52 protein-coding genes, 2 tRNA genes, 1 other RNA gene and 2 pseudogenes are annotated in these 55,680 nt (G+C 71.6%); 36 read left to right on the top strand and 21 right to left on the bottom strand.

What is annotated here, in order from left to right; translation table 11 throughout:
• The first annotated feature begins 102 nt into the window (after positions 1-102).
• The 4 genes from BS75_RS22440 to BS75_RS22455 all read left to right on the top strand — a co-directional run bounded on the left by BS75_RS22440 (position 103) and on the right by BS75_RS22455 (position 3,865).
• Positions 103-1,023 (top strand): zinc-binding dehydrogenase, encoded by a 921-nt coding sequence (locus BS75_RS22440; protein WP_034089535.1) that lies wholly within the window; start codon positions 103-105, stop codon positions 1,021-1,023.
• A 97-nt stretch (positions 1,024-1,120) separates the two neighbouring features.
• Positions 1,121-1,549 (top strand): nuclear transport factor 2 family protein, encoded by a 429-nt coding sequence (locus BS75_RS22445; protein WP_034089536.1) that lies wholly within the window; start codon positions 1,121-1,123, stop codon positions 1,547-1,549.
• A gap of 262 nt (positions 1,550-1,811) precedes the next feature.
• Complete coding sequence (locus tag BS75_RS22450; RefSeq protein ID WP_052069617.1) at positions 1,812-2,036, top strand: Lrp/AsnC ligand binding domain-containing protein; 225 nt, start codon at positions 1,812-1,814, stop codon at positions 2,034-2,036.
• Between the two features lie 164 nt (positions 2,037-2,200).
• Positions 2,201-3,865 carry an RICIN domain-containing protein gene (locus BS75_RS22455; protein ID WP_034089537.1) on the top strand — a complete coding sequence of 555 codons (1,665 nt, stop codon included), beginning with the start codon at positions 2,201-2,203 and terminating at the stop codon, positions 3,863-3,865.
• 87 nt (positions 3,866-3,952) lie between these two features.
• Here BS75_RS22455 and BS75_RS22460 read toward each other — a convergent pair whose 3' ends face one another.
• From BS75_RS22460 to BS75_RS22480, 5 genes are read right to left on the bottom strand one after another with little or no spacing between them, the layout of a single operon-like run.
• On the bottom strand, positions 3,953-4,630 hold the full coding sequence (locus BS75_RS22460; protein ID WP_034089538.1) for a response regulator: 678 nt from the start codon (positions 4,628-4,630) through the stop codon (positions 3,953-3,955).
• Positions 4,627-5,940, bottom strand: coding sequence for a sensor histidine kinase (locus tag BS75_RS22465; protein WP_063771450.1), 1,314 nt, complete (start codon positions 5,938-5,940; stop codon positions 4,627-4,629). The genes BS75_RS22460 and BS75_RS22465 overlap by 4 nt, the downstream gene beginning before the upstream one ends.
• A 54-nt stretch (positions 5,941-5,994) precedes the next feature.
• Complete coding sequence (locus tag BS75_RS22470) at positions 5,995-6,819, bottom strand: ABC transporter permease (protein ID WP_034089539.1); 825 nt, start codon at positions 6,817-6,819, stop codon at positions 5,995-5,997.
• Positions 6,816-7,739, bottom strand: a complete 924-nt coding sequence (locus tag BS75_RS22475) for an ABC transporter ATP-binding protein (RefSeq protein WP_034089540.1) — start codon at positions 7,737-7,739, stop codon at positions 6,816-6,818. The genes BS75_RS22470 and BS75_RS22475 overlap by 4 nt, the downstream gene beginning before the upstream one ends.
• Before the next feature lie 43 nt (positions 7,740-7,782).
• The gene (locus tag BS75_RS22480; protein WP_052069618.1) at positions 7,783-9,084 is read right to left on the bottom strand and encodes an alpha/beta hydrolase family protein; all 1,302 of its coding nucleotides are present in this window, start codon (positions 9,082-9,084) and stop codon (positions 7,783-7,785) included.
• A 402-nt stretch (positions 9,085-9,486) separates the two neighbouring features.
• Here BS75_RS22480 and BS75_RS22485 point away from each other — a divergent pair, with 402 nt between their 5' ends.
• The gene (locus BS75_RS22485) at positions 9,487-9,750 is read left to right on the top strand and encodes a hypothetical protein (protein WP_034089541.1); all 264 of its coding nucleotides are present in this window, start codon (positions 9,487-9,489) and stop codon (positions 9,748-9,750) included.
• A gap of 25 nt (positions 9,751-9,775) precedes the next feature.
• Here BS75_RS22485 and BS75_RS22490 read toward each other — a convergent pair whose 3' ends face one another.
• Complete coding sequence (locus tag BS75_RS22490) at positions 9,776-10,825, bottom strand: alpha/beta hydrolase (RefSeq protein ID WP_042437487.1); 1,050 nt, start codon at positions 10,823-10,825, stop codon at positions 9,776-9,778.
• 47 nt (positions 10,826-10,872) lie between these two features.
• Here BS75_RS22490 and BS75_RS22495 point away from each other — a divergent pair.
• Positions 10,873-11,763 (top strand): annotated as a pseudogene (locus BS75_RS22495) (SMP-30/gluconolactonase/LRE family protein); the annotation flags it as partial.
• Positions 11,764-11,876: 113 nt separating this feature from the next.
• Positions 11,877-12,620 (top strand): hypothetical protein, encoded by a 744-nt coding sequence (locus BS75_RS22500; protein ID WP_034089542.1) that lies wholly within the window; start codon positions 11,877-11,879, stop codon positions 12,618-12,620.
• Between the two features lie 132 nt (positions 12,621-12,752).
• On the opposite strand, the gene BS75_RS22505 is transcribed toward BS75_RS22500, so the two are convergent.
• Both BS75_RS22505 and BS75_RS22510 read right to left on the bottom strand, forming a co-directional pair.
• Complete coding sequence (locus BS75_RS22505; RefSeq protein ID WP_034089543.1) at positions 12,753-13,289, bottom strand: DUF1453 family protein; 537 nt, start codon at positions 13,287-13,289, stop codon at positions 12,753-12,755.
• 58 nt (positions 13,290-13,347) lie between these two features.
• Positions 13,348-13,902, bottom strand: coding sequence for a hypothetical protein (locus BS75_RS22510; RefSeq protein ID WP_034089544.1), 555 nt, complete (start codon positions 13,900-13,902; stop codon positions 13,348-13,350).
• A 232-nt stretch (positions 13,903-14,134) separates the two neighbouring features.
• On the opposite strand from BS75_RS22510, the gene BS75_RS44645 reads away from it, so the two are divergent.
• From BS75_RS44645 to BS75_RS44650, 3 genes are all read left to right on the top strand, one after another.
• Complete coding sequence (locus tag BS75_RS44645) at positions 14,135-15,760, top strand: histidine kinase (RefSeq protein ID WP_052069619.1); 1,626 nt, start codon at positions 14,135-14,137, stop codon at positions 15,758-15,760.
• Entirely contained in the window at positions 15,750-16,436 is a 687-nt protein-coding gene (locus tag BS75_RS22520; protein WP_042437453.1) for a response regulator, read from the top strand. The genes BS75_RS44645 and BS75_RS22520 overlap by 11 nt, the downstream gene beginning before the upstream one ends.
• Before the next feature lie 90 nt (positions 16,437-16,526).
• On the top strand, positions 16,527-16,976 hold the full coding sequence (locus BS75_RS44650; RefSeq protein WP_052069620.1) for a response regulator: 450 nt from the start codon (positions 16,527-16,529) through the stop codon (positions 16,974-16,976).
• A gap of 53 nt (positions 16,977-17,029) precedes the next feature.
• Here the strand turns inward: BS75_RS44650 and BS75_RS22530 are convergent, their stop codons facing one another.
• The gene (locus tag BS75_RS22530; RefSeq protein WP_034089545.1) at positions 17,030-17,461 is read right to left on the bottom strand and encodes a hypothetical protein; all 432 of its coding nucleotides are present in this window, start codon (positions 17,459-17,461) and stop codon (positions 17,030-17,032) included.
• A 175-nt stretch (positions 17,462-17,636) separates the two neighbouring features.
• Here BS75_RS22530 and BS75_RS22535 point away from each other — a divergent pair, with 175 nt between their 5' ends.
• The gene (locus BS75_RS22535; protein ID WP_034089546.1) at positions 17,637-18,896 is read left to right on the top strand and encodes a sensor histidine kinase; all 1,260 of its coding nucleotides are present in this window, start codon (positions 17,637-17,639) and stop codon (positions 18,894-18,896) included.
• Positions 18,881-19,528 carry a response regulator transcription factor gene (locus BS75_RS22540; protein WP_034089547.1) on the top strand — a complete coding sequence of 216 codons (648 nt, stop codon included), beginning with the start codon at positions 18,881-18,883 and terminating at the stop codon, positions 19,526-19,528. Before BS75_RS22535 ends, BS75_RS22540 begins: the two co-directional genes overlap by 16 nt.
• 37 nt (positions 19,529-19,565) lie before the next feature.
• Here the strand turns inward: BS75_RS22540 and BS75_RS22545 are convergent, their stop codons facing one another.
• A complete protein-coding gene (locus BS75_RS22545) occupies positions 19,566-19,937 on the bottom strand; it encodes a winged helix-turn-helix transcriptional regulator (RefSeq protein ID WP_034089548.1) in 372 nt (123 codons plus the stop codon).
• Positions 19,938-20,022: 85 nt separating this feature from the next.
• Here BS75_RS22545 and BS75_RS22550 point away from each other — a divergent pair, with 85 nt between their 5' ends.
• Together BS75_RS22550 and BS75_RS22555 are read left to right on the top strand one after the other, a co-directional pair.
• Positions 20,023-20,682 (top strand): NADPH-dependent F420 reductase, encoded by a 660-nt coding sequence (locus BS75_RS22550; RefSeq protein WP_408022597.1) that lies wholly within the window; start codon positions 20,023-20,025, stop codon positions 20,680-20,682.
• Positions 20,683-20,799: 117 nt separating this feature from the next.
• Entirely contained in the window at positions 20,800-22,194 is a 1,395-nt protein-coding gene (locus tag BS75_RS22555; RefSeq protein WP_034089550.1) for a hypothetical protein, read from the top strand.
• 110 nt (positions 22,195-22,304) lie between these two features.
• Here BS75_RS22555 and BS75_RS22560 read toward each other — a convergent pair whose 3' ends face one another.
• Positions 22,305-22,955, bottom strand: coding sequence for a TetR/AcrR family transcriptional regulator (locus tag BS75_RS22560; RefSeq protein WP_034089551.1), 651 nt, complete (start codon positions 22,953-22,955; stop codon positions 22,305-22,307).
• 134 nt (positions 22,956-23,089) lie between these two features.
• On the opposite strand from BS75_RS22560, the gene BS75_RS22565 reads away from it, so the two are divergent.
• Positions 23,090-24,121 carry a medium chain dehydrogenase/reductase family protein gene (locus tag BS75_RS22565; RefSeq protein WP_034089552.1) on the top strand — a complete coding sequence of 344 codons (1,032 nt, stop codon included), beginning with the start codon at positions 23,090-23,092 and terminating at the stop codon, positions 24,119-24,121.
• Between the two features lie 90 nt (positions 24,122-24,211).
• On the opposite strand, the gene BS75_RS22570 is transcribed toward BS75_RS22565, so the two are convergent.
• The 3 genes from BS75_RS22570 to BS75_RS22580 all read right to left on the bottom strand — a co-directional run bounded on the left by BS75_RS22570 (position 24,212) and on the right by BS75_RS22580 (position 26,797).
• On the bottom strand, positions 24,212-25,648 hold the full coding sequence (locus BS75_RS22570; RefSeq protein ID WP_034089553.1) for an ATP-binding protein: 1,437 nt from the start codon (positions 25,646-25,648) through the stop codon (positions 24,212-24,214).
• Positions 25,649-26,108: 460 nt separating this feature from the next.
• Positions 26,109-26,519 carry a type II toxin-antitoxin system VapC family toxin gene (locus BS75_RS22575; RefSeq protein WP_052069621.1) on the bottom strand — a complete coding sequence of 137 codons (411 nt, stop codon included), beginning with the start codon at positions 26,517-26,519 and terminating at the stop codon, positions 26,109-26,111.
• On the bottom strand, positions 26,516-26,797 hold the full coding sequence (locus tag BS75_RS22580; RefSeq protein WP_034089554.1) for a type II toxin-antitoxin system Phd/YefM family antitoxin: 282 nt from the start codon (positions 26,795-26,797) through the stop codon (positions 26,516-26,518). Before BS75_RS22580 ends, BS75_RS22575 begins: the two co-directional genes overlap by 4 nt.
• Positions 26,798-27,055: 258 nt before the next feature.
• Here BS75_RS22580 and BS75_RS50515 point away from each other — a divergent pair, with 258 nt between their 5' ends.
• The 3 genes from BS75_RS50515 (at position 27,056) to BS75_RS50520 (ending at position 29,215) form a co-directional block, all read left to right on the top strand.
• On the top strand, positions 27,056-27,514 hold the full coding sequence (locus BS75_RS50515; RefSeq protein WP_034089555.1) for a hypothetical protein: 459 nt from the start codon (positions 27,056-27,058) through the stop codon (positions 27,512-27,514).
• Between the two features lie 862 nt (positions 27,515-28,376).
• Positions 28,377-28,793 carry a prevent-host-death protein gene (locus BS75_RS22590; protein ID WP_034089556.1) on the top strand — a complete coding sequence of 139 codons (417 nt, stop codon included), beginning with the start codon at positions 28,377-28,379 and terminating at the stop codon, positions 28,791-28,793.
• 158 nt (positions 28,794-28,951) lie between these two features.
• Complete coding sequence (locus tag BS75_RS50520; protein WP_231607864.1) at positions 28,952-29,215, top strand: hypothetical protein; 264 nt, start codon at positions 28,952-28,954, stop codon at positions 29,213-29,215.
• 201 nt (positions 29,216-29,416) lie between these two features.
• On the opposite strand, the gene BS75_RS22600 is transcribed toward BS75_RS50520, so the two are convergent.
• A tRNA-Ser gene (locus tag BS75_RS22600) sits at positions 29,417-29,501 on the bottom strand.
• A 144-nt stretch (positions 29,502-29,645) separates the two neighbouring features.
• Between BS75_RS22600 and ffs the strand changes: the two genes are divergently transcribed.
• From ffs to BS75_RS22645, 10 genes are all read left to right on the top strand, one after another.
• Positions 29,646-29,736, top strand: an RNA gene (ffs, locus tag BS75_RS45625) — signal recognition particle sRNA small type.
• Positions 29,737-29,785: 49 nt separating this feature from the next.
• Positions 29,786-32,077: a DNA polymerase III subunit gamma and tau gene (locus BS75_RS22605; RefSeq protein ID WP_034089558.1), complete on the top strand. Its 2,292-nt coding sequence runs from the start codon at positions 29,786-29,788 to the stop codon at positions 32,075-32,077.
• A gap of 112 nt (positions 32,078-32,189) precedes the next feature.
• Positions 32,190-32,531 carry a YbaB/EbfC family nucleoid-associated protein gene (locus tag BS75_RS22610; RefSeq protein WP_034089559.1) on the top strand — a complete coding sequence of 114 codons (342 nt, stop codon included), beginning with the start codon at positions 32,190-32,192 and terminating at the stop codon, positions 32,529-32,531.
• A gap of 282 nt (positions 32,532-32,813) precedes the next feature.
• On the top strand, positions 32,814-33,413 hold the full coding sequence (recR, locus tag BS75_RS22615; RefSeq protein WP_034089560.1) for a recombination mediator RecR: 600 nt from the start codon (positions 32,814-32,816) through the stop codon (positions 33,411-33,413).
• Positions 33,406-34,068 (top strand): DUF5063 domain-containing protein, encoded by a 663-nt coding sequence (locus BS75_RS22620; protein WP_034089561.1) that lies wholly within the window; start codon positions 33,406-33,408, stop codon positions 34,066-34,068. The genes recR and BS75_RS22620 overlap by 8 nt, the downstream gene beginning before the upstream one ends.
• Positions 34,069-34,296: 228 nt before the next feature.
• A complete protein-coding gene (locus tag BS75_RS22625) occupies positions 34,297-35,565 on the top strand; it encodes an aspartate kinase (protein WP_034089562.1) in 1,269 nt (422 codons plus the stop codon).
• Positions 35,566-35,597: 32 nt separating this feature from the next.
• Positions 35,598-36,668: an aspartate-semialdehyde dehydrogenase gene (locus tag BS75_RS22630; protein ID WP_034093567.1), complete on the top strand. Its 1,071-nt coding sequence runs from the start codon at positions 35,598-35,600 to the stop codon at positions 36,666-36,668.
• 469 nt (positions 36,669-37,137) lie between these two features.
• The gene (locus BS75_RS22635) at positions 37,138-37,719 is read left to right on the top strand and encodes a SigE family RNA polymerase sigma factor (protein WP_081983345.1); all 582 of its coding nucleotides are present in this window, start codon (positions 37,138-37,140) and stop codon (positions 37,717-37,719) included.
• Positions 37,716-38,981, top strand: a complete 1,266-nt coding sequence (locus BS75_RS22640) for a hypothetical protein (RefSeq protein ID WP_034089563.1) — start codon at positions 37,716-37,718, stop codon at positions 38,979-38,981. Before BS75_RS22635 ends, BS75_RS22640 begins: the two co-directional genes overlap by 4 nt.
• Before the next feature lie 78 nt (positions 38,982-39,059).
• The gene (locus BS75_RS22645; protein ID WP_034089564.1) at positions 39,060-39,845 is read left to right on the top strand and encodes an SURF1 family protein; all 786 of its coding nucleotides are present in this window, start codon (positions 39,060-39,062) and stop codon (positions 39,843-39,845) included.
• Between the two features lie 54 nt (positions 39,846-39,899).
• Here the strand turns inward: BS75_RS22645 and BS75_RS22650 are convergent, their stop codons facing one another.
• The 4 genes from BS75_RS22650 to BS75_RS22665 form a co-directional block, all read right to left on the bottom strand.
• Entirely contained in the window at positions 39,900-41,810 is a 1,911-nt protein-coding gene (locus tag BS75_RS22650) for a S9 family peptidase (RefSeq protein ID WP_042437452.1), read from the bottom strand.
• Between the two features lie 209 nt (positions 41,811-42,019).
• Complete coding sequence (locus tag BS75_RS22655; RefSeq protein WP_034089565.1) at positions 42,020-45,109, bottom strand: S53 family peptidase; 3,090 nt, start codon at positions 45,107-45,109, stop codon at positions 42,020-42,022.
• A gap of 376 nt (positions 45,110-45,485) precedes the next feature.
• On the bottom strand, positions 45,486-46,952 hold the full coding sequence (locus tag BS75_RS22660) for an MFS transporter (RefSeq protein ID WP_152645748.1): 1,467 nt from the start codon (positions 46,950-46,952) through the stop codon (positions 45,486-45,488).
• A gap of 314 nt (positions 46,953-47,266) precedes the next feature.
• Positions 47,267-48,223 (bottom strand): aldo/keto reductase, encoded by a 957-nt coding sequence (locus BS75_RS22665; protein ID WP_034089566.1) that lies wholly within the window; start codon positions 48,221-48,223, stop codon positions 47,267-47,269.
• Positions 48,224-48,392: 169 nt separating this feature from the next.
• Here BS75_RS22665 and BS75_RS22670 point away from each other — a divergent pair, with 169 nt between their 5' ends.
• From BS75_RS22670 to BS75_RS50525, 6 genes and pseudogenes are all read left to right on the top strand, one after another.
• Positions 48,393-48,995, top strand: coding sequence for a SigE family RNA polymerase sigma factor (locus BS75_RS22670; protein WP_063771449.1), 603 nt, complete (start codon positions 48,393-48,395; stop codon positions 48,993-48,995).
• Positions 48,992-49,510: a PASTA domain-containing protein gene (locus BS75_RS44655; protein WP_082014002.1), complete on the top strand. Its 519-nt coding sequence runs from the start codon at positions 48,992-48,994 to the stop codon at positions 49,508-49,510. The genes BS75_RS22670 and BS75_RS44655 overlap by 4 nt, the downstream gene beginning before the upstream one ends.
• 334 nt (positions 49,511-49,844) lie before the next feature.
• Positions 49,845-50,162 carry a hypothetical protein gene (locus BS75_RS22680; protein WP_034089567.1) on the top strand — a complete coding sequence of 106 codons (318 nt, stop codon included), beginning with the start codon at positions 49,845-49,847 and terminating at the stop codon, positions 50,160-50,162.
• Positions 50,163-50,193: 31 nt separating this feature from the next.
• Positions 50,194-50,900, top strand: a pseudogene (locus BS75_RS43465) (transposase); the annotation flags it as partial.
• 226 nt (positions 50,901-51,126) lie between these two features.
• Positions 51,127-52,041 carry a GNAT family N-acetyltransferase gene (locus BS75_RS22690; protein ID WP_034089568.1) on the top strand — a complete coding sequence of 305 codons (915 nt, stop codon included), beginning with the start codon at positions 51,127-51,129 and terminating at the stop codon, positions 52,039-52,041.
• A gap of 377 nt (positions 52,042-52,418) precedes the next feature.
• A complete protein-coding gene (locus BS75_RS50525) occupies positions 52,419-52,874 on the top strand; it encodes a tyrosine-type recombinase/integrase (RefSeq protein ID WP_231608166.1) in 456 nt (151 codons plus the stop codon).
• A 25-nt stretch (positions 52,875-52,899) separates the two neighbouring features.
• Here BS75_RS50525 and BS75_RS22695 read toward each other — a convergent pair.
• Positions 52,900-52,973: transfer RNA gene (locus BS75_RS22695), tRNA-Pro, on the bottom strand.
• Between the two features lie 223 nt (positions 52,974-53,196).
• Here BS75_RS22695 and BS75_RS22700 point away from each other — a divergent pair.
• Positions 53,197-54,105, top strand: a complete 909-nt coding sequence (locus tag BS75_RS22700) for a LysR family transcriptional regulator (protein WP_063771448.1) — start codon at positions 53,197-53,199, stop codon at positions 54,103-54,105.
• 43 nt (positions 54,106-54,148) lie between these two features.
• On the opposite strand, the gene BS75_RS48430 is transcribed toward BS75_RS22700, so the two are convergent.
• On the bottom strand, positions 54,149-55,093 hold the full coding sequence (locus BS75_RS48430) for a metallophosphoesterase (RefSeq protein ID WP_034089569.1): 945 nt from the start codon (positions 55,091-55,093) through the stop codon (positions 54,149-54,151).
• 76 nt (positions 55,094-55,169) lie between these two features.
• Here BS75_RS48430 and BS75_RS22710 point away from each other — a divergent pair, with 76 nt between their 5' ends.
• Entirely contained in the window at positions 55,170-55,640 is a 471-nt protein-coding gene (locus BS75_RS22710; RefSeq protein WP_034089570.1) for a GatB/YqeY domain-containing protein, read from the top strand.
• The last annotated feature ends 40 nt before the right edge of the window (positions 55,641-55,680 follow it).

The raw sequence follows: 55,680 nt of genomic DNA on the forward strand, positions 1-55,680 counted from the left end.
TCCGAACGGCTGTTGGAACGGGGGACCCGGCCGCGCTTGGCTGGTCGCAGCGAAAGGGGCCGCCGGGAATCCGGCGGAACGCGGAAGCGGAGGAGTCGACCAATGAAGGTACTGCTGCCCACCGGTGGGCCTGCGGCGAACGTGGTGGCCGGGCAGGCGCCCGAGCCGGTCCCGCGCCCCGACGAGGTGCTGCTGAAGGTCGAGGCCTTCTCGGTGAACCGGGGCGAGACCTTCCTGCTGGAGGACCCGCAGCCGGGCTGGCGGCCCGGCAAGGACGTGGCCGGGCTGGTCGTCCAGGCGGCCGCGGACGGCACCGGACCGGCGGTGGGCAGCCGGGTGGTGGGGCATCCGCCGCAGGACGGCTGGGCCGAGTACGTCGCCGTCCCGGTCGGCTCGCTGACCGAACTGCCCGACTCGGTCTCCACGCTGGAGGCGGCCGCGCTGCCGTTGGCCGGACTCACCGCGCTGCGGCTGCTGCGCACCGCCGGGGATGTGACCGGGCGGCGGATCCTGATCACCGGGGCCTCCGGCGGGGTCGGCCACTACTTCACCGAACTCGCCGCGGGTGCGGGCGCGGTGGTGACCGCCGTCAGCCGGGACGCGCAGCGCGGCGGACGGCTGGCCGAGCTCGGCGCGGCCGAGGTCGTCCACGACGTGGCCGAGGCCGTCGGCCCGTTCGACATCGTGCTGGAGTCCACCGGTGGCAAGGCCTTCGCCCAGGCGGTGGCCCGGCTGGCGCCGCGCGGCACCCTGGTCTGGTTCGGCCAGGCCAGCCGCGAGCCGGTCACGGTCGACTTCTTCGACCTGCTCGCCGGGGCCCGGTCGGCCACCATCCGGCACTTCGCCTACGTCGACTCCGACACCCCCTACGGCGAGGACCTCGCCACCCTGGTCCGGCTGACCGCCGCCGGACGGCTGCACCCGGAGCTCGGCCTGGTGGCGGACTGGTCGGCCACCGCCGAGGCCATCACCGCCCTGCGCGAGCGCCGGGTGCGCGGCAACATCGTCCTCACCCTGTCCTGACCACCACAGCGTCCCGAACGTCACAGCGTCCTGACCACCACAGCGTCCTGACCACCACAGCGTCCCCGAACACCAGCGTCCTTGGGAGTCGTCCACCATGAGCACCGACAGCAACGCCACCGACCCGAAGACCGTCGTCATCCGCTACGTCGAGGCCGTCCGCGACGGCGACCTCGCCCTCATCCGCGAGAGCTTCGCCGAGGACGCCAGCTGGACCTACCTCGGCGACGTCCCGGTCCTCGGCCGGGTCTGGCGGGGCCGGGACACCATCGTCGACGAGTTCCTCGGCGGTGCCGGGGCGCTGTTCGCCCCGGGCACGGGGGCCGAGGTGGCGCTGGTCAACGCGTTCGCAGAGGGGGAGCAGGTGCTGGCCGAGTGGACGTCCAAGGCGACCGCGCGCAACGGCACGGCCTACGACAACCGCTGCGCCGGGATCTTCGCCGTCCGGGACGGCCGGATCGTCTCGGTCCGCGAGTACGCGGACACCCTCCACGTCGTCCGCAGCCTCTTCCCGGACGAGGCCTGACCCGCCGCCCTGCGGGGAGCCGGGCGCGTCCGGGTGGGGCCAGCGGCCCAGGGCCTTGCCGTAGGCGCTGATGCCGGTGGTCTCGGTGGGCAGGTGGCTGCCGGGCGCGGAGAGGGCGGTCACCCGGTCGAACAGGGCGAGCATGTCGGCCTCCTGGAGGTACTGCCGCAGGCCCTCCCGACAGCCAGCAGGTCGGCAGCTCCGGCCGGAGACCGGCGGCGAGCAGCCCCGAGGGTCGGGCCGCCGTCCCCGACTCGGCGCGGTGGCCGACGCGCTGGCGGGGCATGCCGAGGTCGCGTACGCGGCGGCGACCACCGGGCCCGGCAACCTCGCGGCCATGGTGGTGCGCCGGGACGCCGACGCGCTGTACGAGTACCTCGCCCGCCGACTGGGCGGGCGCCAGGGGGTGTTGAGCGCCGAGGCGACCCCGGTCACCCGCCACATCAAGCGGTCCGGCGCTCTGCTCGGCCCGGTCCGTAGCGTCTGAGCAGCGCTTTCGTCCGGCCGCCTTTGACATGCTCAGAAAATATGAGCATGCCTCTTGTTTTGTTACTTGTCGGTACCTAGCATCTGCCCGATCGACGCTGCTCTCCCGCTCCGAACCGCCCGGCCCATCCGCCGGGTGGTTTCCCTCCTCAACAGGAGCCACGCGTGACCAGACCAGCACTTGCCAGGACCGCCGTGCTAGCGGCGGCCGCACTGATCGGCGCCCTCGGGATGACCGGTACACCCGCCTTCGCCGGGGCTCCGGCGACCGCCGCCTCGACCACGTCGAGTGTGTCGGCCGCCTCGGCCCGCACCCCCGCCATCGTCGCCCTCGGCGACAGTGCGATCTCCGGCGAGGGGGCGGGCACGGACACCGACGACGCCTATGTCCCCGGGACCGACGGTCCGACCAACTTCTGCCACCGCAGCACCGAGTCGGAGATCTTCGACACCGGGCTGTCCGGCACCACCGGAGTCGACCTCGCCTGTTCCGGCGCGCAGACCGGCGACCTGGTGAGCGATCCCACGCTCGCCAAGATCACCGGCGCGGGCAGCGGCGACTTCGGAGAGCCCAAGCAGGACGTCGAGTTGGCGCAGACCGCGGCGACGTACCAGGTGAAGATGGTGGTCGTCACCATCGGCGCCAACGACGACTTCGACTTCAGCGGGATCATGGAGAGCTGCCTCGGGCAGTACTTCCCGATTCCGCAGTCGGAGGGCTGCCGCGACACCATCGGCAGCGCCGCCATCACCGCCCGCGCCCAGGCGGTCATCCCCAAGATCGAGGCAGCGCTCACCGACGTCCGCGAGACCATGCGCAACGCCGGGTACGCCGACGGCTCGTACCAGCTGGTGATGCAGTCCTACTTCACCCCGATCACCCCCGACATCCGGACCAACACCTATGCGGGCAAGGTCGCCGACGGCTGCCCGGCCTACCCGGAGGACCTGGCCTGGGGCCACAACTGGGTGGTCCCGCAGCTCGACGACGCGCTCCGGACGGCGGCCGAGGCGGTGCCCGGCGTGCGCTTCCTCGACCAGCGCCGGGTCAGCTACGGTCACGAGGTCTGCGCCGAGATGACCACGTCGCCCTACGAGTACACCAACGGTGACGTGATCGACGTCAGCGAGCTCACCCGCAACGGCTGCGACTACTCCATCGGCATCCTCGGCCTGTGCGAGGACGAGATCCGGCAGTCCTTCCACCTGCGCGTCGCCGGCTACAAGGGCGAGGGCGCCTGCCTCGGGGAGTTCTTCGACGCCCCCTCCCAGCAGGAGGCCTACTGCACCCTGGACCAGGGCGACGGCACCACCATCGAGCCGCTGACGGTCGGTCAGCCCTTCGACGACGCGCCCCAGGACGGCGCCTGGTTCCAGCTCACCAACCACGCCACCGGCCAGGTCCTGGACTTCTCCGGCGGCGGCACCTACGGCGACAGCACCAACGGCCGCCCGGCGATCACCTATCCGGCGGACGGCGGACTCAACCAGTCCTTCGTCTTCGAGGCCAAGTCCGACGGCAGCTACGAGCTCGACTTCAGCGGTAACCGCGACATGTGCCTGGACGCCACCGGCGCCTCCACCGCCGCCGGCACCCCGCTGGAGCAGTGGGGTTGCAACGGCAACGGCAACCAGCACTGGATGCTGGAGTCCGCGGGCAACGGCCTGTACAAGGTGGCCGACTCGCAGAACACCGACATGGTGGCCACCCTCGGCACCTCCGGCCTGACCGACTCCTCCGGGAACCCGGTCACCGTCCTCCAGCCCGACACCGGCGCGTCCGGCCAGCTGTGGCAGCTGACCCTGCTCGGGATCGTCTACCTCGGCTGATCCCCGTCCGACCGTCGCCCGACCGGGGCGGAGGCGAGGCGGCTGCGGCTGCCGGGCCTCCGCCCCGCTCCACGGCGGGCGAAGGGGTCAGCGGTCGCCCGGGGTGACCAGGCCCGACTCGTAGGCGAAGACGACCGCCTGGGCCCGGTCGCGCAGGGCGAGCTTGGCCAGCACCCGGCCGACGTGGGTCTTCACGGTCTGCTCGGCGACGACGAGGGCGTCGGCGATCTCGGTGTTGGACAGGCCCCGCGCGATGAGCTCCAGCACCTCGGTCTCGCGCGGGGTCAGCCCGTTCAGGCGCAGCGCCGGATCGCGGCGCCGGACCGGCCGCTGCCGGGCGAAGTCCGCGATCAGCCGACGGGTGACCGAGGGGGCCAGCAGCGCGTCACCGGCGGCCACCACCCGGACCGCCTGGATCAGGTCGGTGATCGGGGCGTCCTTGAGCAGGAAGCCGCTGGCGCCGATGCGCAGCGCCTCGTAGACGTAGTCGTCCAGGTCGAAGGTGGTCAGCATCAGCACCTTGGGGCGGTGGACGACGCCGGGCGGCGGGTCCAGCAGCTGCCGGGCTGCCTCCAGGCCGTTCAGCTCCGGCATCCGCACGTCCATCAGCACCACGTCCGGATGGGTGCGGCGGCTGACCGCGACGCCCTGGAGGCCGTCGGCGGCGTCGCCCACCACGTCGATGTCGCTCTGCGCGGAGAGCAGCGCGGCGAAGCCGGAGCGGACCATGGCCTGGTCGTCGACGACGACCACCCGGATCGTCATCTGCTGTCGTCCTTGTCCTCGGTGTCCTCGGTGTCCTCGGCGGGGACCGCCGGGGCGGTGAGCGGAATGCGGGCGGCGACCCGGAAGCCGCCGCCCGGCAGCGGACCGGTCTCCAGGGTGCCGCCGACCAGTCGGACCCGCTCGCCCATGCCGACCAGGCCGTGCCCGGTGCCGACGCGCTCCAGCGGCTCGGCGGGCCGCGCCGGGGCGCCGTTGACGACCAGGACGGTCAGTTGGGAGCGGTCCTCGGAGACGGTGACCGAGACCCGGGTGGGCGCGCCGGGTGCGTGCCGCACCACGTTGGCGAGCGCCTCCTGGACGATCCGGTACCCCGACAGCTCCACGGCCTGCGGCAAGTCGCCCAGGGCACCGCCCGGACCGTCCAGCCGCAGCTCGGCCGGGAGGCCGGCCCGCACGGTCGCCGCCACCAGCAGCGGCACCCGGGCCAGCGCCGGCTGGGGAGCCCGCTCGCCGTCGGCCTCCTCGCTCCGCAGCACGCCCAGCAGCCTGCGCATCTCGGTGAGCGACTCGCGTGCGGTGGCGGCGAGGGAGCCGAACTCCTCCCGGGCCTCGGGCGGCAGCCCGCCGATCCGGTAGGGGGCGCTGTCGGCCTGGACGGTGATCACCGACATGTGGTGGGCGACCACGTCGTGCAGCTCCCGGGCGATCCGGGTGCGTTCCTCCAGCAGGGTGCGCCGGGACCGCTCCTCCGCGCTGATGCGTTCCTGCGCGACCAGCCTCCGCAGTGCGTCGCCGCGCTCCCGCAGCGCCCCGCCGACCAGGAGCACCACCCCGCCGAACACGAACAGCGTGGTGTCGGTGCCGTCCCGGTCATGGGGGTGGATCAGTCCCAGGGCGAAGCCGGCCGCCCCGATCGTCAGCCATGCGGCGAGCAGGGTGCGGCGCGACGCGCGGCGGGTGAGCGCCAGCAGCAGGACCAGCTGTCCGACCAGGACGGTCGACGGCCAGGGCCAGCTGTTCCCGGCGAGGCCCGGGGCCGACGCCAGGACCAGCGAGCCGACCGCGTCGGCGGCCGTCATCAGCAACCAGGCCGCCATCGGCCGGGCGACTCCCAGCAGCAGCGGCGCGGCCTGGGCGACGGCCAGCCCCACGGCGAGCGCGCCGCCCAGGCCGTAGGAGTGGGTCAGCAGCCGGGTGCCGACCAGCGCCAGCAGCAGGGTGAGCAGCAGTGCGCCGGCGTAGGGCAGCGCCCGCCGCCGGCGGTGCTCGGGATCGGCGAGCAGCGACCCCGGACCCGGCCGACGCGGGGCCGGAGGTCCGCTGGCCCCGGTCCCGGCGCGATCGTCCATGGCGGGGCCAGCATAGGCGGACGTGCGGAGCGGTGCTGTCCGGCGGCGCACCGGTCAGGCGTCCCTGCGGCGCAGTTGCCGGGCCGCGAGCCCCAGAGCGGCGGCGGGGTAGAGGAAGCACAGGCCGAGACCGCTCCACGGCCCGAGCGCGGTCGGGTCGGGCAGCACATCGGTGATGGCGGTGCCGGCCGCCATCGGCAGGTACTTGTTGAGCTGCTCCGACCAGTCGCCCGGCAGGAACCCCACGGTGATCGGGAGCACGAACAGCAGGCCGAACAGCGCGGAGACCGCCCCGGCGGTGTTGCGCAGCAGGGCGCCGAGGCCCAGCCCGAGCAGGCCCACGGCGGTGAGGAACAGCGCGCCGCCGAGCACCGCCCGGGCCGCGCCCGGATGGCCCAGGGTGGTGCCGAGGTGCTGGGCGGACAGGACCGACTGGCCGAGCAGGAAGGCCGCGACGGTTGCCGGCAGGCAGAGCGCCGTCGTGGTCAGCGCGAACACCGCGGCCTTGGCCCACAGCACCGGCAGCCGCCGGGGGACCGCCGCCAGGCTGGTCCGGATCATTCCGGTGGCGTACTCGCCGGTGACCAGGAGCACCCCCAGGACGCCGACGGCCAACTGCGCCAGGTAGACGCCGGTGAGGCTGATCGCGGTCGGGTCGAAGCCGGTCGGCCGGGCGGGGCCGCGCCGGACCGAGGCCACCAGCGCCCCCACTCCGACGATCAGTACGACGGCGGCCGACAGCGACCAGACGGTCGACCGCAGCGACCGCAGCTTCGTCCACTCCGAGCGCAGCACCCCGGCCAGGGTGACCCGTTGCCGCACGAGGTACCGGGGCAGAGCGGGGACGGGGGCGGCGGCGGTTCCGGTGTCGGTGGTCATCGGGCTGCTCCGGTGGTCGCGGAGGCGCGGTACTCCACCGCGTCCTGGGTCAATTCCATGAAGACCTCCTCCAGGGAGGCCTGCTGCGCCGTGAGTTCGAGCAGGACCAGTCCGGCCTCCCCGGCGACGCGCCCGATCTGATCGGTGGTCAGCCCCGACACCTGGAGCGCCCCGCCCTCCGCCCGCTCCACCGCCACCCCGGGCGAACGGAGCAGCGCCGCCAGCGCATCCGGGCCGGTGCTGCGGACCCGGACGACCGGGCGCGCGTCGCGGGCGAGGAACTCCTGCATCCCGGTGTCGGCGATCAGCCTCCCGCGGCCGATGACCACGAGGTGCTGCGCGGTGAGCGCCATCTCGCTCATCAGATGGGACGAGACGAAGACCGTCCGCCCCTCGGCGGCGAGGCTCTGCAGCAGCGTCCGGATCCAGCGGATGCCCTCGGGGTCGAGCCCGTTCACCGGCTCGTCGAGGATGACCGTCCGGGGGTCGCCGAGCAGGGCGGCGGCGATGCCGAGACGTTGGCCCATGCCCAGGGAGAAGCCGCCGGCCCGGCGCCGGGCAACGGCGCGCAGGCCGACCGCGTCGATCACCTCGTCCACGCGGGAGCGCCGGATGCCGGAGGTCTGCGCGAGCGCCAGCAGGTGGTGGTAGGCGCTCCGGCCGGTGTGGACCGACCGGGCCTCCAGCATGGCGCCGACCTCGTGCAGCGGGGCCGAATGCTCCCGGTACGGCTTGCCGTTGACGGTCACCGAGCCCCGGGTCGGCGCGTCCAGGCCGAGGATCAGCCGCATGGTGGTCGACTTCCCGGCCCCGTTGGGGCCGAGGAAGCCGGTGACCATCCCCGGCCGCACGGTGAAGGACAGGTCGTCGACCGCGACCCGGTCCCCGTAGTGCTTGGTCAGTCCGCGTACTTCGATCATGTCGTACAGCCCTTCTGTCCTCTGCCTGCTGCCGGACGCGGTGTCACGAGATGCCGTGCGAGCGGACGAACCGCATCTCCGGGTAGTGCGCGGACGGACCGCGCAGCAGCGCGCCGTCGCCGTCCCGCAGGTACCTGTCGAAGAACGCCCGCAGGTAGGCGCGTTGGACCGAGACCGAGCGCAGCGGCGCACCGGTGCCGATCTGGTCGACGACCTCCGCCGGGGTGAGCCCGAGCACCGGGGCGAGCTGGGGCACGAACACCTCGCCGTCGGTGAACGAGTCGTGGGTCGAGCCCTTGAGCCGCAGTTCGAGCTTGGGTCCGCGCTGGTTGGCCCAGAAGGCGGCCCAGCCGGGGAAGGGGTCGTCGTGGTCGCTGCTCAGCAGCAGGAACGGTCGGTCGGAGCCGGCCGGGGCGGAGGGCCCGACGAACTGGCCGTCCAGGCTGAGGCCGGCCTTGATCCGCCGGTCGTTGTGGATGGCGGCGGCCGTGGTGCAGCCGCCGAGCGAGTGGCCGAACATGCCGATCCGGTCCAGGTCGAACGCGCCGCGCAGGCCACGGGGGAGCGGGCGGTGCTCGGCATCGGGGTTGCGACCGGCGTTCAGCTCCTCGATCCGGTCCAGCACGAAGCGGGCGTCGGCCTCCCGGACGCCGGCCTCCGCCACGACGAGCCGGTCGGAGGGGTCCGCCGGGAGCAGCGCGGTCTCGATCCGGCCGCCGGGGAACTCGACCTCGGAGGCGTCGTAGGTGTGGTCGATGGCGACCACGAGGTAGCCGTGCGAGGCCAACTCCTCCACCAGGCCGGTGCCGGCGCTGCGGTCCATGCCGTAGCCGGGGGAGAACAGCAGCACCGGGCAGGGGCGCTGCTGCCGCACCGGTGCACCGACCCGGCCGCTGGTGGTCGGCAGCCGTACCGATCCTGACGGGATGTTCCACGACGCCTCGAAGTGGGGCACCGCCCCGGGGGAGATCCAGGGCGCCGCCGGATGGCCGCGCTCCTGCTGCGCCGGGTACCAGAGCTGCACCATGAGCTCGCGCGGCCGAGGGGTGGGCGCCCACGGGTCCCGTCGGGACGGGTCGACCAGGTGCAGCGCGACGGTGCCGATGCGGTCGCCGCCGGTCGGCGCCGGCAGGGTGAGCAGCGGGACCGCGCGTGCCGCCCGGCCCCGCGCCGACGCCGAGGAGTGCGCCGCCGACCGTGGGGCTGCGGCGGCGGAAGCGGCGGCGGGGAGCAGGTCGAGGCCGCCCACCGCCGCGGTGGCGGCCGAGAGCGCCAGCAGCCGACGGCGGGTCAGTTCGGAGGTCGAGCGGGTGGCGGCGGGGGAGGGTGCGGGACGTGGTGTCATCGGGCTTCCCTTTCGACGGGCGATCGAGGGCGATCGTTCGGGCGAGGGGAACCTAGGCCGGAGGAAGGGTTCCGCACGTCACACCACGGAGCCAGGTCCGCCGTCATACCGGGGTAGCACGCCGGTGGGCGGGAGTGCGGGGCGCGTCCCGGCTACGGCCGGGGTCCACCCGCGCCGAACCCTGGACCGACGACACCTCGCGGCCCCCGCAGCACGGTTGTCCTACTGGTCGCAGTCAGGCACCGTGCGGGTGCGGGGCTGCCCACCCCGGGGGTTAACACCACCCGGAACCGGGGTGGAAGCGGTATCCCGCCGGATGAGCGTTCCCGAGACGCTTGGTGTGGCAGCGGCCGGGGGGCGCGAGCGGCCGGCCGCCATCCGACGACCCTCAGGAGTTCCTTCATGTCGAAGCGTTGGTGGGACAAGGTCCGTTCGCTCCGGCCCGGTACCGCGCGCACCGCTCGTGGGTCCGACGGCCGGCCCGTGGCGGTGGCGACCGCGACGGCCGTGGTCGCCTGCAGTCTGGCGGTCGGCGCGCTGCTGCCACCCGCGGCCTTCGACGCCCTGACCGGACACCGGCCCGCCTCCTCCGCCTCGGCGTCCGCCGCCTCCGCCACCTCACCGGGACCGGCGACGACGCTCCGCAGCTCGCCCTGGCGGCCCTGACCGGTCCCGGCCCCCTTCCCGGGGCTCAGTCGGCAGCAGGCCGGCTGCCCGGGCCGGACCGGGTGAGGAGGCGCCGGAGCCAGCGGGTGCGGGCGTCGCGGGCGTCCCGGCTGAGTGCCGCCTGCGGGGCCAAGCCGTCGAAGCCGTGACAGGCGCCGGGCCAGACATGCAGCTCCGCCTGGCCGCCGGCCTGCCAGATGGCGTTCGCGTAGGCCACGCCCTCGTCCCGGAACATCTCGGCCGACCCCACCTCGACATAGGCCGGTGGGAGCCCGGAGAGGTCCGTGGCGCGGGCGGGGGCCGCATAGCCGGGCAGGTCTGCGGCGCCGTGGCGGTCGCCCAGGGCCGCCTGCCACGCGGTCGCGTTGGAGGTGAGGTCCCAGACGTCGACGCCGGTCAGCTGCTGACAGGAGAAGGTGCTGCCCCGGTCGTCCAGCATCGGGCTCAGGAGCAGTTGCCCGAGGGGCACGGGACCGCCGCGGTCACGGGTCAGCAGGGCGAGGGCCGCGGCCAGCCCGCCGCCCGCGCTCTTCCCGCCGATGACGACGCGGTCGGCGTCGACGCCCAGTTCGGCCGCGTGCCCGGCGGCCCAGGTGAGCCCGGCCCAGCAGTCCTCCAGCGGCCCCGGGTACCGCGTGTGCGGCGCCAGCCGGTACTCCGCCGAGACGACCGCCAGCCCCAGCGGGAGGGCCCACTCGCGGAGGATCCGGGGCAGCACCGACCACGCGTTGCCCATGAGCATCGCGCCTCCGTGCAGGTAGTACAGCAGCGGCAGCGGCCCGTCGAGCCCGGACGGCCGCGCGCTGACGAGGGTGACGTCCGGCGCGCCCGGAGGCCCCGGCACGCAGAGCTCCGCCACCTCGAACCGGCCGTCGCCGCGAAGGTCCTCGGCCGTCGGCCGAGGCCGGGTCGCGGCATCCCGCTGCTGCCGGGCCGCGAGATTGTCCGGGGTGACCGGCTCGCGCCACCCCTCGCCCAGGGCCGCCAGCACCGCACCCAGTTCCGGATCGAAGGGCGGCGGTACCGTCGGCGTCGGAGCCCGGCCGGGCTCCGGCGCCCCGCGGCGCACCCTCATCCGGTGGAGCATTCGCCCAAGACCCATGCGGCACAGCCAATCACGCCGACGAGCGCTTCCGCGCCGGGAAGTGCGCCAACGGCGACCTGCGGCTGGAGAAGCTGTACGGGGACTGCCGCTGGGCCGAAGGGCCGGTCTACCTCCCGGCCTGGCGGCAGCTGGTCTTCAGCGACATCCCCAACGACCGGCTGCTGCGCTGGGACGAGGTCACCGGCACGGTCGGGGTCTTCCGCTCCCCGGCCGGGCACAGCAACGGGAACACCCTGGACCGGGAGGGCCGCCTGATCAGCTGCGAACAGGGCAACCGCCGGGTGACCCGCACCGAGCACGACGGCTCGGTCACCGTGCTCGCGGACCGCTACCAGGGCCTGCGGCTCAACTCGCCCAACGACTCCGTGGTGCGCTCCGACGGCTCGGTCTGGTTCACCGACCCTGACTTCGGCATCACCAGCGACTACGAGGGCCACCGCGCCGAGGGCGAGATCGGCGCCTGCAACGTCTACCGCATCGACCCGGCCGGCGGTGCGGTACAGCTGGTCGCGGACGGCTTCACCGGTCCGAACGGGATCGTCTTCTCGCCCGACGAGCGGCAGCTGTTCGTGGCGGACAGCCGGGCCCGGCACATCCGCGTCCTCGACGTCCACGAGGACGGCACCCTCTCCGACGGCAAGGTCTTCGCCGAGGCGCCGAACAGCAGCTTCGACAACATCCGCTTCGACGACGGCGGCCGGCTGTGGGCCGCCGCGTTCGGCGACGGCGTCCACTGCTACGACCAGGACGGCACGCTCATCGGCCGCATCCTGGTCCCGGAGCCGGTCTCCAACCTCGCCTTCGGCGGGCCGAAGAACAACCGGCTCTTCATCACCGCCGCCACCTCCGTGTACTCGCTCGTCATGGCGGTGACGGGGACCCCCCGGGTGCGCCGGATCGGGTCCTAGGCCACTGATCAGCTCTCGCGAAACGATCAACTACACTCGCGCAAGCTGCATCAGACATGTCCTCACAACAGGGTGAAGCCCTGCCGAGGCCAGGCCCCGCCGGGAGACCCACGGTGAACCCCTACGACCGTCCCGACTTCCCCGGCAGCGCCCTGCGCCCCGCCGGGGGCAGTCGGCTCCCCGTCCCCCCGGCCCAGCCGACCGTCCCCGTGCTGACCCCGCACGACTGGGGGTTCATCTGCGGACTGCTCGCGGCCAAGACCCCGCAGGAGCTCGCCGCGCGCCCGTTCGTGCCGACGGCGGCCAAGCTGCGCCAGGGCGAGCAGGCGCTGATCACCGCGCCCGCCCAGCGGCACAGCTGGAAGCCCACGACGGCATCCCAGTACCAGCGCCGCAATCTGTCCGCCCGGGGCTCCGTCTCGTTCCTGCTCGCCGCCCACGCCGTCAACGAGGGCATCAACGCGATCAACAAGTCCCGCGCCCAGGCCAAGGCGCAGGGCCAATGGGTCGTCGAGTCGACCGGGACGCTCACGGTCACCACCCGCAGCATCCACTACCTGCACCCGGAGAACTGGGCGACGGTCAACTGGACCGACTCGCTGATGTGCGATCTGCCCGCCCCCGACGTGTACGAGGTCCACTTCCGCAACGGCGAGACCGGCAACCGGCTCGGCCTGCGGTTCCGCACCATCTGGGCGCCGCTGCTGTTCGCCATGACCGCGTTCGCCGTCCACCCCGGACACCCCCGGCTGCACGACCGCTCGTGGGTGCCCCCGCACGTCGCCCACCTCCACCCCGAGGTACCCGCCGAGATCGCCGCGGTGGCTGCCAGGCGCGCCCGGGGCGAACAGCCCTGACCACGTGGCTCTCCGGGCCGAGCCCGGGCCGGGCGGCACCACGGCCGGTCACAGCCCGGCGGGCCCGCACCGTTCCTCCGGTGGGGCCCGTTGCGCAGAGCTGTCGTCGTGTCGGTCGGCCGGATACCGGGTTCAGCGGTTCGCCCGGCGGCTCTGCAGCTCGTCCAGGAACGGGGAGGTGGTGTGCGGGCGACCGTCCTTGCCCTTGGACCAGAGGACCCGGCTGGTGGAGCCCACGGCCCGGTTGAGCGTGACGGCGCCTTCGACGAGCATGCCCGCACCCAGGGTCAGCAGCAGACTGTTGCCGGCCGCCGCGGCGGCATGCGGGTCGGCGGCCTGGAAGACGAAGTTCAGCCCGAACTTGGCTGCCAGGCTCAGCAGCCACAGGACGACGGTCGCTGCGGTGTAGTGCACGTAGGCGATGCCGCCCTGTTCGGAGAGCCGGGTGCTCAGGCCGCGCAGGGCGCCCAGGGCGATGCTGACCGCCGCGGTGCCGATCAGGAACGCCAGGGCGGCGGGATCGTGTCCGGCGCCCGACACGTCCGAGAGTCCCAGCGCCACCAGGACTGCGGGCAGCAGCAGCATCCGCTTGGCCTGCGCCGGTTCTCCGGCGACGCGACGGAACATGACGTAGCAGACGGCGGCGATGATCAATACGATTTCGAACACGGGGTTCCTCCTGGCCGGTTGGTCCTGCTGGCATTGCTGTCGACGGTGCCGGTGGTGCTCAGTACCCGGCCGCGGTCCGGAGGTTGGCCTGCGACCTGGCGGGGGTGGCGCCGGGGAGCCCGGCGGCGCGGACGGCCAGGGCGATGGTGCGGGTGAGGAGCATGGCCACGGCCATGAAGAGGAGTCCGTCGGTGATGGCGGCGGCGCTGACGTGCTCCCGGACGGCCCAGTGGACGAGCTGGGTGGGGAACCAGTGGACGGAGCCGTAGGAGAAGGCGGCGCGGGCGCCGATGACGGCGGTCCACAGCAGCGCGTAGGACACTCCGGCCCGGGTGACCGGCCTGCCGGTGCTGGGGCTCCGGTAGACCTTCATCCGGGAGATGGCGACGATCCCGAACAGGACGCCCAGGAGTGCCGCGCCGATCTCCAGCACCAGGCCGGAGCCATGGGTGGCGGGGGCTTCCACGAACATCGGGACGACGCCGCCGGCCAGGAGTATCGGCCGCAGGACCCGCATCCGGCCGATCTTGCGGTGGCCGCCGAGGTCGGCCTCAAGCGTGGCCACCAGGACGGCACCGTTGACGATCATGGCTTCGGTGAGTTCGGACAGCATGGCAACTCCTGTACGCAGATGAGGTTTCCCGACTCCTGCGGCGCCTGTTCGGCCGCCCGGTCCGGGTATGGGTCAAGCCTCGCGGCCAGGGCGATCGGCAACATCGGCACATTGACCGGACACCGGCCCTGTCATCTGACGCGGCAGCCCTGTGCCGAATGACGTAGGCGCCTCGCTCGAACACGTGGCTGTAGTGTCAGGTGCGACAGGTGAACAGAGACGGGGCAGCGCAGTGGACGAACAGTCCGTGCCGACGAGCAGGTCCGGCAGCCGGGTCCCCGATGACGGTCAGCACCGGGAGCACGCCGACGAGGCCGCCGCTCTGGGCCTGCCGACCCTGGCGGTGGCACTGGCCCGGGTCGAGGACGGGATAGCCGTCGTCGATGCCGGTGGTCGCTTCGTCTATGCCAACCCTGCGGCGTGCCGGATGCTGGGCCGATCGCTCGACCGACTGCGCGGCCGCGAACTCCTGGGCATGCTGGAGGCCGTCGGGCAGACGACGCTGCCGGGCTCCTTCCCCTGGGACCCTGCGGACGCGCCGGCGCCGTTCCTTTGCGGCGTGGGCGGCGGAGGCGGCGTGGGTGCGGCCGGTCACGAGGTCACCTGCTCCGTCTTCGCCACCGACATCGACGGCGCCTCGCACTGGGTGGCGGTCCTGCGCGACCTCGGCGGTGGACGCGCCATGAAGCGCACCGCGGCGGCACTCGCGCAGACCACGGCCCAGCTCGTCGGAGCCGGGACGGTGGACGAGATCCTGCGGGGCATCGCCCGCCATGCCGTCGAGAGCACCACCGCGACCGCCTGCGGAATCGTGGTGGTCGGCGAGGACCACAAGCTGGCTGCGGCGGGAGGCTTCGGGTTCCCGGACCGCGCCCGGAGCATGGGCGCGTGGACCGCCAGCTCGGTCACCCTCGACGAGATGCCCGGCGGGGCCCAGGTGTTGACCGGCAGGTCGGTGTACATGCCCGATGCCCGCTCGGCCATGGGCGCCGCCCCGGCCACCAAGGCCTTCGCCGCCACCATGGACAGCCTGGACTGGCAGGGCTCCTACTACGCTCCGCTCTCCTGGGAGGGAGAGGTGTTCGGAGTGTTCGGGGTGCACCTGCCCTCGGGCGCGGCCAGTCCCAACGCGGATGTGTGCGCCTTCTACGACATCCTCGCCAACCAGGTCTCGGTGGCGGTGACCAACGCCCGGCTGGCAGCCTCGCTGGAGCGCACCCGCCTCGCCCGTGAGCTGCACGACTCGATCAGTCAGGCCCTTTTCTCCATGACCATGCACGCCAGGGCCGCGCAGCTGGCGATGACCAAGGCGGAGTTGGACGCGACGGGGCCGTTGGGCCGGTCGGTCGCCCAGCTCGCCGAGCTGACCCGGGGCACCCTGGCGGAGATGCGGGCCCTCATCTTCGAGCTGCGTCCCGGGGCGCTGGCCGAGGAGGGACTGGTGTCGGCCCTGCGCAAGCAGGGCGCGGCCCTGACCGCCCGGGAACAGGTGCCGATCACGGTGGTCGGGCCCGAACGGCGGCTGGATCTCGGGGCCGGGGTCGAGGAGCACCTCTACCGCATCGCCCTGGAGGCTCTCAACAACGTGGTCAAGCACGCCCGGGCCGAGCAGGTGGCAGTGCACGTCACCGTCGAGGGCGGCGCACTGCGGATCGTGGTGAGCGACGACGGCGCCGGCTTCGAACCCGACGCCGAGCACTCGGGTTCGATGGGACTCTCCACCATGGCCGAGCGTGCCCGGGCCGTCGGCGCCCAGTTCATCGTCACCAGCGAACGGGGCAACGGCACCGTCGTCACGGTGACGCTGCCGCACAGTCCGCGGGACCGCACCGAGGAAGGCACCGACCATGCCCACTGACTCCCAGCCCGCCCATCCGTTCCGGGTCTTCCTGGTCGACGACCACCGCGTCGTGCGCAGCGGAGTCTCCGCCTACCTGGCCATGGTCGAGGACATCGAGGTGGTCGGTGAGGCCTCGGACGGGCAGCAGGCCCTGGACCGCATGGCCGTCCTCGAACCCGCCGACGCCCTGCCCGACGTGGTGCTGATGGACCTGGTGATGCCGGGCATGGACGGCATCACCGCCACCCGGCAGATCAAGGCGCGCTGGCCCGCCGTCGAGGTGGTGGCCGTGACCAGCTTCGTGGAGGAGAGCAAGGTGCGTGGCGCGCTGGAGGCCGGTGCGGCCGGCTACCTGCTGAAGGACGCCGACGCCGACGAGCTCGCCGCCGCCATCCGGGCGGCCGTCTCCGGCCGGATGCACCTCGATCCGGCCGTGGCCAGAATCCTGGCCGACTCGACCCGGGCCTCGCAGCAGACCGGCGACAGTCTGACCCGGAGGCAGCACCAGGTGCTCCTGCTGATCGCCGAGGGAGCGTCGAACCGCCAGATCGCCGAGACCCTGGTGGTGAGCGAGCGCACCGCCCGCACCCACGTCTCGGACATCCTCGCCCGTCTGGGACTGGCCTCCCGTACCCAGGCCGCCCTGTGGGCGGTGCAGGAGGGCCTGGTGCCGGGCCCGCGACCGGGCCGCTGAAGGCCCGAACACCGGGCAGGGCCCCGAACGCCGGGGAATGCCGTCAAACGGCCGATGCCGGGCAGGGGAACCGCTGCCAGGATCGACGGTATGGCACGTTCTGGGTTCCCTCTCGAAACACCCAACAAGGGTGATGACCCCGTCCCCGACCGCGGCGGGCCGCTCCACCGGGCGCTTCGCCCCATCCGTCTGCTGCTGGTGGACCGGGACGCCCGGGTCAGGGGCGCCATCCACGAGACGATCACCTTTGAGAGCGACCTGACCCTGGTGGCCGAGGCCGCCGACGCTGCGGCCGCACTGGCCCTGGCCGACCGCACCAGCCCGGCGGTCGCCCTGGTGGACCTGCTTCTCCCCGACATCGGGACCGGCCTCGCACTGGTGCACAGCCTGAGCCGGAGGCCCGGCTGCGCGGTCGTGGCCATGAGCGGGCGCGGCGGCCTGCGCGAGGCCGCCCTGGCCGCGGGGGCCTTCGCCCTCGTCGACAAGAGCGGAGACATCGACGCCATCCTGAACACGGTTCGGGCCTCGGTGGGGACCTAGGGCGCCACGGGTACTGCGCAGGACGAGCGGCGGAAGAGCCGATCCTCAGCAGGTCACTTCTCGGGGAACGCGGCCTTCAGGGCGGTGCCGCGGGTGATGACGGCGACGGCGACCAGGGCCAGGGCGGACAGCCCCTGCAGGACGGCGTACCAGGCCGGGCAGAGGCCGGGGACCAGGTCGACGGCGACGAGGGCGACCGGCATGATCGTGGCCAGCGTGCGCACCCGGTCGAAGGCCTGGTAGGAGCCCTCCGACGCCTTGGTGACGTACCGGCGGAGCAGCGGGGCGACGGCGAGCAGGATGCCGCCGCGGACCCACATGAACGAGGTCGCCTGGTGGTGGGTGAGGGCCATCGCAGCAACCGTCCCGAGGACGATCGCGCTGACGGCGCCGAAGAGGCTGACGCACTTCCTGACGTTGGCGAAGGCGTCCCGGGTGAGAGAGGTGCCGAGGTTCGCCGAGGCAACTGCGGTGATGTTCGCCATGATCTTTGCTCCTCCGTGTCGTTGTGATCCCAACGCTACGAAGCGGCCGAACGGCGCGGTATGGGTCTGGGCGCACGGGCGGGTGGGGCTGGCCCCACTTCCCTGCCGACCCGTGCGACCGCAGGCTCGGAGACGTGCACAGTGGGAGCATCGGACCGAAGCGGAGGAACGAGAGATGAAGCAGTCGGGTGTGTGGGCGGCACGTGCCGGGGTGGGGCTCGTACGTGCGTGCGCGGTGGCGGCCGTCTGCCTGCTGATACCGGCGGTGTGGGGCGGCGCGGTCGCCCTGGGGATCTGGTGGGGACCGGCGAACCCGTGGTCGTGGCTGGCACCGCTGCTGATCGTGGTGGTGGGCACGGCCCTGCTCGCCCGTCCGGTCTGCCAGGTCGTCCGCTTCCTGGTCACCCGCTGGACCGGGACCGTGGTTCCCACCGGATACCGGCAGGCCGGACCGGTGACGCGGATGTCCACCGGTTACTGGTGGAACGGCTTCTCCTACGAGCGCACCCGTCGGGACGCCCTCATGGACCAGAGGTGGCGCATCCGTTGGCGCGACCCGGCCAACTGGCGTGACCTGTGGTTCACCCTCGTCGCGCCGTTCACCGCGGGCCTGGTGGCGGCGGTGCCACCGGCCGCCGCTGCGGTGGCGGTGCTCGGGCTGACGTGGCCGGAGCGCGTTGCGCCGCCGGCCGCGGCGGTCGCTGCGGTTGTGGCCGTCGCGTCCGCACCGTACGCCTGGCGGTTGGTCGAGCCGGTGGCCGTCCGCTTCCTCCGCCCCTCCCGCGCCATGGCTCTTGCGGACCGGGTGGAGGAACTGACGGCGCAGCGGGCGGATGTGACGATCGCTCAGGCGGCCGAGATCCGCCGGATCGAGCGGGACCTGCACGACGGGGCCCAGGCCCGCCTGGTCGGGCTCGGTCTCTCCCTGGCCACCGCCCAGAAGCTGATGGACAGCGACCCGGTCCGGGCCCGGGCGTTGATGCGTGACGCCCAGGCCGGCGCCGTGGCCTCGCTGACCGAACTCCGGGAGCTGATCCGGGGCATCGCGCCGCCGGTGCTGAGCGAGCGCGGGCTCGCCGAGGCCGTCCGCGCCCTCGCCCTGGACAGCCCTCTCGAAGTGACCGTCGACGCGGACCTGCCGCCGAGCCTTGACCCGCCGATCGAGGCCGCCGTCTACTTCGGCATCGCCGAACTGTTGACCAACGCGGCCAAGCACGCGCGGGCGAGCCGGGCGCGGATCTCCCTCGCCCGCACCGGGACCGGCCTCGTCGTCGAGGTCCGGGACGACGGCCGCGGCGGGGCCGAGGTCCGCCCCGACGGCGGACTCGCGGGACTGCGTCGCCGACTCAGCGTCTTCGACGGGACCATGGAGATCACCAGCCCACCCGGCGGCCCGACCCTCGCGGTCATGATGGTGCCATGCGAATCCTTGTAGCCGAAGACCTCTACCTGCTGCGCGACGGCCTGGTCCGCCTGATCGAGGCCTATGGCCACGAGGTGGTCGCCACGGCGAGTACGGGCCCCGAGACGCTGGACGCGCTGCGCAGCGCGCGCCCCGATGTGTCCGTCATCGACGTCCGGATGCCGCCGACCCAGTCGGACGAGGGCCTGCGGGCGGCGCTCACCGCCCGCAGTGAAATACCGGGACTGCCGATCCTGATCCTGTCCCAGCACGTGGAACAGCTCTACGCCCGGGAGTTGCTGGCCGACGGCTCCGGCGGGATCGGCTACCTGCTCAAGGAGAGCGTCTTCGACGCCGACCAGTTCATCGACGCCCTGGAACGCGTCGCGGCCGGAGGCACCGCCATGGATCCGGCCGTCATCGCGAAGCTGCTGTCCACCAGCGCCCCGAGCCGAGGGCTGGACCGGCTCACCGAACGCGAGTACGACGTGCTGGGGCTCATGGCCGAGGGTCTGTCCAACCAGGCGATCGGCCGCCGTCTCTTCCTCAGCGAGAGCGCCGTCGGCAAGTACACCACCTCGATGTTCGGCAAGCTCGGCATCCTCGACGACGACGACACCAACCGCCGCGTCCGCGCCGTTCTCACCTACCTGAACAAGGCGTAGCCGCACCACCCCGTGGACGCCTCGCGTCCGCAGGGTGCTACCGCGCTGATGCCGATGCCCCGTCCTGCTGCTGGGCCAGGAGGACCTGGTCGGCGTGTTCGACCGCCCAGTGGCCGAGAGCCGCCAGCGGTCCGTTGGCCAGGCTTCCGCCGAGCTCCGACAGTTCGTACGCCACGGTGCGGTCGGTCGTCGTGGTGATCCGTGTGACCAGCCCGTTGGAGACCAGGCGGCGCAGGGTCTCGGACAGAACCTTGTCGCTGACCCCGGTGAGGCCGGCCAGGAGGTCGATGCGGCGGCGCCTGCCGGTGCGCAGCGCCATCAGCACGACCGGGTCCCAGGTGTGGGCGAGCAGGTCGGTCGCCAGGCGCACCGCGCAGTCGGTGACGAAGGGTTGGCAGTCGTCGTTCATGCGTCACTCCTACCGGCTTCGGGCCTACCGATCGGTAGGCCCGAGGTGCCTACGGTAGCGAGATATCGGGCCTTCCGAAAAGGAAATAGGGGAGAGCAAAGTGCGTATCGGAATCCTGGGAACCGGAACGATGGCCTCGGCGCTGGCCGAGGCGTGGACACGTGCCGGTCACCGAGTCCTCGTCGGGGGGCGTTCGCTCGACAAGGCGCAGGCTGTCGCCGAGCGGCTGGGCGACCTGGTGGCGGCGGCCGTACCGGCGGAGGTGGTCCGGGCGAGCGACGCCGTGCTCGTGGCGGTCGCCTGGGAAGGGATCGACCAGGTGCTCGCGCTTGCGGGCGCCGCCGAGGGCTCCTTCGCCGGCAAGGCCGTCATCGACTGCACCAACGCGGTGGACTACGCCTCGGGAATGCTCAAGCCGGCGGTCGGCTCGGCCGCCGAGCATGTCGCGGAGCGGGCTGTGGGCGGCCATGTGGTCAAGGCACTGCACCTGTTCGCAGGTACGGGCTGGCTGTCCCCGGCGCCGGCCGGGCAACCCGAGCGAACCGTGGCGATCTGCGGTGACGACGCCGGGGCCCTCGACACCACTGCCGAGCTGATCCGCGACCTGGGAGCGGTACCCGCCGTCATCGGCGGACTGGAACACGCCCGTCAGCTTGAGGACGTCGCGGGCTTCGTCATGCGGCTGGTCGCGGCAGGCTGCAACCCCGTCACGGCTGTGCCCTTCGTCGACCTGTCGCACGGCTGAGGAGGTCTGGGGTAAAGCCTCTGACAGTGTCGGAGGCTTCTACTACTCTTCCCCTGCCGCCCGTGCATGCAGTGCGTATCAGGCATTGCACGCGGGCGCTTTCGGGAGGGGTTCCAGATGAGCAAAACCCTGGGCGGACGCTTGCGCACCGCCCTCATTTCGCTGGGCGTCGTCAGCCTGTCACTGGTTGCGGCCTCGCCGGCGGTCGCGGCGTCCGGGGGGCCGACCACGCCGACCGAGCTGTTCAACGGCTACCGCGCCTGTTCCACGGACGCGACCGCGCCCGCCTACGTCTGGGGCGGTGACGGAGTTGTGATCGAGGGCATTCCCCAGGACGCCACCCCCACCACCGACACCGGCCTCACCGTCCAGTACCAGGTCTGGCCGGTCACCGACCCGACCGGGATCACCACCCTGTCGCGCACCCAGGACCCGACCGGGACCGAGGCGGCGGTCACCGTGCAGTCCGAGAGCCTGACCGACGGTCAGACCTACGCCTGGCAGGCCGAGACCGTGGACGGGAGCGCGGTCTCGGCCTGGTCCGCCCCGTGCTACTTCGCTGTCGACGACACCCGGCCGTCCGTGGCACCGACCGTCACCTCGTCCAACTACCCGCAGGGCGGCTGGGACAAGGGCGGGGCGCCGGTCCAGTTCACCTTCGGCGCCAATGGCGACGCGGACGTGGCCGGCTACGAGTTCGGCTGGCAGAACGACCTCCCGGTGCCGGTGACGGCGACCATCGGCGACTACGGGATCCCGACGCCGGTCGACGTGTACGCCGACACCAAGGACTTCGTCCCGGCCACCACCCTGGGCGGCTCGGCCACGGTGAGCCTGATCCCGCCGAGCGGTTCCGGCCCGATGACCCTCTACGTCGTCAGCCTGGACCGGGCGGTCCTCCAGTCCGCGCAGTCGAGCTATGCCTTCTACGTCAGCTCCACCGGGCCGACGGTCGTCCCGCCAACCCCGCTGCCCGGCTTCGACAAGACCGGCCGGTTCACCTTCACGCCCAACAGCGGGGTGCAGGCGGCGAGCCGGGTGGTCAGCTACACGGTGCAGGTCAACGGCGGCTCCAGCCCCCAGACCGTCACCGTCAAGGCGGCCAAGGACGGCACCGCCCACCTGCGGATCAAGCTGAACGGTGTCACCGGTACCTCGCTGCTGGTCAGCAGCACCAGCGCGAACGGCTGGGTCAGCGACTCGGCCTGGTGGACCACCGGCTCCGTCGACACCAGCCCCACCGTCAGCTCCGACGTCTACGCCGAGAACGGCACCAGCGGCGGCGTGGGCGTCCCGGGCACCTTCACCTTCGTCCCCAAGCAGGGGAGGGTGGCGAGCTACACGTACTCCTTCAACTACGGCCCTGCGGTCACGGTCAAGGCGGGCGCCAAGGGGGCGGCCACGATCAACTGGACCCCGACCGATGACGGGTTCTACGACCTCAACGTCTACGCGACGACCAAGGACGGGCTGGTACTGAGCTCCTACGACTACTACTTCTCGGTGAACTGACTCTCGGCTCTACCTATTTGGCCGCAGGTCAGAGGTCCCGCACCGCTTCGGCGGTGCGGGACCTCTGCGCATGGGGCGGGAAGGGGCCGACTGGCAGGGCCCCTGGTGTCTCAATGCTCCGTGAAGGTTTCCGTCTCGGCGTTGTAGAGCTCGGTCGGATCGAAGCCCATGCCGGTGAAGTGGCCGGCGAGTTCGAGGGAGAGCACGCCGTGGAGGCGGGTCCAGAAGGTGAGGGCGCGGCGGAGCGCCGAGGGCGGAGCCGGGTGCGCCCCGGCCCAGGCCCGGTGCTCGGACAGGTGCGCGTCGAGCGGGGAGGTCGGGGTCGGGGCAGGCTGCTGGGCGGTGCAGGCGTCGAGCAGGACGGTCATGATCTCACGGGCGATCCGGGTGGTGTCCTCGGGCGCCCGGTAGCCGGGCACTGGGGTGCCGTAGACGAGGAAGTACCGCTGGGGGTCGTCCAGAGCCCACTGGCGTAGGGCGTGCGCCAGATCGCCGAGGCCGGCGCCGGCTGCGGCGCGGGCGTGGAAGGTGTCGGCCAGGCTGCGGTAGGCGTCTCGGACGAGTTCGGTGACCAGGTCGTCGCGGCCGGCGAAGTACCGGTAGAGGGCTGGTCCGCTGATGCCCATCTGCTTGGCGATGGCGTTGAGGGACAGGGCGGACGCCCCGGCGGTGGCGATCTGCTGCCAGGCGCGGTCCTTGATCTCCGCCTGTACCTGGGCGCGGTAGCGCTCCCTCGGAGTCCTCGTGTCCGGCTCGACCATGATCTGTTTCCCACTCTCCCGAAGCTGGACCAGCTCGTTTGTTAGAGGCTATCACTAACGTGCTTGACTATCACCGGCGATGTGAGTTACAACTTCTAACGAACGCGAAAACATCTATCGAGAAGGGGGCGGTCATGGACAACGCACGACTCGTCCAGGTCGTTCTGCCGGGCATCGTGGCCCCGGAAGGCCTGGAGATCCGCGAAGCAGCCGTGCCGGGCGCGGGCCCGGGGCAGATCGTGGTCGCCATGGAGGCGACCGGCGTCTCGTTCGCCGAGCAGCAGATGCGCCGCGGGCGCTACTACGACCAGCCGCCCTTCCCGTTCGTGCCCGGCTACGACCTGGTGGGCCGGGTGCTGGCCACCGGCGAAGGCGTTGACCCGGGCCTGGCCGGCCGGCGGGTGGCCGCGCTGGTGAAGGTCGGCGGGTGGGCCAGCCACCTGGTGCTCGACGCCGAGGACGCGGTCCGGGTCCCGGACGGTGTGACGGCGGCGGAGGCCGAGACCGTGGTGGTCAACGGCATCACGGCCTGGCAGATGCTGCACCGCAAGGCCCGGGTGCGCGCGGGGCAGACCGTCCTGGTGCACGGCGCCGCCGGCGGCGTCGGCTCGGTCCTGGTCCAACTCGCCCGGGCCGCAGGGGTGAAGGTGATCGGCACGGCCTCCGCCCGGAACCACGCCGCCCTGCGGGAGTTGGACGTCCTCCCGGTCGACTACCGCGCCGGAGACGTGCCCGCCCAGGTCCGCGAACTGGCCCCCGGCGGCGTCGACGCCGTCTTCGACCATGTCGGTGGCCGAAGCGTCATCGACTCCTGGCAGTTGCTCGCCCCCGGCGGCACCCTCATCGCCTATGGCAGCGCCTCCACCCGCGACGACACCGGCTCCAAGCAGTGGCCGGTACTGAAGATCCTCGCCCGCACCTGGCTCTGGAACACCCTGCCCAACGGCCGCCGGGCCCACTTCTACAACATCTGGGCCGGCCGGGCACTGAGCAGGAGCCGCTTCCGCGCCCGTCTCCGCACCGACCTCACCGAGGTCTTCACCGCCCTCGAACGCGGAGACGTCACCGCCCGCATCGCCGCCCAACTGCCGCTCGCCAGGGCCGCCGAGGCCCTGCGCCTGGCCGAATCCGGCACCGTGACCGGCAAGGTCGTCCTGACTCCCTGACTCCCTGACGCGCACCGTCGCGGGATGTCGGCCGCCGATCGTCGGGCGACACATCACCCTGAACGAAGCTGAATGCAAGCCCCGCGGTGCCTATTCAGACGGGCGTCGGTAGCTGGTGGAGCGGCCTCTGCCTCCGATTTGCTCGACGAGGCCGTGACTGCGCAGCCCGCGGAGGACTTTGCGAATGTTGGCAGGGGACAGGTCGAGCAGCCTCTGGAGGTCGGTCACCTGCAGCGGGCCTCGGGCCAGGGCGTCGTAGACACGTTGCTCGCTGCCGTTCAGGTCGGTATTCGGCGGCGTCGGTGCGGTTCGCTGCAGGACGACGGTGAAGCGGATGCCCGCGTCCACGTAATGGGCCGGGGGCAGGCCGGATTCCTTCAGCGCTGTCCTGACAGTGGGGATTCCGGAGGCCAGTGCTTCGATGACGCGGGCTCCCGTTTCCGGGGTGCGGACATGCTGGCACAGTGCGACCAGCCGGGCGTTGCGCGCGGAGGTGACCGCATCGTGGCCGAGCCGCTCGACGGTGATCCCGTACAGGCCACCGGGATTGGAGACGACGAGTCGGTCACGGCGGAGCCGTACTTCGATCGCCAGGCCGGCGGACCAGTTGTCGAGGTCCCGATGCACCAGGGCGTTGGCGACCAGCTCCCTGAACGCCAGAAGCGGATAATCGAGACGATCGTGGACTGTGCCGTCGGGAGTGGACACGATGCTGGTGTCGAAGGTGCGACGTGCCCAGGCGAGTGCCTCGTCGAGCATGCGGGGGATCGGCCCGGTGATCGTGGCCTGATTGCGAGCACGTGTGCCTGGGGCGTCGTCCGGTAGCGGTTCGGCTGAGACCTGGATGACGAATCGTGGGAACCACTGTTGCGGGTGGGCGCCGAGGGCGAGGATGCCTGCGACTGTTGGCACGCTCGCGGCCGTCGTGACTCCGGCGCGGCGCAGCAGTTCGGCGTCGTCGTTGAAGCGCCCCAAGCCGTGGGGGTCCCGTTCGCGGACCGAGCGCAGGAACTCGGAGAGTAGTTCTTCGTCGAGGTCCGCGAACGTCGCTTCCGCAACTGGCGCTCGATCGAATCGTGGTGGTTGCCGAGTGGCGAGGAACGCCTGCTCCTCCAGCGCGGAGAGCTCGAAGTCGCCGTCGTATCCGCGAAGGTACGAGGCTCCGGACACGGTGACCTTGCAGGGCTTCGCGGAAGGGTCGCACTCTTGGACGGTGGCGACTACGACGGGGTGGTCGTCGACGGATCCGTCGCTGATGGTGAGCTGGACGGGTGGGGTGAAGGCGCGGGCCTTCAGGGCCAGTCCCTGCTTCAGGTCCTGCGGATTCGAAAGCGGGACCGGGCGGAATCCGGAGCGCTCATCCAGGCCCAGAATGATGGTGCCCCCACCGGGGAGGTTCGCCAGCGCACTGAGGGTGGAGGTCAGTGACTGCGGCAACCCGCCTGCTGCGGACTTCACCTCCACGCTGGTGGAGTCACCGCCCGCCGCCCGCAACTCCGTAACCAGGGCCTCCAGTTCTGTAGCCATGAGGCAAATGTAACCGTGCCGTAGTTATATTTGAGCCCATTCTGGTTACATTTCACCTGAAGGAGTGGCCGCCCGGGGCCGTGAGCGCTCGAAGCGCAGGCGGTGACAGCGTGAAGCAGGTCTGTTGGCGACTGCCTATGAGACGTGGAACGCAGAGGGCCCGCACCGGCGAACGGTGCGGGCCCTCTGACCTGCGGAGGATACGAGATTCGAACTCGTGAGGGGTTGCCCCCAATACGCTTTCCAACTGTTCGTCCGGGGGTTCGGACGGGTTCGGTCGGGTTCGCTGGGGTCCTGACCTGCGGTGTGGCCCTGTCGGTCAGCCTGTGCGTACCCCTGTGAACGGGGCTGAACGCAGCCCGAACTGCAACCCTCGTGCGCGAGTAGGAACCTGCGCACTGCGCTTCGGACGGTGCCGGCGGGGGTGGATACAACTGGAAATGCAGTTGCGGGACACCTGTCACGAGGGCGCAAGGTGGGGCAGGCCGATGTCCTTGACTGCCGCGGTCAGCTGACCGTCGTAGGTAAGGAAGCCGTCCAGTTCCGAGGCCAGTGGCTGAGCCGTCGCGAGGTGGATGGCGTCGAGCGTTCCCAGCTTCACAACCTCGAAGGCTGCGGCGCGAGTCAGCACGTCGTCGTCGAGGAGCATCTGGTCGACGCCCTTCAAGGCGTTGGCGACGAGGAAGGGGACGCGCTGGCGGTCGAGGCCTGCGCGACGGAACGTACGAGCCAGCTCGACCCCGGCAAGCTGCGAGGTGAACAGGTACGTGTCACGGGCCAGAGCGCTGCGCCACGTACGGAGCGCTGCGGTCTCGGTCTCCTGCTGCACGAACTTGAGCAGGACACAGGTGTCCAGGTAGTACACGCTCACCGGTTGCGCTCCTCGTCCCGCTCGGAGATCAGCAGCGCGGACAACGACGGCAGGGCGGCCAGGTCGTCGAGCAGCTCGGGCATTGCCCCGGGGTGGGCTGTGCGTTGGATCTTTCCTGCTGCCATCAGCCGATCCACTGCGGACGTCGACTGTGCAGCGGGGGTCATGACGATGACCTCCCTGCCGTGCTCCGTCAGGACGACGGTGACGCCTTGGCGCACTTTCGCGGTGATCTTGGCGGGGTTGTGGTTCATCTCTCCAAGCGGGATCGTCTCCATATCTCCAAGGTACACAGAAAATGTGTACCTGTAAGAAGAATGCTGGCCTGGGCAAGTGCGAGCCGAGTCGCCCCAGTGGTTCAGGGCGCTGGCGAATGCCTCTGCGACGCACAGCACACGGCCACTGCTCGGCATTCCGGCGCAGGTGGTGATGCCCGCGCGGACGCGTCGCCCGGCTCTCCTTTGGGGGTCACCCCACCGCCCTGCACGTATTTCATCCACTGGCCGCACCCGCAGGGACGAGAGAGCACCGGCGACATGCGTGGCACCGGGCTGATTGTCGAGCGGGCCGGGGGCTACTGCACGGGGATCGACAGGAGGGACGGCCCGAACCCTGCCTGCCTGGGCTGTGATCTGCTGGTCGGCACGAGGATGGACGACTGCGGATGCTGGCAGGTGGTCCGGCTCGTTCCGCAGGCGGTGGTGCGGCTGCATGACCCGCAGGAGCGGCCGGTCATGGATTGGGCGGAGCTACTGGCCACCGGGGCGCGTCGGGCCCGGCTGTTGGCCGATGTAGCCCACCGCGCCCAGCACTCCCATTCCGACGAAGGCGAGCGTCTCGGCGGCACGGCGGGGATCGGCGAAGCCGGCCGTGTCCATACCTGGGTCCCGAAGCTCCGGTACACCGCTGCAGCGTCCGAACTCGGCGATCCGCTCGCTGGCGGGGGCCGCTGCGCTGCCCTACCGGCCGGGATTGGCCCAAGCTCAGAGCCATGACTACTCGGACTGGTCGTACGTGCCGAGGAGCCCGACCCGCGCGGTTCGGCTGGCGGATCGGTAGACGCACCGGTCCAGAGGCCGGCCGTCCACGGATCAGTCGGCAGCACCTTCTCGAGTGCCTCGGGCTGCTCGGCTCCCTGGGCGGCATACTGCCCGGCAGCGCGAAGGAAAGCATCAGTGAACGTCGACGCCATGGGGGTCACCCTGGTGATGTGGGGAGACGACGATGGCCCGGGCCGCTGGTGCGGTCCGGGCCATCGGCCTGCGGAGGATACGAGATTCGAACTCGTGAGGGGTTGCCCCCAACACGCTTTCCAATTCTCCTCGACACCGTCCGGGTGGGTACGTCACCATCCTGACCTGCGGCGAAGTGAGTCTGGGGTCATCGACCGGACCTCAGCGGACGACGGTGAATGAGACCAGAACTGAGACCACATCCCGCCCTGGGCCTCTGTCACGCAGATGCTCGCAGGTGGCGATCATGATCCTGCGCCCTGCGGGTCGCCGACCGCGCGTCCCAAGGGGACTGCGCTTCGGTCGGAGCGACACGGCAACGTCTGACTCAAGCGGCAGGCAGAAGGCTCTGGAACACCGGTTCCGGACGCCGAGGCTTCCTTGATCTCCGTCAATGGCCTGTCGGGGAAGTGCCCGAGTATCCCCGGGAAGACCCTCCGCCCTTAGGCAGGGTTGCGCCTCCCGGGTGGTCCTCATGCTCGGCGGCGAACCGCCTTCGCGCTGTAGAGCCGGCAAGCGGTAAGAGGTAGGCCTTTCACTGGGCGGCCATGGCAGACGTACGTCACGTACTTGACGTACGTCAATAGCTCGGCGATGCTAGAGCCACCAGGAAAGGGAGGCTCCGATGACGGCAGTCCACTACGAGAGCTACACCGAAGCCCGAACCCACTTCAAGGATCTCCTGGACGCGGCAGGGCAAGGCCGTGTCGCGACGGTTCGCCGAGACACGGAGCACGCTGCCGTGGTTGACGCGAGCAGGCTTCGCCACGCCCTCGCCTTGCTTTGCACCTCCAAGGCAGAAGTCCTCCACGAGGACGGCGGCTGGTCGGCGTTCTTCCCAGGCCTGCCCATCGCGGCGGACGGCGCCACCTTCGAGGAGGCCATCGACGAACTGGTCGACGCCCTTCGCGAGTATGCCGAGGACTGGCACGAGCGGCTTCTGAATGCCCCGAACCACCGCGACAACTGGGGCCTGGTCCAGTTGATCTCTCTGAGCGACAACGCGCAGCTCCGCCAATGGGTCCTCGGGGCTGCTAAGTGACTTGGCCTGAGCCGACTCGCGAACGGCACGAACAGTTCTGCAAGACCGAGGAATGGGAGCGAGTACGTGATGCGCGGGGCCGCACTGGCACCCACCACATCACATACGAGCTCGCCATTCCCGACGGACGCATCCTCCGTACGCGAGTGTCGCACCCAGTGGACCGCACCAGGTACGGCTCCAGTCTGTGGGCGCACATCCTTCGCGACCAGTTGGACGTCACGGAGGGCGTGTTCTGGGCCTGCGTTCTGGACGGCAGGCTTCCCGACCGAGGCACGCCCGCGGCGCCACGCGAGGCGCTGCCCGCGCAACTGGTCTACCTGCTCCTCAACCAAGTAGGACTCACCGAGGAGCAGGTCGCCGAGATGGACAAGAGCCAGGCAATCGAGCGCCTCAACCAGTTCTGGACCGAGGGCTGTTGACCGACGAGCGAGGCTGCACCCCCACGCCTGATCTGTCCTGCGGAGCGACCACACTGTCGTCACGCGCCCTGCGCTTGGTCAGATACTGGTCCGGATCTCGCTTGTAGGTCCCCTCAGGCGGGAGCTGCCCGGGGTGCCCGAGCACGAAGAGGGGCCCCACCGCTCAGCGGTGGGGCCCCTCATTTGCCCGTTCAGGCGAGGCGGAGGATACGAGATTCGAACTCGTGAGGGGTTGCCCCCAACACGCTTTCCAAGCGTGCGCCCTAGGCCACTAGGCGAATCCTCCGTGGGAGAGCTTACTAGACGTTTGGGGGTGCTCGCGAACATGTAGCCGGGGCTCCGACCTGCGGGGTGGTCGGCGGGTGTCCGGACGGGTCCTCCGTACGGGTGGCGTCACGGATCACCCCGGGTATCCGGTACGCTGTTCCACAGCCCCTCGTGTGGCGCTATCTCGCTGAACCCCCCCAGGGCCGGAAGGCAGCAAGGGTAAGTGGGCTCTGGCGGGTGCACGGGGGTCCTGTCGTTTCCAGAGGCCTCCGCTTGTCAGTGGGGACCGTTAGGGTCAGTGACGTGTCGCTCGCTCTCTATCGCCGCTATCGCCCCGAGACCTTCGCCGAGGTCATCGGTCAGGAGCACGTCACCGGTCCGCTCCAGCAGGCGCTGCGCAACAACCGGGTCAACCACGCCTACCTCTTCAGCGGCCCGCGCGGCTGCGGCAAGACCACCAGCGCGCGCATCCTCGCTCGTTGCCTCAACTGCGAGCAGGGGCCCACACCCACGCCCTGCGGCGTCTGCCTGTCGTGCACCGACCTGGCGCGCGGCGGTCCCGGGTCCATCGACGTGATCGAGATCGACGCCGCCTCGCACGGTGGTGTCGACGACACGCGTGACCTGCGGGAGAAGGCGTTCTTCGCCCCCGCATCCAGTCGCTACAAGATCTACATCATTGACGAGGCCCACATGGTCTCGACGGCCGGCTTCAACGCCCTGCTGAAGGTCGTCGAGGAGCCCCCGGAGCATCTGAAGTTCATCTTCGCGACGACCGAGCCCGAGAAGGTCATCGGGACGATCCGCTCGCGCACCCATCACTACCCGTTCCGGCTGGTCCCGCCGGGCACGCTGCGCGACTACCTCGCCCAGGTCTGCGGGCAGGAGGGGATCCAGGTCGAGGACGCGGTCTATCCGCTGGTGGTCCGGGCCGGGGCGGGCTCCGTGCGTGACTCGATGTCGGTGATGGACCAGCTCCTGGCCGGCTCGGACGCCGGCGGTGTGACCTACAGCATGGCCACCGCGCTGCTCGGCTACACCGACGCCGGGCTGCTGGACGAGGTGACCGACGCCTTCGCCGCACAGGACGGCGCCTCGGTCTTCGGGATGGTCGACCGTGTGATCGAGGGCGGCCACGACCCGCGCCGCTTCGTGGCCGATCTGCTGGAGCGGCTGCGCGACCTGGTCATCCTCTCCGCCGTCCCGGACGCGGGTGAGAAGGGCCTGATCGACGCGCCCGCCGACCGGATCGCGCTGATGGAGCAGCAGGCCGGGCGCTTCGGCGCGGCCGAGCTGAGCCGTGCCGCCGACATCGTCAACACCGGGCTGACGGAGATGCGCGGGGCGACCTCGCCCAGGCTGCAGCTGGAGCTGATCTGCGCCCGGGTCATGCTGCCCGGTGCATACGACGACGCCCGGTCCGTCCAGGCCCGGTTGGACAAGCTGGAACGCCGGTCGGCCTTCGGCGGCGGCGGGGTGGAGGGCATGGCCGTGCCGATGGCGGTCGGCCCGTCTGTGGCGGCTCCGATGACGGCCCCGGGCCCGATGACCGCCCCGGGCCCGATCGCGGCCTCCGCCCCGGGGCCGGTGACGGCTCCGGCAGCGACGGTTCCGGCGCCGATGCCGGCAGCCGCGCCGATCGCCTCCGCGCCCGTGCCCGGGGCGCAGGCCCCCGGATCCGGCGCCTGGCCGGTGGCGCGCAGTTTCGCCGCAACGCCGACGACGGCTGCGCCCGCCGCGCCCGCCGCGGCGGCTCCGGTCGTGCCGCAGGCACCCGCGCCTGTGGCCCAGCCCGCACCCGCTCCCCAGCCCGCGCCGACTGCCCAGCCCGCGCCCGTGGCGCAGCCTTCGCCGGCCGCCCAGGGCGGGGCCGGCGAGGTGCGGCGGATGTGGCCGCAGATCCTGGAGGCCGTGAAGGGCCGCCGCCGGGTCACCTGGATGCTGGTGCAGCAGGCGCAGGTCGCCGGATTCGACGGCAGCACGCTCCAGCTGGCCTTCGAGCACGCCGGCACCCGAGACGGCTTCGTCAACGGCGGCCATGACGACATCCTGCGCCAGGCGATGCAGGACGCCCTGGGCGTCTCCTGGAAGATCGACTGCGTGATCGACCCCTCCGGTGGCGGCCGTGGCCCGAGCGGCCCCGGTGCTCCCGGTGGTGGCGGGTCCGGCGGCGGCTGGGGTTCCGGCGCGCCCGCGGCGCCCGTCGGGCCCGGGCCGGGCCCGTCGCAGCAGTTCCAGCCTCCGCAGCAGCAGGCCCAGCCCCCGCAGGCGTTCGCAGGATCGGGGCCGGGGGCCGGGACGGGGACGATGCAGGCGACGGCCGCGCCGGTCCAGGCGCCCTCGGCCGCCGCGCCGCAGGCCGCCGCGGCTCCGCAGCCGGTGCCGCAGACGCCGTCGGCCTACAGTGCTCCGTCCTACAGCGCTCCGGCCTCGGCACCGGTGCCCGACCTGCCGCCGCCGTTCCCGGACTCGCCCGACGACGAGGTTCCGGAGGAGGACGGCCCGGCCTACGCCATGGGTTCGATCTCCGGCCAGGAGCTGATCATCCGGGAACTGGGCGCGACTGTGATCGAGGAGATCGAGCACAACCGCTAGGTGGGTCCTGGCTGACGGTCCGGCCGCGTAGGCTCGCACCGTACGGTCCCGAGACGTACGGCTGTGCGCCGTACGGACGGGCAGCCATGACTTTTGACGTCAGGAGCACATCATGTTCCCCGGTGGCGGACAGCCCGACATGCAGGCACTGCTTCAGCAGGCCCAGCAGATGCAGCAGCAACTCGCCCAGGCCCAGGAGCAGCTGGCGGCGGCCACCGTGCAGGGCACGGCCGGCGGCGGCCTGGTCACGGCGACGGTCAGCGGCGCGGGTGAGCTGAAGGCCCTGGTCATCGACCCCAAGGCGGTCGACCCGGAGGACACGGAGACCCTGGCGGACCTGGTCCTCGCTGCGGTCCGGGACGCCACGTCGGCCGCGCAGCGGCTCGCCGCCGAGCGCCTGGGCCCGCTGGCCCAGGGGCTGGGCGGCGGGGGCATCCCCGGACTGCCCTTCTGAGCCAGGGCCGGCACGCGGCGGCCTGGCCAGGGCCTGCACGCGGCGGCCCGGGCACCGGCCCGGCCAGGGCCGGCACGCGGCGGCCGGGCACCGGCCCGGCACGGGCAGGGGCACAGCCCCGCACTTCTCCGACTTCCTGAAGACTTCCGTACGCCCCCGGCAGGTGGAGTCTGGGTGTGTCGCACGGGTGTGTCGGCCTCCCCGGCCAGAGGATGATGGCCTTCAACAACTCCCAGCAGCAGGTCACTACCCACTCCGGTGGCGAAAGGCAGGACGAGCAGCGTGTACGAGGGCGTGGTCCAGGACCTCATCGACGAGTTGGGCAGGCTGCCCGGCGTCGGCCCCAAGAGTGCGCAGCGGATCGCCTTCCACATCCTCCAGTCCGACCCGGTCGATGTGCGCCGCTTGGCGAACGCGCTCAATGAAGTCAAGGAGAAGGTACGTTTCTGCGCGGTCTGCGGGAACGTTTCCGAGTCCGAGCGCTGCCGGGTCTGCCTCGACACCCGCCGTGACCCCTCGGTCATCTGCGTGGTCGAGGAGCCCAAGGACGTGGTCGCGGTCGAGCGGACCCGCGAGTTCCGGGGCCGGTACCACGTGCTCGGCGGCGCGATCAGCCCGATCGAGGGCGTCGGGCCGGACGACCTGCGGATCAGGGAGCTGATGACGCGACTCGCCGACGGGGTGGTGACCGAGCTGATCCTGGCCACCGATCCCAACCTTGAGGGTGAGGCTACGGCCACCTACCTGGCCCGGCTGCTGAAGCCGATGGGCCTCAAAGTGACCCGACTGGCCAGCGGCCTGCCGGTCGGTGGAGACCTGGAGTACGCCGACGAGGTCACCCTCGGACGGGCCTTCGAAGGGAGACGACTTCTCGATGTCTGACATCAGCGCCACCACCGCAACGATCCATGCCCAGGAGCCGGACGAGTTCGCCGTGCAGATCGCGGACTCCGTCAACAGCTTCGTCCTCGCCGTCCACGAGATCGCCAAGGGCGACGAGCCCGGCAGCGGCATCTCGCTGCTGCTGCTGGAGGTCTCGCAGCTGCTGCTGGCCGGTGGCCGGCTGGGCGCGATCGAGGACGTCCTGCCGGACGACCGCTACGAGACGGACACCGGTCCGGATGTCGACGAGTCCGAGCTGCGCCAGCGCCTCGCGGAGCTGTTGGCGCCGATCGACGTCTACCACGAGATCTTCGACCCCTACGGTCTGCCGGAGAAGCCGGTCCCCTGCCGGATCTCCGACGACATCGCCGGTGTGGTCGCCGACCTCCAGCACGGCCTGGTGCACTACCGCGAGGGCCGGATCTCCGAGGCGCTGTGGTGGTGGCAGTTCTCCTACCTGGCGAACTGGGGTTCCAGCACCACCTCGGTGCTGCGCGCGCTGCACTCGCTGGTGGCCCATGTCCGGCTGGACAGCCCCATCAATGCGGCCGGTGACGGCGTGGACACGGACGACGACGGGCTCACGGACGAGCAGTTGGGGCAGCAGGCCGGCGAGCTGATGGCCGCGGAACTGGGTGTGCACGGCGCGGAGTAGCACGGAAGCAGCGCGGCACGGCGTGCCGCGGCGGGAGTGCCCGGGTCGGGATGTGTGCGCATCGTCCCAGGCCAGGAATCGTCTCGCCCGATGAGCATGAAGTCTCAGCATCTGGATACAGGTAGGCGTGGCGGCCCCGGTCGATAGACTGGGCCGCGCGTATGCCCCAGTGGCTGCGCTGCCTGAACCACCGCAGTACCGGGAGACCGGAAGATCCGAGGAGCGCACGTGGGCCTTGTCGTGCAGAAGTACGGCGGCTCCTCCGTCGCTGATGCCGAGGGCATCAAGCGCGTCGCCAGGCGAATCGTCGACACCAAGAAGGCCGGCCATGAGGTCGTCGTCGTGGTGTCCGCGATGGGCGACACGACGGACGAGCTCATCGATCTCGCTGAGCAGGTGTCACCTTTCCCTGCCGGACGCGAGCTCGACATGCTGCTGACCTCAGGGGAGCGCATCTCCATGGCGCTCCTGGCCATGGCCATCAAATCCCTGGGTCACGAGGCCCAGTCCTTCACCGGCAGCCAGGCCGGGGTCATCACCGACTCCGTCCACAACAAGGCGCGCATCATCGATGTGACGCCGGGCCGCATCCGTACCGCCCTCGACGAGGGCAACATCGCGATCGTGGCCGGCTTCCAGGGCGTCTCCCAGGACAGCAAGGACATCACCACCCTCGGCCGGGGCGGCTCGGACACCACGGCCGTGGCGCTGGCCGCCGCGCTCGACGCCGAGTGCTGTGAGATCTACACCGATGTCGACGGCGTCTTCACCGCCGACCCCCGCGTGGTGAAGAAGGCCCGCAAGATCGACGAAATCGGCTACGAGGACATGTTGGAGCTGGCATCCTCCGGTTCCAAGGTGCTGCTCGCCCGCTGTGTCGAGTACGCCCGCCGCTACAACATGCCCATCCATGTACGGTCGTCCTTCTCTGGAAACGTCGGTACCTGGGTCCGTAACCAGCCCGAAGGGGGCGAAATGGAGCACGCCATCATCTCCGGGGTCGCCCACGACACGTCGGAGGCCAAGGTCACCGTCGTCGGCGTGCCCGACAAGCCCGGTGAGGCGGCCCGGATCTTCCGTGCCATCGCCGATGCCGAGATCAACATCGACATGGTGGTGCAGAACGTCTCCGCCGCGTCGACCGGCCTGACGGACATCTCCTTCACCGTGCCCAAGGCCGAGGGCCGGAAGGCCATCGAGGCGCTGGAGCGCGTCCAGCAGGGCATCGGCTTCACCTCGCTCCGCTACGACGACGAGATCGGCAAGATCTCGCTGGTCGGCGCCGGGATGCGGTCCAACCCCGGGGTCACCGCGACCTTCTTCGAGGCGCTGTCCGGGGCGAGCGTCAACATCGAGCTGATCTCCACCTCGGAGATCCGCATCTCCGTGGTGACCCGTGCCGACGACGTCTCCGAGGCGGTCCGCGCGGTCCACAGCGCCTTCGGTCTGGACAGCGAGACCGACGAAGCCGTCGTCTACGGCGGGACCGGTCGGTGAACTCCGGCGGAGGCGATCAGGTCGGTGAGAGCGTGGCCCATCGGGCCCACGCAGCTCGCAGACCGACCCTCGCCGTCGTCGGCGCCACTGGCGCCGTCGGCACGGTCATGTTGGAACTGCTCTCCACCCGCGCCGACGTGTGGGGCGAGATCCGCCTGATCGCCTCCGCCCGCTCCGCCGGCCGCAAGCTCACCGTCCGCGGTGAGCAGGTCGAGGTGCACGCGCTCAGCGAGGACTGCTTCGACGGGGTGGACGTCGCCATGTTCGACGTGCCCGACGAGGTGGCCGCGCACTGGGCGCCGATCGCCGCCGCCCGGGGTGCGGTCGTGGTCGACAACTCCGGCGCCTTCCGGATGGACGAGGACGTCCCGCTGGTCGTCCCCGAGGTGAACGCCTCGGCCGCGCGGACCCGTCCGCGCGGGATCGTCGCCAATGCCAACTGCACCACGCTGACGATGATCGTCGCCATGGGCGCGCTGCACGCCGAGTTCGGCCTGAAGGAGCTGGTGGTCGCCTCCTACCAGGCCGCGTCCGGAGCCGGGAAGTCCGGCGTGGACGCGCTCCGGCAGCAGATCGCCACCGTCGCCCAGGACGGCGACCTCGGTACCAGGACCGGGGACGTCCGGCGCGCCATCGGCGAGACCGGGCCGTTCCCCGCGCCGCTGGCGCTCAACGTCATCCCCTGGGCGGGTTCGCCGGCCGACGCCGGCTGGTCCTCCGAGGAGATGAAGGTCCGCAACGAGTCGCGGAAGATCCTGGGCCTGCCGGAGCTCAAGGTCTCCGCGACCTGCGTCCGGGTACCGGTGGTCACCACCCACTCGCTGGCGGTGCACGCGGTGTTCGAGTCCGACGTGACCGTCGAGCGTGCCCACGAGATCCTGGCCTCGGCGCCCGGCGTCGTGCTCTACGACGACCCGGCCACGGGCGAGTTCCCCACCCCGGTCGACGCGGTCGGCACCGACCCGACCTGGGTCGGCCGGGTCCGCCGCTCGCTGGACGACCCGCGTGCGCTGGACCTCTTCCTCTGCGGCGACAACCTGCGCAAGGGCGCGGCGCTGAACACCGCGCAGATCGCCGAGTCGGTGGCGGCCGAACTCGGCTGAGCCCCGACCGGGTCCGACCGGGTCCGGCTCGCGCCGCCGGAGCAGGGCCTGTTACTGACGGGGCCCGTGGGGCGAGGTCGCACCCGAGAGTTCTTGAGCTCCGTGTGTTGCGAACCTGCGGCGAACCGGGCGCGAGTCGGTCAGTTCCAGTGACGCGTGCCTGGGCGCCCCGTACCGTTGAGCCATCAACAGCAGTCGTTGGTCACGGACGGGGAGGCGGCGGGATGTTCGACTACTCCCACCGGTACCAGCTGTGTCCGTCCGGTGATTCTCCGTCGTTCCCGTGCAACCATCGCGCGGCCTCGCACGTCCAACTGGCGTGGGAGAGATGGCGGGGAGCATGGTCGTGGCCGGGAGGATGCCCGTGACCGCGCCCTTTCCCGGCGTCCGCAGAGTTGTTGAGCGAACCATCGACCGGACGATCGACCGCACCCTGGACCGCGGTCTCGACCGGACCGCCGACCGGACCATGGACCGGACCGTGGAGCGCGGCCTCGACCGGGGCCTCGATCGCGGCCTCGACCGGGCCGAGTTCACCTCGGTCGTCGCCGAGGGCGCCAGCGTCGACCTGCTCACCGAGACCTACCAGGCCCACTACCGCTCGCTGTTGGGCCTCGCCGCGCTGCTCCTGGACGACACCGCCTCCTGCGAGGACGTCGTCCAGGAGGCGTTCATCCGCGTCCACGCCGCCCGCCGCCGGGTGCGGGAGCCCGAGAAGACCCTCGCCTACCTGCGGCAGACGGTCGTCAACCTGTCGCGTTCCACGCTGCGGCGACGGATCATGGGGCTGCGGCTGCTGCCCAAGCCCATGCCGGACATGGCCAGCGCCGAGGAGGGCGCGTACGACGCCCTGGAGCGCGACCAGCTGCTGAAGGCCATGCGCGGCCTCCAACGGCGCCAGCGCGAAGTTCTGGTGATGCGGTACTTCGCCGACATGACAGAGGCCCAGGTCGCGGAGAGCCTGGGCATCTCGATCGGCTCGGTCAAGGCGTACGGCTCGCGCGGGCTGGCCGCGCTCCGGATCACGATGGACTCGGGGCCGGAGTCATGAGTGGCGCCGAGGAGTTCGGGCCGGGCACGGACCCGGAGCACCTGCCCGCCGCTCCGGCTCCGCCGCAGCCCCGCTCGGCCGTGCGGGTGGTGCGGCCCGGCGGCAGCGGGCGCAGCGGGGCCGGTGCGATCCCGCCCATGCCGATGGCCCCGCCCAGCGTCCTTCCCCCCTGGCTCGCCGCCGAGCAGAGCGCCGGGCCCTTCTCCGCCGTCGATCCGCTCGACGCGGAGCTCGGGCCCGAGGAACGCAGGCTGCGTGAGCACCTGCACAGTGCGGTCGGCGGGCTCCGGCCGTCCGCCGACTCCCTGGACAGCCTGCGGCGGGCCGTCCCCCAGCGGCGCGCACGACGCCGTCGGCGCGGTGGCGTGGTGACCGCGCTGGTGCTCGGAGTCCTCGGTGGTGCGCTGCTGCACGGGATGGTGACCTCGTCGACCCTGGCCCAGGGACCGCAGGCGGGCCAGGGCTACCAGAGCGCGGCGCCCTCCTCCTCGGACCGGGAGGGCAGTTCGGGCACCTCGGTCAACCCGGTCGTGCCCTACCTGCCCGCGCCGAGCATCGGGACCAACGGTTCTCCGCCGCCGCAGCCGGAGAGCAACGGGACGGGCGGCGTCCTGCCGAGCGGTTCGCGCTCGGGCTCCGTCGAGCCGTGGTCGTCGGACGCCACCGGCCTCAGCCCCGGCCAGAGCGCAGCTGCCCCGGCCGCCGAGTGCACCGGCGGGCAACTGGGCAACGGGTACTCGTCGGTGGGCACCGCCGGCGCGTCCGGCACGCTGTACGGCTGGTTCCAGGTGACCAACGTCTCCTCGACGACCTGCCAGGTGACGCTGGCCGGGACGGTGGCGGTGCAGTCCGTCAGCGGGACCCTCGCCTCCCGGATCACGGTCGAGGAGCACATCGCCGGGGACCCGGCCACCCTGCTGCCGACCCCGGCCGCCACGCCCGCTCCGGTCGTGCTGTCGGCGGGGCAGTCGTTCGTGGTGGACTTCGCCTGGGTCCCGAGCACCGGTGCGGCGGGCTCCGCCTGCACCGCCAGCGCCTCGCCGACGGACGCGACGCCCACCGCCGGTGACACCGGCTCCGCTGCGGACTCGACCCAGGGCGCCGTACCCAGCGCGAGCGCCGGCAGCGAACCGGGCGGCACGCCGCCCTCGGTCACGCTGCTGCTCACCCCCGGCGCCGCCGGGTCGCCCACGGTCGACGCCGTCATCGGCAACGCCTGCGCGGGTACGGTCTACGACACCCTGCCGCTCGCCGCAGGCTGAACGCGGGGTGGCCCCGGCCGGAACGGTACCGGGCGACCCCTCTGCAGGGCCCTCAGGGAGGGTCGTTACCGTGGGGGCGTGTACCGGTTCCTCTTCACCCCGCGCTGGCTCGGCCTCCACCTCTTCGCCGTGCTCGCCGTGCCGCTGTGCATCTGGCTGGGTGTGTGGCAGCTCAGCCGCTTCGAGCAGCGCACGCACACCGGGGGCCACCGCGCGGCGCAGGCCGCCGAGCACATCGACAACGCGGTGCCGCTGTCCAAGCTGCTGGCCGGCGCGGACGCCGACACCGTCACGGCCGGTGACGCGGGTCGCGAGGTCACCTTCTCCGGGCGCTACGACGCCGCGCACCAGCTGCTGGTGCCGCAGCGCGAGGTCGACGGGAAGAACGGCTACTACGTACTCACCCCGCTGCTGCTCGCCGACGGCACCCACATCGCGGTGATCCGGGGCTGGACCGCGAGCCCGGCCCAGGTCGCCGCTCCGGCGGCGGGTGAGACCGTGCTGCACGGGCGGCTGCAGATCTCCGAGGACGCGAGCACCGCCGGGGTGATCTCCACCGGCATCCTGCCGAGCGGCCAGATCGGCATGATCAGCCCGGCGACCTTGATCAACATTCTGCCGTACAGCGTCTACGACGGCTGGATCGCGCTGGACGCGGGCTCGACCAGCCTGGTGCCGGTGCCGACCTACCAGGCCTCGCAGGGCGACGGCCTGACGCCGGAGGCGCTGCAGAACCTCGGCTACACCTGTCAGTGGTTCGTCTTCGCCGGTTTCGTTGTCTTCATGTGGTTCCGCCTGGTCCGCCGGGAGGCGGAGGTCGCCCGCGACCGTCAGCTCGGCATCTTCACCGCAGAAGCGGTCTGAGGTCGGGTCCCGGGTCGGCCCGGGCCGACCTGGGGTCGGCCCGGGTCCCGGGGCTCAGGCCAGGTGCCGGGCCACGAAGTCCAGTTCCAGCCGCAGCTGCTTCACCCGCTCCTCCACCACCAGCGATCCGTGTCCGGCGTCGTAGCGGTAGACCTCGTGCACCTTCCCGGCCTGCTCCAGTCGTTGGACGTAGTTCTCGACCTGGGTGATCGGACAGCGCGGGTCGTTGAGCCCGGCGCTGATGTAGACCGGGGCCTTCACCTCGTCCGCGTAGGTGATCGGGGACGAGGCCGCGTAGCGCTCCGGGACCTCCTCCGGCGTGCCGCCGACGAGCGTGCGGTCCATCGACTTCAGCGCCTCCATCTCGTCGTGGTAGGCCTGGACGTAGTCGGCGACCGGGACCGCGGCCACGCCCAGGGTCCACAGCTCCGGCTGGACGCCGAGGCCGAGCAGGGTCAGGTAGCCGCCCCAGGAGCCGCCGGTGAGCACCAGTCGGGCGGGGTCGGCCAGCCCCGACTCCACCGCCCAGGCGCGGACGGCCGCGATGTCCTCCAGCTCGATCAGGCCCACCCGGTGCCGCAGCGCGTCCGTCCAGGCCTGGCCGTAGCCGGTCGAGCCGCGGTAGTTGATCCGGACCACGGCGAAGCCGTGGTCCACCCAGGCGGCCGGCGCGGAGGCGAAGGCGTCGCTGTCGTGCCAGGTCGGTCCGCCGTGGATGTCGAACACCACCGGGTAGGGACCCTCGCCCGCGGGCCGCTGCACCAGGGCGTGGACAGGCCCGCCGGGGCCGTCCACCCACACGTCCTCGACCGGCACCGAGGGTGGCGCCTGCGGGCCGGGCGCGGCCAGCACCACGCTGCCCCGCGCCGGGCCACCGGTGGCGCGGACGACGGGCGGCTGCGCGGCGGAGGACCAGAGGAACTCCACGCTGCCGTCCGGCCGCGCGCCCGCCTCGGACACCGTTCCCGGCGGGGTGTCCAGCCGCTCCAGCGCGGCGGTGGCCAGGTCGTAGCGGTAGAGCTCGCTCCGTGCGTGGTAGGTGTGCTCGACCAGCAGCGCGGAGGCGTCCGGGTACCAACTGGCGGAGAGGTCGCCCGGCAGGTCCAGCACCAGTTCGGTCTGGGCGCCGGTGGAGGTGTCCCACAGCAGCGGCTCCCAGCGGCCCCGCCGCTGGTGCGCGACCAGCATCCGGGGGTCGCCGGCGAGCGGCGCGAAGCCGAGGCAGGACAGCCCGAGCGGCTCCTCGCGGCCGGTGCAGTCGTCCAGTTCGGCGACGGTGACGACATCGGCGTCGGTCCCCGCGGGCACCCGGACCACCCGCAGCGCGGAGTGCATGGCGTCGCCGTGCTCGGTGTGCTCGATCGCGAGCAGGGCGCCGTCGTGGGAGAGGTCGCCGACGCCCGCCGACTCGTGGTGCCGGTACACCACGAGCGGTTCGCCCGCCGTGCGGACCAGGTGCAGGGTCGAGCCGTCCTCGTCCGTCGACCGGCCCACGACCGCCAGCACACCTGTCCCGGGCCGACCCAGCGCCAGTCCGGCGGAGTAGGCGGGGGCCAGGCCGGGGACGGCCTCCGGGTCCGCCCCGGTCCGCTTCACACCGCCGTCCGAACCGCCGTCCGAACCGCCGTCCGAAGCGCCGTCCGCGTCAAGGCTGAAGCGCTGGCGCCGCCAGACGCCGAACTCGTCGCCGTCCGTGTCGTCGAACCACCAGATCCACTCGCCGTCGGGGCTGAGCACGGCGTCCATGGTGCCGTTGGCCCGGTCGGTGACCTGACGGCGGTCGCCGGTCGCCCGGTCCCAGGCGTACACCTCGTAGGTCCCGGTGGCGTTGGAGACGAAGAGGGAGCGGTCGGGCGCCTCCTCGGCCCACTCGGGCAGGCCGACCCGGGCGGCCCGGAACCGCTGCTCCCAGGCCGGCAGGTCGGCGAAGTCCGGCTGTTGCTGCGTCATCTCGCTGCTGCTCATGGCACCATCCTGCCTCGCGTGGACGCCGTCGCGGACCGCATGACCGAACCCGGGCCCGTCCGCACGTCCGCAGGTCCGCCCGTCCGCAGGTCCCCACGTGCGCACGTCCGCCGGAACGCCGATGCCCCGCCGGCCCGGGGTGGCGGGGCATCGGGGCATCGGGGCGTCGACGTTCGGACGGTCCGTCGACGGTGCTGGATGAGACGGTGCTACATGAGGTAGCCGGACACGTCGGAGAACACTTCCGACGTGCTCGACACGAACAGGTCGACCTTGCCGTCCGCGCCGATCGGAGCGACGACCTCGTTCGGGATCGCCGTCCGGGGGCCCCAGATGAGCGTGGTCACGCCCGGAATCCGGGTCTGGTCGGCCCAGGTGAGGAGGTAGCCGACCTGGCTGCTCCCGCTGACGGTGACGTTCATGACCACGTACTTCGCCCCGGCCGGGACGCCGCCCCGACCGGTGACCTGCAGCGCGTAGATCTTGCCGCCGGTGATCGGGGCGGACAGGAAGCGGGTCGGGGTGGTGCTGGTGAAGGAGGCGCCGCCGGTGCCCTGGGTGAAGTACCCGTCGACATCGGCGATCACGTTGGTCTTCCCGTACACCAGGAGCCTGATGCTGCCGTCGGCGCCGATCGGCACGAAGGCCAGGCCGCTCTGGGTGGCCCCCTTCGCCGTCCAGGTGAGGTCGGTGACGTTCGCCGTCGGACTGCCCTGCGGGTAGGCCGCGAGGTAGCCGGCGCCGGTGGTGTTGGTGACGATGAGGTTCACCGCGGCGACCTTGGCCCCGGCGGGCACGCCGCCCCGGCCGATCACCTTCAGGGTGATGATGCCGGAGACCGGGGTCCTGGTGGAGATGCCGTTCGCGTAGCGGGTGTCCAGGATGCGGGCCGGGGTCGTCACGCCGGTGTAGGTCAGGCCGTTGGCGTCATTGGAGTAGTACCCCTGGATGGTGGCGATGACGGCGGCGGCGGAGCCGGAGACGAGGAAGTCGACCCTGCCGTCGGCCGGCACCGGGACGGTGACCAGGTTGGAGAGCGTCTGGCCGGCCTGCCAGTCGAGGTTGGAGGTACCGGGACGATGCGTGTCGTCACCCCAGGCCGTCAGGTAGCCGGACCCGTTGGTCTTGGTGACGGTGACGTTGAGGACGACCGAGGTGACGCCGTTGGACGGCATGCCCGGGATCGCCGAGTTGCCCTCGATCTGCACCCCGGTCACGGCGTTGGAGGGCACGGTGCTGGGACGGGTGTTGAGGACGACCGTCGCGTTGACCGGGTGGTAGGTGCTGACGCCGGTGGCGGCGGTCGGGAGGCTGCCGCACAGGGTGGCGGTGAGGTTGGCCGCGTTCGGCTCGCCCAGACCGGTGGTCAGGTCGTAACCGGTGGTCGAGTTGTATCCGCGGTCACCGTAGAGCACGTTGTTGCCCGAGGTGATGTCGGTGAAGTCGTTCTGGTAGCTGGCGCCGGCCGCCTTGTACAGGTCGAAGTTGAGGTAGCCGAGCGGGCCGTTGGCCTTGCAGGCTCCCTCGCTGTCGGCGATGGCGGTCAGCGCGGCCCAGGTCGGGGTGGCGCCACTGGTACCGCCCATGGTCTGCCAGTTGCCCCAGAGGTAGATGGGGTAGCCCTCGAAGGGGTCCGCCAGGGCGGAGACGTCCGGGACCTGGCGGCAGGCGCCGGCGCTGGTGGCATGACAGGCCGAGGCGCTGTAGCCCTGGCCGGTGAAGCCCTTCTGGAAGTTGGAGCCGCCGTTGGTCAGCGGAGCCTCGACCGACACGCCGCCGCCGCTGGCGCCGATGCCGGAAAGCGCCGTCCCGGTGTTCCAGACGGCCCGTGAGTACGCCGGGTCACCGGACAGGGTGGTGCCGCCGACACCGGTCACGAAGGGCTGGCTGGCCGGGTCGTTCACCGAATCGGTGTTGGCGTTGGTGGGGCTCCCGTAGCAGTCCACCGCGCCGTTGTCGCCGCTGGCCGCGAAGATCGTCTGACCTTGGGCCGCGGCCTCCTCCGAGTAGTAGTTCTCCGCCGTGATGACGCTCGGGTCGGTATTGAGCTGGCAACCGCCCCAACTCATCGACAGCACCTGGGCGCGGTCGTCCGTCACCATCTCCTGGTAGGTGTTCAGCCAGTCGGCGTCGGTGAAGGCGCTGCTGAGGTCAGGGCCCTCGTAGTCGATGATCGACGCTCCCGGAGCGAGGCTGACCAGGTCGTCCAGGTCGAGCGTCGCCTCCTGGCCGACGTCCGTCTGCGAACTCGGCGGGGCCTTCCCTCCGCCGTCGACCGAGACCGTGCTCACCGGCACGTGCGTGCCGTAGCAGGCCTGGTAGGCGGCGAGGTCGGACGGTGCGTACCGCTCGAACTCGATGACGCCGATGGTGACGCCGGAACCGCTGGTGGCGTTGTGCTCCATGTTGTAGGTGCCGGCGAGGTCCGCAGCGCTGTAGTAGCCGTCGCCGTCCGTGCCGAGCCCATTGGCGCCGAGGGCGGTGACGGCGTCGTTGCAGATCTGCGGGCCGCCCGTCGCGTCCGCGGTGACGGACCGGGTGCGCTGCAGGGACGTGCGTGCGCCGAGGGCCGGCCGGGTGCCGTGCGCCTGCGGGGCGGTGTGGAACGACACCCGCTGGCTCAGCGTGTCCAGACCGGTCACGCCGGACACATCGGCGGCCACGGCTCCGGAGAGCAGCGGTGCGGCGGTGTTGGCGTAGGCGTTCCGGTGGTCCGCCAGCCGGTAGCTGGTGAAGCTGGTGTGGAAGGCGGATCCGGCGGCTGCCAGCGTGGTGTTGACTGCGATCGACAGACCGTCGGCGCTGACCTCGCCGGGCTTCAGGCCCGCCTTCCTGAGCGCGGCCTCGACGTTGTCGATGCTGCTCTGCGCGGGGCCGAAGACCGAGGCGAACTGGCCCTTGGCCAGGTAGTGGTGGAACTCCGGGCTGCCCTTGGTCGAGACGGCGTCGACGTACTTCTGCAGTTCGCCGGGGTTGCGCGGTTCGAGGCCGATGCTCAGGGTCACGGCCGTGCTTCCGCTGGGGGTACCGGTGCGGACCGAGCCGGCCGGTACTCGCGGGACGGCACCGACCCGCTGCGGGGCGGTGGTGGCGGCGGTTGTCGCGGCCCGGGCCGAGGGGGAGGGCGTTCCCACACCGACGGCCGACGCGGTGGTGGCGGTGGTGACGGTCAGTCCCGCGACTGCGGCCGTGGCAGCGATCACCAGGCCTGTCCGGTAGCGGGACCGTCCGGAGGCGTGGCGGCCGGCCTGAGCGGGTTCTATGGAACCCTCCGGGGCCGCAGTGACCTTCTTGGCCATGCAGGTTCTCCTATGGACTGGCTCGCGTCGCGCTGGGCGGCGTGACGCGTGTGCCGGGCGTGGTCCCGGCGCGGCCGTCGTGCGGAGGGAGGGCAGCACCCGCGAAGAGCGACTGTGGCGGCTCTCGTTGGGACTGCAAGTGATGGAGAACGGACACCGTTCCTACAGCGCACGAATCGGCGCTGGTACGACCCCCCGACCGAACGGAATACAAACGTTTTCTATCAGGGATGATCGGCTGTTGTCCCCGGGGAAAGAAGGCCCTGAGTCTTCGTTATGAGAATGAAGCTGTGCAGGTGGGCCGGTGCGTCCGGGCGGGCTGGTGATATCAACCGCTGTGCCCGATGTACCCGGTGTGCCCGGTCCTCCGACGGGCTCACTGCCCGGCGCCGCTCCGACTGCGGCTCATCGTCAGTGCCAGCAGCGCGAACGCCAGCAGCACCACGGCCACCGTCCGCGCGCCCGCCGCGCCCGGCAGCAGATGCAGGGTCAGGGTCACCGCCGCGACGCCCAGCGCGGTACCCATGCCCCGGCCCATGTTGACCATGCCGCCACCGGTGCCGGCCGACGAGCCCGGGATCGCCCGCATCACCAGCGTGTTGTTGGCCGGGGTGAACACCCCGAGCGCGAGGCCGAGCAGCCCCAGTGACACCGGGAGCACGTCGGACGTCATCGGCAGTGCCGCCAGCAGTCCGAGGGCGGCCACGCAGCCCGCCGCTCCCGCCGTACATCGGGCCCGGTCGCTCCAGTCGTTCGGGAGCAGCCGGTCGCCGAGCGTCGCGGCGAGGGCGAAGCCGAGCGGCAGCGCGGTCAGCACCAGCCCGGCTTCGAGCGCGGAGCCGCCGTGCCGGGCGAGTACCACCGGGACCAGGACCAGCGGCCCGAACAGCACCAGGTAGCCGCAGAGTCCGCCGACCAGGCCGGGGGCGATGCCTCCTCGGCGCAGCAGCTTCAGGTCGATCAGCGGGGCCGTGTGGCCGCGCTGCCGACGGACGAAGGCCCAGCCCGCGCCGACCGCCGCCGCGAACAGCAGGGCGGCGGTCCAGACCGGGAGGCCCAGGCCGGAGCTGATGGACAGTCCGAGCATCGCGGCGGTGCTCGCCGCACCCAGCAGCAGCACGCCGACCGCGTCCACACCGGCCGTGCCCAGCCCCTGGCGGGTGCGCGGCAGCAGGTAGTGGCCCGCGACCAGCGCGACGATCCCGACCGGAACGTTGATCAGGAAGACCCAGCGCCAGCCCACGGTGGCCACCAGGGCACCGCCGATGGTCGGCCCGAGCGCCAGCCCGATGGCCTGCCCGGCCGCCTGCATCCCGAGCGCGGTCCGCATCTTCCCGGACGGCGCGCTGGTGCTCACCAGGGCCACGCTGTTGGCCTGCATCAGCGCCGCGCCCACGGCCTGCACGATCCGGAAGGCGACCAGGATCCCCAGCCCCGGCGCGAGCCCGCAGGCCGCCGAGCCTGCGGTGAACACGGCGAATCCGTAGAGGTACATCAGCTTGCGGCCGTGCACGTCGGAGAAGCGACCGGCCGGGACCAGCAGCGCGATCAGGACCAGGAGGTAGGAGAGCGACACCCACTCGACGGCGGCGGGTCCGGCATGGAAGGCAGTGCCCAGCGACTGGTAGGTGAGGGTGACGATGCTGGCGTCGAGCTGTCCCATGAAGGCCCCGAAGCAGACGGCGGCGACCGCCAGCCGCCAGGCCCAGGACTGCCCCCGTATTCGCTCCGGACGCGGCCGCTCCTGGGTGAGCAGCGCCCAACCGCGCGGCCGCTCGGTCGGCAGTGGGAGCAGGAGTTGGAGCGGTTGCCCCGTCGGCCGTGTGGCCTCACTGGTGGCCATGCTCTCTCCCCGGTCTGCCGGCGACGTCGGTCGGCGCCTGGAACCAGGTTACATCTGTGGCAGACATATTCGTAAGACGATGTGATCTGAGATCGAGGTAATGCGGATCGGAGTGGTCCGGCGGCTCATGCCTCGTGCCGTCCGCGCGCCGGAGCGGTTCCTTCGCCCAGGGGGCGGTCGGTCCGGGAGGGGCGGGTGCCGGTGGCGACGCTTGCGGTCCGGAGGGCGGCTCCGACCCGGGCCGCGCCGCGTGCGGTGCCGGCCTCGCCGCGTCCGACGGCGACGGCGACGGCGACGGTGACGGGGCAGGCTGCTCAGGCCGCAGCGGGCTCCGGGGCCAGGAGCGCGTCGATCTCGGCCAGTTCCTCGGAGGTCGGCACCCACTGTCCGGCGGCGGCGTTGGCGCGCACCTGCTCGGCGTTGCTCGCCCCGGCGATGACCGAGCCGCAGCCGGGCCGTGCGGCGAGCGCGCCCACGCCGATCTCCAGCACGCTCCGGCCGTGCGCCTCGCCCCAGGCGGCCAGGCGTTCGACCGTGTCGAGGCCGGCCTCCGTCACCCGCTCGGGCCGCGACTCCAGGCGCGAGCCTGCGGGCACGCCGGTGGCACGGCGCACCTTCCCGGTGAGCAGTCCGTTGGCGAGTGGGAAGTACGGAAGCACGCCGAGGCCGTAGTGCAACGCCGCAGGGACCACCTCGCGCTCCACGCCGCGTTCGAGCAGCGACCATTCGTTCTGGGCGGAGACGAACGGCACGGCACCCGTCTCCCGGGCGACGTGCGCGGCCTCGGCGAGCTGCCAGCCGGCGAAGTTGGAGTGCCCGAGGTAGCGCACCTTGCCTTCGCTCACCAGCTCGCTGAGCGCGGCGAGCGTCTCGGCGATCGGCGTGCGCGGGTCGGGGGTGTGCAGCTGGTAGAGGTCGATGTGGTCGGTCTGCAGGCGTCGCAGCGACTCCTCGACCGCGCGCCGGATGTAGGCGCGGCCGCCCTTCGCCCCGGCCGCTGGTCCGTACCCCAGGTCGACGTGCTGATGACCGAACTTGGTCGCCAGCACCACCGTGTCGCGCCGCCCCTTCAGCGCCTGGCCGAGCAGGGTCTCGGAGGCGCCCCCGCCGCCGTACATGTCGGCCGTGTCCAAGAGGGTCACCCCGGCGTCGAGTGCCGCGTCGACCACCGCGAGTGTCTGCGCCGCGTCGAGACGCCTGCCGAAGTTGTTGCAGCCGAGTCCGACCACGGAGACGAGGAGTCCGCTGTTGCCGAGCGTTCGATAGTCCATGGGGCCAACCTAAGCTGCGCAACGGACCGAGTGACCTGTGACACATCTTCGGAGTCGTGCAGCGGATGGTGCGGCGCCGCCGTCAACAGGGTGATCGTCGGACCGAACGAGGGAGGGCTCCTGTGCGACGCGCATCAGGACAGAGCCGGAGAAAGGGGAGGAGGGCGGAGTGAGAACGACCGACGAACCCGGTTCCCCGGACTTCGCCGCCTTCGTCGCCCAGCGCTCGGCCGCGCTGTTCCGCAGCGCCTACGTGCTGACGGGCAGCCAGGATTCGGCCCAGGAGCTGCTCCAGGAGGCACTGGTCCGGGCGTGCGGGCGCTGGCGGCGAGTGTCCGAGGCCGATTCCCCCGAGGCGTACGTCCACCGAATAATGATCAACCTGGCCAATGACCGCTGGCGGCGCTGGCGTCGCACGGCTCCCGTCCAGGACCTCGCGGACCGACCGGTCCCCGGGGACGAGTACGGGCGCGTCGATACGCGTGACCAGATCATCCGGGCGCTGCACCGCCTGCCCATGGGGATGCGCACCGTCATCGTCCTGCACTACTTCCACGACATGTCCGACACGCAGATCGCCGCCACCATGGGCATCTCGCCCGGCACGGCCCGGTCCCAGCTCGCCCGCGGTCTGCGGAAGCTGCGCGACCAGCTCCCGCAGCCGCCGCTGCACCCCGCCCGGCAACAACGCGCCCCGGAGCAACGCGCCCCGCAACAACGAGCCCACCAGGCAGTACAAGCGGCCCACGAGCACCTCGGAGGCAGGCGATGACGCCGTCGGCACCACCACCGTCCGGCCCCTGCGGGCACGACCACGACTTCGAGGAGAGGCTGGTCCAGTCCATGAACGAGTTCGCCGACGGGACGGCCTCGCCGACGCTCGACGCGGGCCGGATCGGGCGGCGGGCCCGCCGCAGGCGCTTCGCGATGACCGGGGCGAGCGTCGCCGCCGTCCTGGCCGTCGTCGTCGGCGGCACCGCGCTCTCGACCATCGCCGGCTCGCCCTCCTCGAAGCCGGCCCCGGCCGCCGCCACCACACGAGGGCCGAGCGCCGTAGCCGCGCCGCGCCCTTCCGCCGCCCGGCGCACGGTGCAGGTCCCCGATGTGGTCGGCCTGAGCCAGGCCGAGGCCACAGCGGTGCTGGCGACCGCCAGGCTCCGCGTCGGTACCGTCGCCACCCAGGCCGATGGCGCCCAGCCCGCCGGCCGGGTCATTGCGACGATCCCCGCGCCCAACAACCAGGTGCCGTCCGGCTCCCCGGTCGAGCTCTGGATCTCGACCCGCTGAAACCCAGGTCGATCACCGGGCCACGACCACTCCACGACATGCCCAGCAACATGCCCATCCGTCCGCACACCGCCCTGGAGTACCTGTGAACCGCCGTACCGTCGCGCTCGCCCTCGGCGCCCTCGTGGCTTCGGCTGCCCTGAGCAGCTGCTCGCCGACGGGGGTGGGCCCGACCGGCTCAAGCACGTCGAGCAGCAGCCTCGGCCAGAGCACGACGAGGCCGCCGGCGGGCTCCGCGCCCACTGCGCCGGCAGGCTCCGCGCCCACTGCGGCGGGGGGCGCGAGCGCTGCCGGCAACGGGACGTGCCCGGGACGGCCGCCGGCGACCCGCTATGTGGCTCTCACCGGGCACGACACCGCAGCGGACCTCGTGGAGCTCGTGGTCCGTAGCGGCCACTACGTCTGCGACAGCCCGGCCGATCCGGACGCCGCCGTGTTCGTCCCCACCGGTTCGGAGCAGGAACTCGTCATCCGCGAGGATGCGCAGATCACCGCCACCACCCCGGTGACCACCGGAACCAGCGGTCGGCCGGTCTCCCTGCAGGCACTGCTGAACTGGATCGGCGCCCACCCCGACACACTGGCGGTCTTCACCTACGAGACGGATCCGCAGGGCCGCATCGTCCGCCTCACCGAGATGTACAACGGCTGAAGCCGGGAGCCGAGTGAATCCGGGGGTCGAGACCCACGAGTTCTTGAACTGGCGCACGGCGCGAGGCCGGTGGCTGTCCTACTCGGTCGGGATGACGATCACGGACGCCGTCCACCACGCCGTCCACCACGCCGTCCACCACGCCGTCCACCACGCCGTCCACCACGCCGTGCTCCAGGTCCCGGCTTCGGCCTGGACCCCGACGGTCAGGTCCGAGACGGTGCACGGGTGGCCGAACTGGCCGGCGACGTCCTGAAGGGCCGGCCGGTGGGGATGCGGCCGATCGTGCGCAAGGAACGACCCCACCCCGGAGTGCAGTTGAGGTTCACCAACGCCGACGGCATGCGCCTGACGTGCTTCGCCACCAATGCCACGGACGCCGCGATCGCGCGTCTGGAACTGCGGCACCGCCCCCGGGCCCGCGCCGAGGACCGCATCCGCGCCGCCCGCGACACCGGCCTGCGCAACCTTCCCCTGCCCCAGGTCGCACAGAACCAGGTCCGGCTGGAGACCGTCCAGATCGCCCTGGACCTGCTGGGCCGGATGCCGATGCTCGCCCTGACCGGCCGAGCCCGCCGCTGGGAACCCGAACGCCTGCGGCTTCGACTGTTCTCCGCCGCCGGCCGACTGGTCACCACCGGACGCCGACGCATCCTCCGCCTGCCCCAGCACTGGCCCTGGACCGAAACGGGCACCAACGCCTTCACCCGACTGCAAGCCCTACCGAACCCCGGCTGACCCACCAGAACGACCCATTCCGACGAGCAGCCGAACATCCGGAAGCGTGGAACCCGGCGCCCAACCGACGCGACAATCGGGTTCTCCGCCTGCCCGCCCTCGCCCCAACAAGCCGAAACGGCTCAGCGGATGAACCGACAGACCGTCATGAAAGATCGAGGTTGGGGGGTGGAGCGGCGCCGGTAATGCAAGCTCACATCCACAACAGCACGGCTAATGTGATCGGGTGACAGAATTCATCGCCCTTGATGACAGCACCGAATGGCAGCAGGACTTCGAGCAGCGCCTTCTCGCCTCGTACGCAGCCGCTGGGCTCAACGCGGCTGCGGTGGAGCGCAGGATCGAGCGGTTCCGCGAGCGGATCGGCGGCTGGACCATTGTCGAGATCACGGACGCCGGGACCCGGGTGGGCTATGTCGCCGTCGTCGTGGCCGACGACCACGGCACGCTCGCGGGCCGCATCGGCGACCTCCGAGTCGACGAGGGGTACGGGCAGGCCGTCCGCGCCTGGGCCGAGGCGTGGTGCGCGGAGCGTGGCGCATGCCGAGTGGACGTACAACTAATAGACTTCGGAAGCGAGTTGTTCGACGACTACGCCCTCCAGGCGCAGAACAGGCTGCGCCTCATCGATTCCCCGCCGGAGCTGCCCGACGGAGTCACCGCACGGCCGATGACCGAGGCCGAGTTTCCGCACTGGCTCGCCGCCGAGAAGCTCTCCTACGTCGGTGACATCGTCCGGGCGGGCACCCTGAGTCCCGAGGAGGCCGTACGCAAGTCCGACGGCGACTTCGCGATGCTGATCCCCGAGGGCCTGGCGACGGCTGACAACGCGTTCCTGGTGCTTGAGGCAGCGGGCGAGCGGATAGGCACCGGCTGGTTGAAGCACGGCTTCCTCCCGGGCGTCACCTTCGGTTACGGAGTGCACGTCGACGAGCAGTACCGCGGCAAGGGGTACGGCCGAGCCGCGATGGCACTCGGCGAGCGGGCCACGCTCGCGGCCGGCGACTCGGCGCTGATGTTCACCGTGTGGGGTGGCAACGAAGTGGCGATGAACCTGTACACGAGCGCCGGCTACCGGGTCATCGATGATCACCGCTCCATTGATCTTCCCCGCCAGAACGGGGCCGACTCCGCAGCCTGACGCGCCGGGGGTCGGACCCAGCGGTAGGAGCGGAGCGTCATCCCGCTCACTCGGGACACCTTGCTTCGACGGCGGTGATTGCCGTGAAGTGTCGCCGCAGGGGGCGGCGCAGGCGCCGCCCCCTGCGGCTCCATGACCGCGCCGACCTGCTGGCGACCCGCTCGCTGCGGGAAGTGCTCGCCGTGCTCCGACGGTCCATCACCCATGCCCAGCGCAGGGACAGGATCCTGCGCAACGTCATCACCCCGGTCACCGTCCCCGAGGGCCGACCCGGGCAGGCCCAGCAGGCGGCTCACGTTGTGCGTAAGCACGGCGACGCCAAGGCGCGCAAGAGCCGTCGCACCCTGGCTCTGCCTCATTACGGGGTGAGGGTGTTGGTGCAGCATCAGGAGTGGCAGCAGCAGGAGCGCCGCACGGCAGGTCTGGTCTGGGTCACCTCCGGACTCGTCTTCGCGACCAAGACCGGCAATCCGCTGGACGCCTCACACGTTCGGCGGGACTTTCGGACGATCGTGGTGAAGACCGGACTTGCGCCGGAGTGGACGCCGCGTGAGCTGCGCCACAGCTTCGTCTCGCTGCTGTCGACGGCAGCACGGCCACCACGGAGGCGGTCCACCGGAAGCAGCTTCGGCCAGTCATCGCCGAGGGGGCCGGAGCCATGGACGAGATCTTTCGGACGAGCGAGGGGGACGAGCCTCAGGGACCGACTGGGACCTGAACGGAGAGATCCGATAATCCGAGGGCTTCATCAAGTCGTCGGTACGGCCGACCGAGGTGAAGTCGGTGGCTCCCTGGTTGGTTCCCCGGGAACGATTCAGGGCCCCTGTCGATGATCTCGACAGGGGCCCTGACCTCGGGTCGGGGTGGCGGGATTTGAACCCACGGCCTCTTCGTCCCGAACGAAGCGCGCTACCAAGCTGCGCCACACCCCGTTCCAACGAGTATTACTCTAGCGGACCCGCGCCCTGGGACGAAATCCGGTTTCGTTCGGGGGCTCCCGGGCGGGTCGGAGGAGCGCAGGTCAGCACGGAGGGGGCGGTTCCCCGGGCGGCTGGAGCGGGGCCGTGTCGGCGGGGGCCGAGTGAGCGGCCGGGGGTGTCGTATCTGGCACGGGGTCCGGGGTTGCCGGGGGCGGGGCCCGCCTAAGATGAGGGCATGTCCGAGCTGCGCCGCCTGCGTTATTTCTTGGCCGTCGCCGAGGAACAGAGTTTCACCCGTGCTGCCGAGCGGCTGCACGTCGCCCAGGCTGCCCTGAGTCGCCAAGTGCGTGAGTTGGAGCGCGACTTGGGTGTTGAGCTGCTCACCCGCAGCAGTAGTACCCAGCAGGTGGTGCCCACCGAGGCCGGGCGGATGCTGGTCGAGCGCGGGCCCGGACTGCTGGAGGCCGCCGACAGCCTCTGGCGCGGGGTGCGCGGTTTCGCGGACGGGCGACTGGGGAGCGTCAGCCTCGGGTACGGCATGAGCGCCGGCTACGAGACCGCGCCGCAGCTGCTGCTCGCCATGAGCGAGGAGGCGCCCGGGATCGAGGTACTGGCCCGGGTCATGTCCTTCTCCCACATCGTCGCGGGCGTCTCGGCCGGGACGCTGGACGTCGGCCTGGTGCGCTGCGCGCAGCCGCAGGAGGGTCTGGAGCTGACGCTGCTCCGGCTGGAGCGGCAGGGCGTGGTCATCAGCCGGGAGCATCCGCTGGCCGGGGGTGACAGCGTCGCCCCCGCCGACCTGGACGGCGTGAAGCTGCTGCTGCACGCCCGGGACCACAACCCCGGCCACTACGACCTGCTGATGCGGGTCTGCTCCGAGGCCGGGGCCGAGCCCGAGTTCCTGCTGCGCGGCCAGGACTTCGACGCCTCCTACACCCCGGTCTCCTCCGGTGCGGCGGTGACCATCGTCGGCGAGAGCGGACGGGTCGGGCTGCCGGCCGGACTGGTGTGGCTGCCGCTGGAGCCGGCGGTGCTGGTGGAGGTCCACCTGATCACGCGTGGGAAGCAGCACTCACCGGCGATCGACCGGCTGGTCCGCGTCGCCGAGGAGACCTCGCGCCAGCACGGCTGGCTGCAGCGCTAGCACCCCTGGGCGGCGCAGGGCCCGTCGGCGCAGGTCCCGTCTGCTACCCCTCGCGGGGGGTCAGGGTCAGCAGGGTGGCCTCGGGCGGGCAGGCGAAACGGACCGGGGTGTAGCGGTTGGTGCCGCAGCCCGCCGAGACGTGCAGGTAGGAGCGGTGTCCGCCGGAGGAGTGCCGGGACAGCCCCTTGACCCGCTTCCGGTCCAGGTCGCAGTTGGTCACCAGGGCCCCGTAGAAGGGGACGCACAGCTGTCCGCCGTGGGTGTGCCCGGCCATGATCAGCGGGTACCGGTCGGCGGTGAAGGCGTCCAGCGTCCGCAGGTACGGGGCGTGGACCACGCCGATGGACAGGTCCGCGTCCTCGGACGGGCCGCCGGCGACCTCGTCGTAGCGGTCGCGTCGGATGTGCGGGTCGTCCAGGCCGGAGAACTCCAGCTCCAGCCCCTCGACCTTGAGCCGTCCCCGGGTGTTGGTCAGGTTCACCCAGCCCGCGCTGTCGAAGCCGTCGCGCAGCTCCGGCCAGGGGTTGTGGATCGCCCCGGTGACGCCGCGCCGGGCCGAGCCGTCCGCCTTGTTCAGCCCGTGGTCGCCGGTCAGCATCGCACCCAGGTAGCGCGTCGGGCTCTTCGGCACCGGGCCGTAGTAGTCGTTCGAGCCGAAGACGTACACCCCGGGGTAGTCCAGCAGCGGCCCGAGCGCGTCCAGCGTCTGCGGCACGGCCTCCGGGTCGGACAGGTTGTCGCCGGTGTTGACCACGAAGTCCGGCCGCAGCCCGGCCAGGCTCCGCAGCCACTGCTGCTTCTTGCGCTGTCCGTTCACCATGTGGATGTCCGACAGCTGCAGTACCCGCAGCGGACGCGCCCCGGCGGGGAGCACCGGGACGGTCACCCGGCGCAGTCGGAACGAGCGCACCTCGACTCCGGCTGCATAGGCCACGCAGGCCGCGCCGGTCGCGGCGATTCCCAGGGGTACGGCATAGAGGGGTCGCATCCGTACATGGTCGCAGAGGAGTGGACACCGGGTTAATGGCGGGCACCGGCTCATCCGGGATGCGAGACTTGCCCCCATGACCACGACGCTCAAGAAGCAGTTGCAGGAGGACCTGACCGCCTCGATCCGGGCCAGGGACGAGCTGCGCTCCGGCACGATCCGGCTCACCCTGACCGCCATCACCAACGAGGAGGTGGCCGGCACCGTCGCCCGTGAGCTCTCCGACGACGAGGTGCTCAAGGTCATCGCCCGTGAGGCGAAGAAGCGGCGCGAGGCCGCCGAGGCGTTCGAGACCGGTGGTCGCGCGGAGTCCGCTGCCCGGGAGCGTGCCGAGGGCGAGATCCTGGCCGGCTACCTGCCGAAGCAGCTGACCGACGACGAGCTGTCGACCATCGTCGCGGCGGCCGTCGCCGAGGCCAAGGCCGCCGGCGCGGAGGGCCCGCGTGCCATCGGCGCGGTCATGAAGATCGTGAACCCGAAGGTGGCCGGCCTGGCCGAGGGCGGCCGGGTCGCGGCAGCGGTGAAGCAGGCGCTGACGGCGGGCTGAGGGACTGTGCGTCGGGCGTCTGCGACGGCGCATTCTCCCC

Origin of the sequence: Streptacidiphilus albus JL83, from assembly GCF_000744705.1 — a bacterium.
GTDB lineage: Bacteria > Actinomycetota > Actinomycetes > Streptomycetales > Streptomycetaceae > Streptacidiphilus > Streptacidiphilus albus.

Bases quoted from the DNA above. Each gene is read 5' to 3' on its own strand.
- BS75_RS22440 (WP_034089535.1), top strand. From the start codon at position 103: ATGAAGGTACTGCTGCCCACCGGTGGGCCTGCGGCGAACGTGGTGGCC.
- BS75_RS22445 (WP_034089536.1), top strand. From the start codon at position 1,121: ATGAGCACCGACAGCAACGCCACCGACCCGAAGACCGTCGTCATCCGC.
- BS75_RS22460 (WP_034089538.1), bottom strand. From the start codon at position 4,630: ATGACGATCCGGGTGGTCGTCGTCGACGACCAGGCCATGGTCCGCTCC.
- BS75_RS22465 (WP_063771450.1), bottom strand. From the start codon at position 5,940: ATGGACGATCGCGCCGGGACCGGGGCCAGCGGACCTCCGGCCCCGCGT.
- BS75_RS22470 (WP_034089539.1), bottom strand. From the start codon at position 6,819: ATGACCACCGACACCGGAACCGCCGCCGCCCCCGTCCCCGCTCTGCCC.
- BS75_RS22475 (WP_034089540.1), bottom strand. From the start codon at position 7,739: ATGATCGAAGTACGCGGACTGACCAAGCACTACGGGGACCGGGTCGCG.
- BS75_RS22480 (WP_052069618.1), bottom strand. From the start codon at position 9,084: ATGACACCACGTCCCGCACCCTCCCCCGCCGCCACCCGCTCGACCTCC.
- BS75_RS22485 (WP_034089541.1), top strand. From the start codon at position 9,487: ATGTCGAAGCGTTGGTGGGACAAGGTCCGTTCGCTCCGGCCCGGTACC.
- BS75_RS22490 (WP_042437487.1), bottom strand. From the start codon at position 10,825: ATGAGGGTGCGCCGCGGGGCGCCGGAGCCCGGCCGGGCTCCGACGCCG.
- BS75_RS22510 (WP_034089544.1), bottom strand. From the start codon at position 13,902: ATGCTGTCCGAACTCACCGAAGCCATGATCGTCAACGGTGCCGTCCTG.
- BS75_RS22520 (WP_042437453.1), top strand. From the start codon at position 15,750: ATGCCCACTGACTCCCAGCCCGCCCATCCGTTCCGGGTCTTCCTGGTC.
- BS75_RS44650 (WP_052069620.1), top strand. From the start codon at position 16,527: ATGGCACGTTCTGGGTTCCCTCTCGAAACACCCAACAAGGGTGATGAC.
- BS75_RS22530 (WP_034089545.1), bottom strand. From the start codon at position 17,461: ATGGCGAACATCACCGCAGTTGCCTCGGCGAACCTCGGCACCTCTCTC.
- BS75_RS22535 (WP_034089546.1), top strand. From the start codon at position 17,637: ATGAAGCAGTCGGGTGTGTGGGCGGCACGTGCCGGGGTGGGGCTCGTA.
- BS75_RS22540 (WP_034089547.1), top strand. From the start codon at position 18,881: ATGCGAATCCTTGTAGCCGAAGACCTCTACCTGCTGCGCGACGGCCTG.
- BS75_RS22545 (WP_034089548.1), bottom strand. From the start codon at position 19,937: ATGAACGACGACTGCCAACCCTTCGTCACCGACTGCGCGGTGCGCCTG.
- BS75_RS22555 (WP_034089550.1), top strand. From the start codon at position 20,800: ATGAGCAAAACCCTGGGCGGACGCTTGCGCACCGCCCTCATTTCGCTG.
- BS75_RS22560 (WP_034089551.1), bottom strand. From the start codon at position 22,955: ATGGTCGAGCCGGACACGAGGACTCCGAGGGAGCGCTACCGCGCCCAG.
- BS75_RS22565 (WP_034089552.1), top strand. From the start codon at position 23,090: ATGGACAACGCACGACTCGTCCAGGTCGTTCTGCCGGGCATCGTGGCC.
- BS75_RS22570 (WP_034089553.1), bottom strand. From the start codon at position 25,648: ATGGCTACAGAACTGGAGGCCCTGGTTACGGAGTTGCGGGCGGCGGGC.
- BS75_RS22580 (WP_034089554.1), bottom strand. From the start codon at position 26,797: ATGGAGACGATCCCGCTTGGAGAGATGAACCACAACCCCGCCAAGATC.
- BS75_RS50515 (WP_034089555.1), top strand. From the start codon at position 27,056: ATGCGTGGCACCGGGCTGATTGTCGAGCGGGCCGGGGGCTACTGCACG.
- BS75_RS22590 (WP_034089556.1), top strand. From the start codon at position 28,377: ATGACGGCAGTCCACTACGAGAGCTACACCGAAGCCCGAACCCACTTC.
- BS75_RS22610 (WP_034089559.1), top strand. From the start codon at position 32,190: ATGTTCCCCGGTGGCGGACAGCCCGACATGCAGGCACTGCTTCAGCAG.
- BS75_RS22620 (WP_034089561.1), top strand. From the start codon at position 33,406: ATGTCTGACATCAGCGCCACCACCGCAACGATCCATGCCCAGGAGCCG.
- BS75_RS22635 (WP_081983345.1), top strand. From the start codon at position 37,138: ATGGACCGGACCGTGGAGCGCGGCCTCGACCGGGGCCTCGATCGCGGC.
- BS75_RS22640 (WP_034089563.1), top strand. From the start codon at position 37,716: ATGAGTGGCGCCGAGGAGTTCGGGCCGGGCACGGACCCGGAGCACCTG.
- BS75_RS22650 (WP_042437452.1), bottom strand. From the start codon at position 41,810: ATGAGCAGCAGCGAGATGACGCAGCAACAGCCGGACTTCGCCGACCTG.
- BS75_RS22655 (WP_034089565.1), bottom strand. From the start codon at position 45,109: ATGGCCAAGAAGGTCACTGCGGCCCCGGAGGGTTCCATAGAACCCGCT.
- BS75_RS22660 (WP_152645748.1), bottom strand. From the start codon at position 46,952: ATGGCCACCAGTGAGGCCACACGGCCGACGGGGCAACCGCTCCAACTC.
- BS75_RS22665 (WP_034089566.1), bottom strand. From the start codon at position 48,223: ATGGACTATCGAACGCTCGGCAACAGCGGACTCCTCGTCTCCGTGGTC.
- BS75_RS44655 (WP_082014002.1), top strand. From the start codon at position 48,992: ATGACGCCGTCGGCACCACCACCGTCCGGCCCCTGCGGGCACGACCAC.
- BS75_RS22700 (WP_063771448.1), top strand. From the start codon at position 53,197: ATGTCCGAGCTGCGCCGCCTGCGTTATTTCTTGGCCGTCGCCGAGGAA.
- BS75_RS48430 (WP_034089569.1), bottom strand. From the start codon at position 55,093: ATGCGACCCCTCTATGCCGTACCCCTGGGAATCGCCGCGACCGGCGCG.
- BS75_RS22710 (WP_034089570.1), top strand. From the start codon at position 55,170: ATGACCACGACGCTCAAGAAGCAGTTGCAGGAGGACCTGACCGCCTCG.